The organism is Novipirellula herctigrandis (genome assembly GCA_007859835.1).
In the GTDB taxonomy this organism is placed as follows: domain Bacteria; phylum Planctomycetota; class Planctomycetia; order Pirellulales; family Pirellulaceae; genus Novipirellula_A; species Novipirellula_A herctigrandis.
Genome location: SJPJ01000002.1, coordinates 134,086 through 191,756 on the forward strand (window position 1 = coordinate 134,086; position 57,671 = coordinate 191,756).

Consider the following 57,671-nt stretch of genomic DNA (forward strand, 5'->3'; position numbering starts at 1 on the left):
TCCTTTTCATCGGTAGTAGCAGTATTCGCCTATGGGATTCGATTGCGGAGGACATGGCACCTTACCGTGTGATCAAGCGAGGTTTTGGCGGTGCAAAGTACGATGATTTGGCATTCTTTTCCGAACGATTGATCGAGCCTCACGTTTATCGCGCGATGGTCGTATTTATTGCGAACGACGTCTCCGGAAGCCCGCAGGACCATTCACCCGAAGAGGTCAACCAATGGGCGCGTCAGGTGATTGCGGTTTCACATCAGCATCACAACGGAGCACCGGTTTTTCTGATCGAAGTCACGCCAACGGAGAGCCGTTTTTCGCATTGGGAGAAAACGCGAGCAATCAACGCGACCCTACGCGAAATCGCGCTGACCACGCCTGATACCTATTTCGTTCCGACCGCGGAACATTTCCTGACGTCGGAGGACCAACCCCGAAAGGATTTATTCCGCGATGACCGATTGCACCTCAGCGAAGCGGGCTACGACGTATGGGGAAAGCTCATCCGAAGTAGGTTGAACGATGTCCTTCGCCAGCAGAAATAGTGCACAGCCGAAACAGTGCACCGCCGAGTCCCAACGAGCCTCCTTTGAGCATTCATTTCAACAACGCCCCGGCGAACATCACCTCGCTCGCCAGAGCCTCGATGGGGATAGCCCCGACGGGAACAGCACGCCGTCGAGAGACGGCGGTGGCTCAATCAAGTGTTCAGAATGCTTTAGCTGAAACGATATTTCCCAGGCATCGCAACTGGCGGGATCGGGAAATCGCCAAGCTCATACGTCTTGGGTCCCAATCGCATTTCGGATTTTAATGCAGTCTCCCAATCAACGGGTTGGCCGCTGTAGCATGCTTCACGGCCCATAATGCCCGTCAAGGTCGCTTCGGCGATCGCTTGCGCTTCGTTAATCGGTTTACCCTCGCGAATGCTGGTAATCAAATCTTCGTGCTCCAAACGGTATGCACTGGCTTCCCGTTCACGGTAACGCCATTTTTCGCCATCGGACGGTTCGACATAATTGCTACAGTTACTTCGTCCGTTGGTTCCGACAACTTCTTCGCCGACGGTGTTTTTACATCCGTGGATTTGGCGTGCTTGACTAAACATCGAAACGCCATTTGGGTATTCAAACTCGACGGCGAAATGATCAAAAATGTGCCCGTGCACATCACCGACTCGAACTTGGCGTCCGCCTTGCCCTGATACCGCACGAATCGGATGACTCCCGAGAGTCCAATTCATCACGTCAAGGTTATGAACGTGTTGTTCGACGTAATGGTCACCGGACAACCATGTGAAATAGTTCCAATTTCGCATTTGCCATTCAATGTCGCTCCAACCATCTTGGCGGTTGATGACCCAAATTTGGCTTCCGTTCCAATAACACTTGGCGTACACGATGTCGCCAATCGCACCTTCGTGGATTCGGTTGATGGTTTCGCGGTAACTACGGTCGTGCCGTCGTTGAGTACCAGCGGCGATGCCTAAGCCTTTTTCCTTTGCCAATTCGCCAGCCGCCATCACCATGCGAACGCCGGGAGCGTCAACCGCAGCCGGCTTTTCCATGAACACGTGTTTGCCAGCTTCGATCGCTGCCTGCAAATGCATCGGACGAAAATGGGGCGGCGTTGCCAGAATAACGTAATTCACGTCGGAAACCGCCAACAATTTTTTGTAGGCATCAAATCCCGTGAAACAAAAGTCGGGCGAAATATCAATGTCAAGTTTTGCCATTTGAGCACGGCATCGCTCGAGTCGGTCGCCAAACATATCTGCTAAAGCGACAACCTTAATGCGTTTCTTTTCAACCTTTGCACCTTCGGCAACGTCTTCGGTATGGTATCCCGATTGGGGATAAATCACTTTGGCCGCTGCTCCTACTGCGTCTAGCAGCGCCCCGGTGCCTCGCCCGCCGCATCCAATCAAGCCAATTTTGATCTCACCTTCTTCACCCGCTGCATGAACCAAAGGGACATCCGCAAGCGCAGAAGCGGTCGCTAAACCGAGCGAGGTATTGCGAATGAAAGTGCGACGGGAGGAAACGGGGGGGGTTCTGTCTTGTTCGCTCATGTTTCTCAACTTGGTTTCCAATGAGGAGGGTGTGGTTGCGTGCCACACGAAGTTTGGATCAAGGAGGGGACGATCGCTATGGGGCAAATTGTCCCATCCCAACATAACTCAGGCTACTTGACGACCTTCGATCATAAACCGTTAATCAAGGCTGTCCATGAGGTGTTGGCCCGATAACGAGGCGTTGGCCCTGGAAAGCGACAAGAATTCTCAAAACGAACCTTGAGCCATCTGCCGATGGGGATGCCTGCTAGATGCTCTCGCCACCACAATTCGAGGCCACGAGACTGCGGCACTGAGAAAACCCGTATTCGGGAGTTGTTGCAGGAACCGGCCCGACGCCCAACAATAGATCCGTCAACCCTTCAATCGATTTCGGTTTGCAATACAGATAACCTTGCCCGAAATCACACTCCAAATCACGAAGCTGCTGCAACTGCTGAGGCGTTTCGATCCCCTCCGCAATCACTTTTGTATCGAGGTTATGCGCTAGCGTGATAATCGCATGGATAATCGATTCATAATCGTCCCCCGGCTTCATCGTTGAGACGAACGAACGATCAATTTTCAAGACATCAATTGGAAAACGATGAAGACAACTTAGCGATGAATGCCCCGTCCCAAAGTCATCCATGTGAATTTGAACTCCCAGTCGACTAATTCGATTGAGTCGTTCAACGATTTGTTCGGGGCTCTCCATAATCAGCGATTCGGTGATTTCCAAATTCAATAGCCGTGCTGGAACCTGATACTCCTGCAGCACATCTTCGAGCAGATCGACGAAATCGTGTTCGATGATTTGTCGCTTCGATACATTGACGCTGATGGGAATCGTGTTTTCGATTTCACCGTGCAAGTTCAATCGACAAATCGTGCGACAGGCTTCCTCGAGAATCCAGCGTCCAATCGCAACGATCAATCCGGTCTCTTCGGCGACTGGAACAAAATCGACGGGGCTAATCAATCCCTTGGTTGCATGATCCCACCGCACCAAGGATTCCAAGCCGTTGACCGCACCGCTGTACATGTCAAATATCGGCTGGTAAACCAATCGCAAGCCACCGTCTTTGATCACTGTCCGAAGCGCTTCCTCAAGCTCCAATCGCTTGGACATTTTTTCGTGCATTGCATGGTCAAACACCGCCAATCGTTGCTTGCCGCTAAATTTGGCTCGGTACATCGCCAAGTCCGCGTTCCGCATCAATTCTTCCGGAGTGGTCGCAGTTTCGCTACAAAACGCGATCCCCAAACTCGTCCCAAGCGTCAATTCATGCTCGAGAACCTGATAGGGATGACATAACAGGCTGCGAATTTCCTCGGCCAGCTCTATGATACTATCTTCATTATCGTTCCCGATAAGGAACACGACGAACTCATCACCGCCAAGTCGTGCCACCATACTTAGCATCAACTCGTCGTCAAGCAGACACGGTTCGTCTTCAAGCAGACACGGTGACGCTGCGGTTGCCTCTCGATTCACCTTGTCGACGACTGCCTGCAAACGCTCCGCGACTTGGATTAGCAATTCGTCGCCAATGGCATGTCCAAGACTGTCGTTAATCACCTTGAAGTTGTCGAGATCCAAAAAGATCAATGCATCGCAACACGCCGAGTCTACAGCGGATGCAAACCGTTCGGTGAGTACTCTCTTGAGAAAATTACGATTGGGCAATTTCGTCAAATGATCGTGCGTTGCAGCGTACTGTAACTCCGTTTCGGCTAATTTGCGACTGCCAATCTCTCTTTCGAGTTGTTCATTTGTCTCGCGTAGTCGTTCCAATTGCCGACGACTATCGGAAAGGGCGCGACGTTTGTGTGTCATCGCCATCGCCAACTGGAACACTTCCTCATTCGCAAAGGGTTTTTTCAGTAGCAACAAATTGTCGACATAGCCAAGTTGCTTGACGACAGACGACCAAGAGTATTCCGAAAAAGCGGGACACAGAACAACTTGCAGCAGCGGATCGATTTCCCAGAGTTTTGTGATTGTCTCGATCCCATCGATTCCCGGAGGCATTCGCAAATCAACGAACGCCATCTCGAAGGGATCGCCATAGCCAATGGCCTCGTGGGCAAGCTCAATCGCATGTTCGCCTTGCATGGCGTGGCATAATTCAAATTGATTGTTGATCGCGGATGAAAGATTCCCTCGGTGGCAATCGCTCCGCTCGCCAAATAACGCCGCCTCAAGCGTATCGAATTCGGCGTTTTGAGTTGACGATGACAAGATGGCCCGATAGGCGTCGTGGACGGACGATTGGTCATCGACCAACAAGATTTTGCACGGCTCGGTTGTATTGAGGACTCGCATCAGTAGACAAGCTCCTCAGCACGAACCCATGGCAACGACAAAGAGAACGTCGCACCTTTGTCGATTCCACCGCTAGCGACTTGCAGGGAACCATCCATCTCTTTTGCGGCCAAAGCGCAAAAATGCAACCCTTGCCCGTTTCCATCCGATTTCGTTGTGAAGCCACATGCAAAGACTTTGTGCAAATTCTCTTCGGTGATGCCACTACCACGGTCAATCACTTGGATCGTTACATGGGAATCCACAAGAGAACTGACTCGAACGCGGATTTGCCTTCTCGATGACTCAAGATTTCTGACCGCATCGCGAGCGTTGGCAATCAGGTTAATCAATATCTGCAACGTTTTCCCTTGGTCCAACATGACCGGTGGCAAATCCGATCTCTCAACAACAGCATGCACATTGGAACGCGCTAGCGAGGCCTGCAATATCTGAACGGCATCGCCGACAAGTCCCGAGAGATCGACCAACTGCATATCACTTTGATCGTTGCAAAGCCGCTGTTGAGCGTCAAGGATTTGGTTGATGTGGTGGATACCTGTCGCCATCGAACCAAGCGTGTCCTGCAATTCGGAATGTTCTTGATCCAAACGCTCCGACAATTTGCTAAGAAATCGTGGCAGTTGTTTCCCCCGCGAATCATTCTCAAGAAAATCGCCGAGTCGATCGTCATTATCCTGCAATAGATCGGCTGATTTCTTCAACGCCGGCAACCTCGAACCTTCCAATTGAGTTGACAAGGAAGACGTCAATACATTGATGTTGGTCATCACGTTGCCGATGTTATGCATCACACTGGTTGCTGTATCAGCCATCTCCGCTTGATGTGACAACACATGAATTCGGCTTGACAGTTTTGTCAAATGCCCCAGCACAATTCGATACACGAGGCCATAACAAATGACACCCACCGAGGCGACGACCAGAATATGATTCGCGGCTAAAGCAAACAAAGAGAATGTGGCGGGGGCAACCAACGACCCTTCCACACGCGACGACACGATTTGTGCTATCGAAGCGTGATCAAGGAATACGCATACTATCGCATTCATTGAAAAGACGAGGATCAGCGACATCGCGATCTTTCGTCGAAGGTTTTCCATCTGTATCCCCATGTTTTATAGTCCCAACGGCGTGGCACAACTGCGCCGGTGGATACCTACAGACACCCTTCACGACAAGAGACGTCTTGCGAAAGACTACATTGCAAACAGGAACTCCCCCCCCGAGATTGCTCGTTTCCATCGCCAATGGTGGCTTCCTCGCCAATAGAACCGTTAAGGTCCACGCAATCGTTCACCTCATGGAGGTGCCCCCTGATAGACAGATTGTTTCTAGCCAGCGTGCATCGAATTCTACGGCAAAAAACGAATTTCCGATTTTGTCGTTTGTAGCTTCTATGCATCACGACAGAGTCGGATTGTACTGCGTTTACTAGCTCTGCCGATGGAAAGGGACAACGCAGTCAGCCCGAACCGTCTCGAATTAACGATGAAATGCAAACCGATGATACGAAGTAAAAACCGGATTGAGCCGCCATCGCAACTCGATCGACAATACAAAACTCGATGCAAGCGAATCAACCGTTTCATGTTGATCATCTCTTGTAGCGTTTTTGGCTGCCAACTGACCATTGACCTCGCAAACCTTTACGCCGACTTGCCCACGCCGGTGGTCGTTTTCGACCAAGCAAGCGAAAACAAAGCATCGAACGAAAACGAGAAGTTCGAAAAGAGCGAGAGCACAGGCGCATGGACCTATGCGGATCAGAATCGCCCGATGGACGTGAATCAGGCAGCCGTGGTAAACGGATTGACGCGTGATCATTTAAAGGCCCTAGCACTCGCTTCCAATCCATCGATACGCCGCATCGAAGCGTTGGTCAGCGCCAGTCGCGGACGGGCCCTGCAAGTCGGATTGAAAGCCAATCCAAACATCGGCTTTGATTTCGAGCAGCTTGGCAGTGACGGACAAGCGGAACAATACGGCGTGATGATTGAACAAGAGTTCATCCGAAGCGAGAAGTTGGAACTCAACCGCTGTGTTGCCAAACAGGAAGTGGGACGGCTTCAGCAGATGCTAATGGTCCAACGTCAACAAGTTCTGACCGATGTGGAAATTGCGTTTGTGCGTGTTCTACGCGCACAGAAACAAATCGAGGTCACCGAGGATTTGGTCGAGTTAAGCAAAAAAGCGCTCTCCGTTGCGAGGCAGCTTCTCGAAGCAAAAGAAGTCAGCCGCGCCGATGTGCTGCAAGCGGAACTCGAAGTCCAATCCTCCGACATCCTTCTGCTCAACGCAAAAAACCGTCATGTTGCGGCTTGGCAGACTTTATCGGCCGTCACCGGTCAACCGTCGCTCGCCAAAGAAACCCTTGCGGGCGACCTGTTCGCGCATACCCCACCGATCGATTTCCTCGATGTGTTGGCAAAAATCCAAGTACAGAGCCCCGAAATGGGCGTTCGCTTGGCTGCTATCGAGCAAGCCCGATACAACCTCAACCGCCAACGCATCGAACCGTTACCAAACGTCACGGTCGGCGGTTTGCTAAATTGGCGTGACAATGGAATCGGTGGTGACGCAGATGCAGGCATAACCGTATCGATCCCACTTCCAATTCACGACCGAAACCAAGGTGCAATTTGTGAGGCACAGCACCAATTGGTAGCCGCTCAGCATGAACTTGCTCAGCTAGAGTGGCAACTGAAACAGCGACTTGCCCCCGTCTATGAACGCTATCGCAACGCCAAAGAGCAATCGGATCGCTATCGGGAAACGATTCTCCCCAAAGCAGCTGAGACACTCTCACTAACGAGAGAAACGTACGAACTCGGCGAAGTCAACTTCATCAACTTGCTAACGGTTCAACGCACCTACGCCCAAACAAGATTAGCCTATATCGAATCGCTCGAAACGCTGAGGATTGCGGAAGCGGAAATCGATGGCATGCTTTTGTCGGGCAGTTTGGAACTTCCGTAAAGCAGGCGGTTCCCCCGCGATCATTTGCAAAGCGTCTCATCAAGGTTAAAGATCTCGCTCGCCAACATCGTCCAAGCCGCAAGTTCGGATTTTGATAGTGAACCGGTCACAGCAGATTCACCGACCGACAACAACGCTTCGGCATCCTCTTGGTTCTGCTCATAATGGCCCCGAAGTTTCTCAAGTCCCGAGTTTAGAATCGTCAACTCATTCGGCTTGAACGGCCGAGACAAAAGCTGCGATGCGATGGATTGCAATCGAGATTCATCCGATTCATTTTCTAGCAGCGTCTTCTCAGCCAGCTTTTTCGCAGCCTCGACAAACTGCGGATCATTGAGCGTCACGAGTGCCTGAAGCGGCGTATTGGTCCGCTCGCGTTGGATCGTACAAACCTCGCGATTCGGGGCGCCAAGTATCTCCATTGACGCAGGAGGAGCCGCCCTTTTCCAAAACGTATACATACTGCGTCGATACAATGATTCGCCTTTGTCAGTCACGTAATTACGGGTCGAGCTTCCGGGCATCGCCACCGCTTCCCAAACCCCAGCGGGTTGGTAGGGACGTACCGAAGGTCCACCGATCTTTGTGCTCAACTGACCGCTCGACCACAGCGCCATATCACGCAACATCTCTGCATCCATTCGAAATCGCGGTCCTTGAGCAAGCAAACGGTTTTCCATATCGATCGCACGGCCTGCTTCGCTGACACGAGCACTTTGACGATACGTCGAACTGCTGAGCATCATGCGAAACAAATCCTTCACGTTCCAACCACTTTCGCGAAATTCAATTGCCAAATAATCGAGCAATTCCGGATGGCTTGGCAATTCGCCCATGACCCCAAAATCCGCACTCGTACGCACCAATCCCGTTCCAAACACTTCTTGCCAAAATCGATTTACTGTAACACGGCTCACCAAAGGATTCTCTTTGGTAAACATCCACTGGGCCAAACCAAGTCGGTTTCGAGGACGATCCCCAAGCCGCGGCAGCGCCGCAGGAACGTCGGGGCCTACCTGTTCCCCCCTTTGATCGTACTCGCCACGTTTTAGAACATAAGCAACAGCAGGCTGGGGTTTTTCGTTCATCACATGGGCAATCGTGCCACGCGATCGAATCGCTTCACGCTCACGTTTCAAGCCTTCTAATTCCTTCGACTGACGAAGGAACGCTTCCTGTTTGTGATTCAAGTACCAATCCACTAGCAAATTATTTTGCTCTTCCGTTCGCGATTCGGATTGAATCGATGCAGCAAAAAGAGCGGGTGTGTTGACAGCGAGCAAAGCAACATCCGCTTCGCTCAAAGCCGCCGTGTAGAGACGTAGATCATTTACGCGAGCATCGGTATTCTTCGCGCCCGGCGTACGACGCAATATCGTCAAAGGCACCTCGGTACGAATTGTCTTCGCTTCCAACGTTTCGTTAAGTATCTGTCGATTCGTTTGCTCTATTCCGTTCACATAAAGATGAACACCATCGGCTTTTCCGAGTCCGTCATTGACAACGGCCACATGACTCCACTGATTCACCGGCAACGCATCTCCCGCCGCAATCTTGATCGCATTCTCAGGCCAATCGTGAATAATGTGAGTTGCGACTCGGCCATTGTCGAACCAAAGATCCCATCCACGATGCTTCTGCGATTCGTCCATCCGTGCGACGATGGCTCCGCTCAGCTTTCTGCTTTGAGGATAAACCCAAACGGCAGCGGTGAATGGGTCTTTGAACTCAAAGTCACCGGCGTCGTCAATTACAAATAACGCCTCATTGGCACCCGCGAAAGCTTTGGTTTGTGTATAACCGTCATTCCAAAGAACAGTCCCCTTAGCCGAGACGGGGTGCAATTGCCCAGCAAACAAAACATTGGTCGTGTTGCCAACACCTTCACCAAGAGGCGCATGAAGGACGAGTTGATTTTGCATCGGAAGCCCCGCCGCAACCTCCGATGCAACGATAGGGAGTGTTGACAATTCGGCTTTGGTACGATTACGAATCGCAGACAGATTCGCCTCATGCGTCGAGATGGCTTCGAGGAGTTCCCCCACTCGTTCGCGGTCCTCCGCAATCGGCACTTCGATCACAGGCGGCGTATTCGAAACATTGCCGTCACGAACCGCTTGCGTCGTGTTATTGAAAAACGCGGAAAGGGAATAAAACTCTTTTGCAGAAACGGGATCAAACTTATGGTCGTGACATACGGCACAACCAACCGTCAAACCAAGCCAAACTGCGGCTGTCGTTTCGGTACGATCCCGGGCGTACAAGACCGCGTATTCTTCATCAATGATGCCCCCTTCGTTTGTCGTCATGTTGCAGCGGTGAAAACCGGTTGCGATTTGCTGTTCAAGAGTGGGCGCATCGAGCAAGTCGCCTGCAAGCTGCTCGATACTGAATTGATCATAGGGCTGATTGTCGTTGAATGCTGAAATGACCCAATCGCGATACGCCCAAATTTCGCGATAATTGTCAAAGTGAATTCCGTGTGTATCGGCATAACGAGCGTAGTCAAGCCAATAGCGGGCGCGGTGTTCGCCCCAAGTCGGTTCGGCCATCAAACGATCGATGTATTTCTCGTACGCATCGGCAGATTCATCGCTCATGAACGTGTCGACCCATTCAGGCAATGGAGGCAATCCGGTGATATCAAGCGCAACACGCCGAGCCAACGTTTGGCGGTCGGCATCCGGAGCTGGCGAAAGACCATTGGCTTGCATTCGGGCAAGAACAAAACGATCAATAGGATTTCGAATCCAATGGGAATCGCTCGTTACCTCCGGAAGACTTGCTCGCTCCGGTGCAATGAACGCCCAATGAGGTTGATAGACAGCCCCACCATCGATCCAACGCGAAAGCGTCTTCTTTTCCTCGCCTGACAATTGTTTATGCGACGAAGTTGGAGGCATCAAACCGTCGTCATCGTCAGCCAAATAGATGCGTGAAATCATTTCACTCGCTTCGGCCAACCCCGGTTCGATCGCTCCGGCACCGACCGCTTCATCGCGAATGTCAAGCCGCAATCCGGCTTCGCGAGTTGCACTATCCGCGCCGTGACAAGCGAAGCACTTGTCGGCAAGAATCGGGCGAATGTGTTGGTTGTAAGTGAGGACATCGGCGTCACTTCCCATGGCGGGTCGTGCCGAAAAACAACCAAGAAAAGAAGCGATCGCCAGGACGAAAATCGCGGGGGCAATCTGCGGGGACAAATATCGCATAGGGCAAGAAACGAACGAGGGAGGATATTGGCATGCTAGAGTTGGAGGCAGAGCCTAACGAGATTGTAATAGAAACCCCGACCCCAAGTGCGGCCGAATCCACTGCGTGTTTCTTTAAAAAACATTAACATTTGCGTAATACGCCGTGACCAGTGAAAACTCAAGATTTACTTCCAAACCCTCCGATATTGTATGACATTACCGCAATGTCACCTTTTGGGAACTGCACCATTCATCGCGGCGGTGTCCAAAACTCTGAATGAACCCGATTATTCACATCTGCATTTAATTCTGCTGCCAATGCAGGACGATCTTTGACGTAGAAACGGTTGATCATTCGCTGCTGGGGCAGAAGCGTGTGACCATGCTCCATTGATTCGCTCGACTTTTTAGCAAGCTGCCCTCATGACGAAACAACGCAAACTACCGATTGGCTCCTTGGTCGAAGGCGCGAAACTTACGTCGGATATTCCTGACCCAGAAAACACCCGCGTGAAGCTTCTCACGGCAGGGACAACAATCACCAAAGATTTTCTGGAGAACCTTTATTCTCGCAACATCAATGGGCTAGTTGTGTCCGAGAAGGACATTGCCGTCATGTCGGCCTTCAAGCCACAGGGACGCAGTGTTTCGGTTCCGCCAACACACCAATACGTGTCATCGCATGCGATCAATCAAGAGACGCTCATGCTAGATGAACGGATTGAAAACACGCTGACCGCCTCACTTGCCCCTCAAGGGAGTCCCTTTGATTCAAACATCAGGAAAATTACGAATCGTCCTTATGACAAAGAGCTAACTCTCGCTTGGGCCGCCGATAGCGGTGAGTCAATCGACCAAATCGAAACGATATTTAGCGAAGCGGTAACTTCCCAATCCAGCAGTGCGACATCGCTTCACCAAGCTTGCCAGGCAATATTAACGTGGATGATTGAGGACATTGATGCCGCTGTCTGCATGGCATGCTCACCGTTCGAAACACAGTACCCTGCGCGACATGGTTTTCATTTTGCACAATTGGCAATGGCGATCGGCATGCAAATGAAATTGGATCAAGCGACCCTCATCGATCTGGGAATAGGGTGCATGATCCATGACGTCGGTATGAAAGCAGTCGGCGTCGGAATGTTTGGCAATGATCAAATGCTAAGCCCCGGTCAATTGAAGTTGCTCGCCGATCACCCCATTCGCGGAGCGGAGGTGATTGCAAAATTTGGTGAACAGATTTCGATGGACTCAAAAATGGTCGCTTACCAAGTCCATGAACGATGTGATGGAAGTGGATACCCGCGAGGCAGGAGGGGACCGGAAATCCATGCATTGGCAAAGATCGCATCGGTCGCCGATGCCTATATCGGCATGGTCACCAATCGGCCGCACCGCGTCGCGATACTTGGCTATCACGCCATGGTACATATTCTGAACGAAATGAAGGTTGGCAAGTTTGATCCCCATGTCGTGCGTGCCTTGTTGGAAATAACCTCGCTCCATCCACTTGGAAGTTTTGTGGAATTGAGCAACCACTGCATCGGACGGACGATTCGTACCTCGGGGGCTCACTATGACAAGCCGATCATCGAAATGTGGTCGGGTTCTTCGCTTGCGTCCAAACCAGTGATAGTCAACCTTCAAGAAGACCCCAGCATCAGCATTGTTCGCATCAAGAAATCGCCGGCCGCAGCCTAGCACTGCCGCCAAAAGCGACACTTGCGGCGAGGATCGGCTTTCGTGACAATGGGCGCGGTCTCGATTTGGCTCGCCCCTATTTGCGTTCGGTACGATGCATTCTTATTTCCGCTGCTATTCTCTTCTCATTTGTGTGCTGGTTCATTCAAACGCCTTGGCGGAATTCCCGCCTCTTTTCAATACGGAAACCGAAGCGTCTAAGCCCGCGATGGATGCGACCACGGCTGCCAAATCGTTTGAATTGCCTGATGGTTTTAGAGTATCCGAATTTGCATCCGAACCCGACGTGATGAACCCAATCGCGATGGCCTGGGACAGTCGCGGACGACTTTGGGTTGCGGAAAACTTCACTTACGCAGAACGCTCGCAGCGGTTTCAACTCGATCTACGCGACCGTGTCGTTATCTATGACAACACCGACGGCGACCATTTCAAAACGCGAACGGTGTTTACCGATGAAGTTCAGATGTTGACCGGCATCGAAGTCGGCCACGGCGGCGTTTGGTTAATGTGCCCACCCAAGTTAATTTTCATTGCGGACAAAGATCAAGACGATGCTCCCGATAGCCCAGGACAAGTCATGCTTGATGGCTTCACCGTTGCGAACCAAAACTATCACAACTTTGCCAACGGCCTCCGCTTTGGACCGGACGGTTGGCTCTACGGACGATGCGGAGGATCGTGTCCAGGGAAGATTGGAAAACCAGGCACACCCCAATCCGAACGAGCAGCACTGGAAGGGGGAATTTGGCGATACCATCCCACCAAAGGTCTGTTTGAAACATTGACAGCCGGCACCACCAATCCGTGGGGACATGATTGGAACGACGTTGGTGAATTGTTTTTCTGTAACACGGTCATTGGACATCTATTTCACATGACCCCCGGCGCTCACCACCCACGACCGTTTACGCTTGACCCAAACCGACGCACCTACGAGATGATCGATTTCCATGCGGACCATTGGCATTTCGACACCGGACAAGATTGGCGTAAGTCACGCGATGGCGCTGCCAACCAATACGGTGGAGGGCACGCCCATTGTGGCACGATGATCTACCAATCGGATCGTTGGCCCAAGTCTTACCGCGGAAAGCTCTTTACCCTCAATTTCCACGGTCGCCGAGCAAACGTGGAACGGATTGAAGAAGAGGGTAGCGGATACGTGCTCCGGCACGACGACGACGCATTCTTATCCGGCGATCCATGGTTCCGTGGCATGGACCTTTGCCCGGGCCCGGACGGAAACGTCTTTGTCATCGATTGGTCGGATACAGGCGAATGTCACGAACAATCGGGCGTTCACCGCGAAAGTGGCCGAATCTTCAAAATCGCTTACGGGGATACCCCGCAACCACCGCTAATGGATCTGCGAACATGGACCGAACGTGACTTGGCCGACGCTCACAACGACGGAAACCAATGGAAACGTCGTCAAGCTCGCTTGGAATGTATCCGCCGATCGGCTGCGGGAGTGGATTTATCGGAAACCTTCGAATTGCTACAACGCAATCTTGGTGACGAGCAATCGGATGCGTCGGTGGCCGTTCAATCGCTCTTGACTCTGCATGTCTGCGGTGCCGCTAATCGTGACTACCTTACCGAAAAACTCAATCACACCAATCCTTATGTACGATGTTGGGCGATCCGCTTATTGACTGAAACTTGGCCCATCGACGATTGCTATGGCCCCGATTGGAAAGGCAATACGAACGACATATCGGTCCATGAGCAGTCAACGGATCTACGAAAGCATTTCCTCCGAATGGCTCGTGAAGAAGATGCCAGCCAAGTTCGTTTGGCGCTCGCGTCAGCCCTTCAGAGGCTCGCCGTTGCTGACCGTGCTTCGCTAGCCATCCCGCTGGTCGCCCATGCCGAAGATGCTTCGGACCACAATTTGCCATTAATGATTTGGTACGGATTGATTCCGGTTGCCCAGCACGATGCGACCGATTTAGTCCCCGTTGCAATGCAATGCCAACTGCCCACTACACTTCGGTTGATTGCTCGTTGTTTGGCCGAAGAGATCGAGCGACAACCCGAAGCGTTGGAGTCGCTGTTATCACAGGTGGCGAAAATCGATTCAACTCAAAAGCAGCAGACGGTTTTAGAGGGCGTCGCCGAAGGGTTGCGTGGTTGGAAAACTGCACCTCAACCGAGCGCTTGGGTCAAGATCGCGGCTTTGGAATCACCCCAACTTCAGTCTTTGATTCGCGAATTGAGTGCTGTTTTTGGCGATGGCCGCACGCTTGAGAGCTTACGGAAAATCGCGATCGGAACGTCTGAGAACCCGGACCAGCCGTTGTCTTATGACATCCGATTGTCAGCGCTTCAAAGCTTGATTCAAAGCGAAGATGAAGCAGTGCAATCGATCTGCGAAAAATTGCTGTCTGACGCGCGCATGAATGTCCTTGCCGCGACAGGCTTGGCACGCTTTGACGACCCCCAAATTGCAAAACGCCTGATTGGCCGGTACAACGCCTTTCGCGGCCCCGATCGCCCACAAATCATCTCGCTATTATCGAGCCGCAAATCGTTCGCAAGCGAATTGCTCGATGCGATCGACAAAGGAAAAATCCCACGCAGCGATCTATCCGCATTCCAGGTTCGCCAAATCCAAAGCATGCGTGACGAAAGCCTCAACCAACGACTGGGCGAAGTTTGGGGCCAAGTTCACGACACGCCGGAAGCGAAACGAAAACAAATCGAAGACGCTAAACAGTTGCTGACGCCTGAGCATCTCGATTCCGCAGATCTTGTCCATGGCCGATCGCTGTTCGTTAAACATTGCCAAAATTGCCATCGACTCTTTGGCGAGGGAGGGAATGTCGGCCCCGACATGTCGGGGGCTGACCGCTCGAACCTTGACTACTTGCTTAGCAATATTGTCGATCCCAGTGGCGTGGTGGATAAGAATTATCGGATGACAATCGTGCTGCTGGACGACGGGCGAGTGATCAACGGATTGGTGACCGATCAATCGGACCGAACAATGACAATTCACACCAATACTGAGTCAATGACCATCGATGTAGATACGATCGAGTTTCAAAAATTGACCGACAAATCACCGATGCCTGAGGGGTTGATCGAAACGCTTACGGCAGATGAAGTCCGGGATCTCATTGGTTACCTCAGTCGCTCGTGAGATCCCTTTTGTCAACAGACGACCGATCGTGTAACCTTCCTTCTTCGCACTCTTTGTCCTACCGGAATTTTTTTATGCCTTCGCCTTCCTCTGAAGTCCATTCAATTGACGTTTCTCTAGGTGACCGTAGTTACAAGATCGAAATTGGCACTGAAAGTATTGATACTTTTAGCGATTCGATCCTCGCTTCACTCGGTGACCTGACGCACGCATTGGTTATCGCTGACGCGGCGGTCGAGAATCCTTGGGCGATGACGATCGCTTCTTCAATAGCAAAACAAAAAACGCCCTCAGGCGATGACATCCGAGTCAACTTGATCGCGGTACCATCAGGCGAAACGAGTAAATCGATCGGGCAACTCGATACGCTTTGGCAATGGATGCTTGAAAGTTCCGCCGACCGCCGCAGTGTGGTAATCGCCATCGGCGGCGGCGTCATTGGCGACCTTGCGGGCTTTGCCGCTGCCACGTTCACTCGCGGGATTCGGTTTATTCAAGTTCCAACGACACTATTGGCGATGGTCGACAGCAGCGTTGGGGGCAAGACCGGGATTAATTTGCCTACCGCGAAAAACATGGTCGGAGCGTTTTGGCAACCTTCGCTTGTCCTAATCGACACGTCCGTTCTTTCAACGCTCCCCGACCGCAGTTACATCAGCGGACTTGGAGAAGTCGTTAAATATGGCGTGATTGACGATGCACCGTTTTTTGAGTGGCTCGAAGCGAACGCGGGAAAGTTACTCGACCGAGACGATAATGCGGTACGATATGCAATCGCTGAAAGTTGTCGCTCGAAAGCGAATGTCGTAGGAGAAGACGAACGAGAAACCAGCGGGCGGCGAGCAATACTGAACTATGGCCACACGTTCGCGCACGCCATTGAAGCAACCGCCGGATACGGACAAGTGCTACACGGCGAAGCCGTCGCGATCGGCATGCAAATGGCAGCCCATTTGGCGATTGAGTTAGAGCTTTGCGATGCTGAATTGCTCAAGCGTCAAACGGCACTACTCAAGGCATGCGGTCTACCAACGACCTACGCAGCGGCAGACCCCGATGCAATGTTGCCCGTAATGAAACGAGACAAAAAGGTCTCTCACGGCAACCTGCGGTTCGTGCTTCCCGAACGGATCGGCTCGGTGACGCTTCTTGGCGACATCAAAGAACCCAATGTGACAAAGGCCATTTTGGCTTGTTGCTGAGTCCCGCCTAATCGTCTCCACTAAAACGACTCGTGTTCGGTTCTCGCGATAATTTCGTCCTGTAACGCTTTCGACAAATCGCAAAAATAATCACTGTAACCAGCCACACGTACAATCAAATCGCGATGCGACTCGGGGTTGGCTTGTGCTTTGCGAAGCAACTCAACATCCACCACGTTAAACTGGACGTGGTGGCTATCCATTTTGAAATAGCTGCGAATCAAATGGGTCATGTGCTCGATGCCTTGATCGCCTTTTAACAAATCCGGCGAGAACTTCATATTCAGCAGCGTCCCACCCGTTTTGACATGATCCATCTTTGCCGCGGATTTAAAAACCGCAGTAGGCCCGATCCGATCGGCACCTTGCACCGGAGAAATCCCTTCCGATAGAGGCATCCCAGCTCGGCGGCCATCCGGACTTGCGCCCGTGACCGCGCCAAAGTAAACGTGACAGGTCGTCGGCAACATATCAATGTGATACTCGCCACCACGACTGTTTGGCCGACCATCGATAGATTGGAAAAACGCGTCAAAACAACGCACCATGATTCGATCGACTTCGTCGCAGTCATTGCCATACTTGGGCGTTTTGTTCAGTAGCGTTTGACGAAGCTTCTCACCGCCATCAAAATCCCGTGACAATTGCGCGAGTAACTCGTCCATGCTGACCGTTTGGTTTTGATAAACATGCATATCAATCGCCGCGAAACAGTCGCTTAGGCTGCCAATACCAACACCTTGGATATAGCTCGTGTTATAGCGAGCACCGCCGGCGTTATAATCTTTTCCTTTTCGTATACAGTCATCGGTAATGACCGATAGAAACGGAGCCGGCGCATTTCGTGCGTACATCTGCTCGAAAATGTAGTTGCCTTTTAGTTTAAGCTCGGCAAAGTGATCGACTTGTTGTTGCCAAGCCGAGAACAGTTCGTCAAAGGTGGTAAATGATCGCGGATCACCAGTGGTGGGTCCAAGCTGCTTTTTTGTCCGCGGGTCAAAACCGTTGTGAAGCGTTAATTCTAGAATTTTCACCAGGTTAAAGTAGCCGGTTAAAACGTAAGCCTCTTTACCGAATGCTCCCGATTCGACGCAACCGCTTGTTCCACCCTCCCTGGCATCCTCAACACTTTTGCCTTGTCGCAGCAATTGCTCGACCACGCCGTCGGCGTTAAATACCGAAGGAAATCCGTAGCCTTTGCGGATTACTTTCGCTGCTGCTTTGACAAACCGATCGGGATTTTTTCGCGACAACTGGATATTGTTGCTCGGTTGCAAGACATGCATCTCGTCAATCACTTCCAGCAACAAGTAGGAAACATCATTGACGGCATCGCTGCCATCCCGACGTATTCCGCCAAGATTGATGTTTGCAAAGTCGGTGTAGGTCCCGCTTTCGGCTGCCGTCACGCCCACTTTGGGCGGCGCAGGGTGGTTATTAAATTTGACCCACCAACACTCCAAAAGCTCTTTTGCGGAATCACGATCGAGTGTTCCGCTGGCGAGTTCGCGCTGGTAAAACGGCCAAAGGTGGTGATCCAAATGCCCTGGATTAAAGGAATCCCATCCATTGAGTTCCGTGATTACCCCAAGGTGATAAAACCAATAAGCTTGCAGAGCTTCATAGAAATTACGCGGTGCATTTTCAGGAACGTGATCACAGACCGTCGCGATTCGTTCCAATTCGGCTTTTCGCGTTGGGTCGGTCGATTGTTCCGCCAATTCGCGAGCCAAGACGGCGTGACGCTTTGCAAATAGAATTGCTGCATCGGCTGCGATTGTCATGGCCGTCAACTGCTCACGTTTTTCAAACGCCTCCGTATCGTTCAAATAGTCAAGACACGACAAGGACTCGGAAATTTCTCGTTGGAAGTCGACAAGTCCTTTGGTGTAAAGTTTTCCATCCGCAACCGTATGCCCCGGAGCTCGTTGCTCCATAAATTCGGTAAAAACGCCCGCCTCATAAGCATCATGCCACGAATCAGGCAATAGCGGGAAGACACGATCACGGATCGACCGGCCTCGCCAATACGGAATCACTTCATCGCGGTAAGCATTGATCGCTTCCGGGGGAACACCGTAGCTTGTCTTTTCACGCGAGTTGAGAATTTGCAGATCTTCGATGCTATGGCAAGTAAGTTCGGGAAATGTCGGTGTCACCGATGGCTGCGGTCCACGCTCGCCAACAATCAATTCCTCCTCGCCAATGTAGATGGTCTTGTGCTCACACAAGTATCGGAAAGCCATCGCTCGCAAGACCGGAACGGAATGCTTCCCCTCATTGGCCCGATAGAATTGAGTCAATAACTGAGCCCGCTCGGCACTGATACGGGGTCTCGCTTGGACACTCTGCTCTCTTAGTCGCCGCACGCGTTCATTCATCGCCGTTACCGTCTATCACTTTCAAATTTCGAGCGAGGAACGGTTCGGCCGCCCGCACGATTTGTTCTTTGCTCGGTGGATCAAGATCCTTCAATCGGTACCCCTCTTTAAAGTGTCGATGTTTATCGCTTCCGATCCGATGATAAGGCAACAAGTAGACGGGATAGGATGGGCGGTCAAGCGAGGCGACGAAATCCGCCGTGGCTTCCATATTGGCTTGGTCGTCGTTGATACCTGGAATCAACGGCACCCGAATCCAAATGTTCGCATCGAGATCGGAGAGTACTCGCAGGTTGTCCAAAATGGTTTGGTTGCTGACGCCAACATACTTTCGATGCCTCTCGTCATCCAACAATTTCAGATCGTACAAGAACAAATCCGTTAGCGGTGCGACTGCCTGAATCGTTTGCGACGTTGTGAATCCGGCCGTATCGACGGCGCGATGGTATCCTCGCTCACCACATGCTTGAAGGCACGAAATCAAAAATGCGGCATTTTGTCGCGACCCAAGTGGATCGCCACCCGAGAACGTTACTCCGCCACCTGATTCGTCGTAGAAGACCTGATCTTTGTCAATCTCTCGCATCAATGCATCGACGTCGTAAGCGTTGCCAACGATCGTTCGAGCGTCCGTTGGACACTGATCCGCACACGTTCCACAAAGAGTGCATTTCAATGGATCGGCAAGCCCGGCGGGGTTCCAATCGAGTGGTTCGGCAACGTCTTCGGGACAGACCTTCAAACAGGTTTCGCAGCCGATACACCGATCGGCGAACATAAAAATCGCAGCTTTTCGATCGCGACTTTCAGGATTATGGCACCACCAACAATCGAGCGGGCACCCCTTCATAAAAATGGTCGTACGGATTCCGGGCCCATCGTGGATGGAATAGCGTTGAATATTGAACACGATCGCCGAAGCGACGTTGGCGTTATTCATGGAATGATAAGAATCCTAAGACCGTATTTGATAATACAATCTTAGCGAAAAATTCACCCTATTGGGACGCACGAAGCGCATGCGAAGCAATAATGTGCGGAGTATTCAAGCCTCGCAGGTACGTTTGCACGCCTTGAACTTGAATCTCGCTATTCAGGTGCATCCGCAAATTGACCCCGGGCGTAGGAGTCACGTAGGCAATCGTTCGGCCACCGTTGTCAGTCAGTGCAAAGGGCGGACTGTCTTTTCGTGCCGAGTAAACCTGGACTAAGAAACCGCTTTGAGTCAACTGGTTTGGGGCCGCTGGTACACCAGTCTCCGAGCTTGGGGCAATCGAAGGGACGCCCAGCGATACGGGTGCTACACCAGATACAGGTGCTACAGGAATCGCAGGCGCGGTTCGGCCACGAACGACGGTGTTTCCGTCACGTCGCTCGGCAACGCGTCGATATTGCTCAGCTCGCTCAGCCAGCAATCGTGCCCGTCCACCAACGACTTGATCGGGCGTGGACGCGGCAAGCGTTTGTGCAGCTTGCGAAAGCGGCCATACCTCCGCTGCCGAAGCGCTTTGTGCCATCATACGAGACAACATCAAACTCAGCTTTTCGATATCCGCCCCGCGCACTTCGGATTCCACTTGGGTTACCAAATTGGCATCGACATAGCGAGTCGCCAAAGGTTGGTTGTTGACGTTCGGTTGCCGCGGCTGAATCGCCGGTTGCGAGATTGGTAGCGTAATCGGTTGCTGATTCGAAACTTGTGCCACCGTACCGTTTGAGCGGCCATGTAGCGAACCGATCACCCAATTCTCGTCTCCCGCCTGAGCAATGCCGCTCGGGGCCGTCGAACGTCCCGCTGCGGTCGGCTCTAAGAGTCCTTTGCCAATTTGACGTACGCCCGCATCAATGTCCTGAAATCGCGGCCGACCGATGAACTCGGCTGAAGAAAGCGATGGGCCCACCCCTTCGCTAGTTGGATTCGATTGCCACTGCTGGTTTAGACCACTGCCGATCGGTTCGACGCCAGTACCGTGTTCTGCATGCGAAAGCCCCGGAGCATCGCGAAGCATCGGTGTGTCTTCGTATGAAACGGGTGACAAGTTTCGGTTCCGCTCGGTTCGTCGAGATGACGATCGAGACGATTCATTTGAAAAATCATCCGATGCAATTCGGTCGTCTGCTCGTCGTGAATCCTCGCTGCGGGCATCAACATCTCGCGGAGGCGTCGGAACGGTTGCAATCGCTGCGTTTGCAATCGCTGCGTTTGCAATCGAATCGTCACGATGATTCGATCCCCCGGGCAAAAACTCGATGTCGCCATTTTCGCTTTCTTCGGCTCGCCGAACCGCTGCGACCAACGCTTCAGCGCTTGCTGCGACTTGCTCGGTATGGACCCAACGGAATTCCCCTGACGGTGGCACGACGCGGTACCACAATCGTGGTCCATCGGGCCCTTCACGTTCGCTGCGTCCGATGATCGTGAGCGGCTCTCCTTTGGCCAATTGAACTTGCCAACGGTATTGACGAGCGCGCCCCAAATGCGTGCCAATCCAAGCCACCGTCCGGTCTTCGATTACGACCCCGGTCTCGCTATCGGAAGCCAATTCGATCGCGTCTGCGGGCACCCAACAGAAGCTGTTTTCGGGAGGACGAACGCCAAGCCAACCATCGGCAGTTTCAACGTAGACTTCCAATTCTTGGCCATATCGCAACGGATCCGTCCGATAGTATTCGTCCGAAGGCCCGCATCGGGTGTAGGCTTCTTCTTGAGCAACAAACACCACGAATGGCTCGGTCGCCAAGCTACCGTCATCGGCTGTGACCGGCTTGGAAAAGCCAAACGCGATGGCGAGAGTGACAGTCAAGAAGGCGAGGACGCGAGTGCAAATCTGCGATCCCATTGGGATATCTCTCTGAACGAACACGAAATTTCGGTAGTTAGAGAGTGCTTCGTAGCTTGTTTTTGCCACCCAAGACAAGAGCGAAACAGGCAGCATCCGAGATTAGTAGACCAACAGGCTACTTCGCAACCGCTGTTCGCATTCCGCGGTTTTCTGCACGATTTCGCAGAAACGAAACGATACTGCAGAGTAGAAAGACCAAGCACAGTACCGCCGCGGAAAACACAATTCGCAGTGCAATCGGATTGACGGCAACCCCGTGCATGATTCGCGTCATACTCAATACCGCGTTGCTACCACCGGTGAGCATCCCTACAGCGGCGATCATCGCAGCGACTTGCATCGACACGCGGCGACGATGAGGGTTCAGCCCCACCACGCCACAGAACAGAATCGGTACCCCCAACATCATCGGGAAGAACTGTGAAGGCATCTTGTGGATCGAAACGATCAACCCAGCGATGGTCAAACCGCACAGTAGCAAACCGAAAACAATCGCAACGCGAGACATAAAAGATAGAATTCCTAACGAGATAATCAGCCGTTTTCGCTAACAGCCATTCACTGCCATGAATCCTAGCCTCGCAAGGGAACCAATGGAACGTGGGTATACAAAAAAGAAGCCGGACGTGCCTCAACTCGGCGCACGTCCGGCCTCATTGTCAGCCGTGACAATTTCATTTAGTCAAAGTTTCAATCCAATGGTCTCGTTGCTTCCGATGCATAAGTCACCTCCCGTCCTGGCAGGCGATTGCCAAATGTTTCCATTCCCACTCAAAACGTCGAGACATCTTGCCTCTTATTAGTCGCGAATCCATCCGCGTGATTTGAGTGATTCCTGAAAAAATTGGCACTCCAATGAGTTGTTACTTTTCCTAACTGACACATCCATGTGTTCGGTTACAGAAAACAGAAAGCGATTCCGTGCGTCTGTTTTCATCCTCGGCTTCGGCGTTGTCAAGACCACTGTGTCTTGACAATGCGACCCGATCCTCCATTATTTTTATCATTCAGAGCAAAACGATTATTAAGCAACCAGGCGGAGATCTTCCGCATTCATGCGGTCACGAACGCCGTCAATGAACTCTTCAAAAATGCGAATATCCAATGCCGAAGCGGCACTACACTCAGGATGGAATTGAGTTCCCAGTGCGAACCAATCCATCATCTCGCTCTCGATCGCTTCGATCACGCCATCAGGACATTTTGCGGTCACGCGGAATCCAGGTGCGACTTCGTCGATAGCCATGTGATGTCGGCTACTGACACGAATTTCGCCGTCACCGTAAACACGTCCGATCAGGGAATCGCTTTCGACGCTCAAGGTGTGACGATGGTTTGGATCCTGAGGATCGTGATGTGGTACGGCACTAGGAAGGTCTTCCTTGATGTGCAAGAACAGGTTGCCACCCTGATGCACGTTGAGTAGCTGCATTCCTGTGCCAATTCCGAGCACAGGCAATCTTCGTTCGGCAATATCAGCGATCAAAAGTCGGTCGCTGGTTTCACGGAGCGAATCCAACGGTCGTACCGAAGGATGTAACATAAAACCATCGTTTCGCGGATCTAAGTCCGCCCCCCCAATCATGACAAAGCCATGGAGCGCATCCAAAGCCGTTCGAATCGATTCGGGATCATCCATCGGGGGAAGCACCACGGGAATCCCTCCCGCTGCAATAATCGACTGAAAGTATCCTGCAGCAATGTAACTGTACGCGGGCACGTTACGGGCAGCAGCACGGAAGTCAGCATTCAAGCCGATTAATGGTTTACACGTCATCCGAAAGGTCCTCTTCGAAGTTCGCGAGTAATAAGAAATCCGTTGCGAGAATCTGTTCGCATTGGAGGTTGACGGTAAGCAAACGAGAGAAAGAAAAAGAGAACTTCGCCCAATGCAACAAATGCGACAGCGACTCTGGGGTCAACCGGCATGTTCGTGCGAAGCGAATCGAGGAGAGGTCAGTGAGCGCCATCTTGGCTTTCAACCCATCTTGATGTTTCGACGATTCTTAGCAGCGTTAATCGCTCACTCCGGTCGCCGTTGCTTTACCGCCATTGGTGATACACGATGTGTCACCGGCGATGCGAAGAAATGTAAGACCGTTGAGTTATCCGTCAAACATTCTTTGCTACGTAGTGAAAAAACGCGTCCGCTAGCACTACCCACAGTGCTAGCATTGGCGTTTTTTGCTAGCAAGCTCGCTATTGAGGATGGTTCTCAATCAGCCACTAAATCGATATAAATGGCGTCAACATCAACGCAGACAACGACTTAGGACCAAGGATGCAATTCACCAACGTATGCCTAGAATCCATTGGGACGGAGATTCCCAATGAAATTTGGACGAGCGAACAAATTGAGAAAAAACTATCACCTCTTTATTCGCGTCTCAAACTGCCCGAAGGCCGGCTAGGGTTGATGAGCGGAATCGACGAACGACGCGTTTGGGCACCCGGTACGATGCCAAGCGAGCCAAGTATTCGCAGTGCCAATCGCGCCATCGAGGCAGCCGGATTGGACCGAAGTCGGATTGGTTGCTTGATCCACGCCAGTGTTTGCCGAGACTTTCTTGAACCAGCCACGGCGTCACGTGTTCATCACGAAGTCGGTTTGCCTCGCGATTGCTGGGTCTACGACGTTTCGAACGCTTGCCTTGGATTGATCAACGGCGCTGTCCAAATCGCGATGATGATCCAAGCGGGCGTGATCGAAGCAGGGATCGTTGTTGGAACCGAAAACAGTCGTCCGCTGCTTGAGCAAACCATCGCCCAATTGAATGCCGACACGACATTGACTCGAAAGAGTGTCAAACCCGCGTTCGCGTCATTAACGATCGGTTCAGGCAGCTGTGCATGGCTGTTGACGCATCGCAGCCTCTCCAAATCGCAAACCGGCATTGAAACGTCCGTAGCCGAAGCGAGGACCGAATTCAACGATTTGTGCCGCAGCGACCAAGATTCCGCGGGTTCGGGCATGCAACCGTTGATGGACACCGATTCAGAGCGTTTGATGGCCGAGGGAATCGCGACGGGTGTCGCTGCCTTAGAACGACTGTTAGCGGAATCGAAATGGACTCGCGACCAAATCGACCGCACCGTTTGCCACCAAGTCGGTTCGCGTCACCGCGTAGCGATGCTCGACGCAATGGGTTTGCAAACCGGTACGGATAGTGTGACGTTTCCAAAATTAGGCAACACCGGGTCGGTCGCCTTACCGTTAACACTCGCCGCTGCGGCCGCGCGCCGCGAGCTTTCTAGGGGTGATCGCGTAGCGATGCTTGGAATCGGCTCGGGTATTAACAGTGTAATGCTGTCAGCAAAATGGGGCGAAACCGCTCTTAGTGGGAACATCAGCGACATTGACAAGTAGTGCTCCGTCCCGAGTTTACTGCGGCTGATAACCGAAATAACGCCTCGACTTGATCACGTCGGCGACGCAGGCGGGGACCATGGTTTCCCAGCGATCATCCGCTTGCTTGATTCGTTCCAAAACGTCCCGAGAGAAGATCGACAAACATTCGGGTGAGTAGTTATCCAGAGCAACGATGCCGCCTCGATCCTTCAAGTAGCCGTAAAGCTGTTGAAGCTCTGGCTTGATTTCCAGATTGTCACAGGTGGTCAATTCACCCGTTTGTCGATTCAGTAGCGGATAACAGTAGACCTTCAAGTCTTTCTTAAATAATCGCCCAAACGACTCCAATACGCCGCCGGCCAGATTGGTGTAGTACTTTTCATCAAATAGATCCAACAGACTCGCAGCCCCCATCGCGATCGCGATCGTTTCTTTCGTACAACGCGACAAATAGGTAGCTAGCCGATAGTACTGAAAATAATCCGAGATCAGCACTGGCATGCCGCACGAGGCCATTGCGTCGGCTCGAGCGAGAAAATCACGCATGTCGATCTCACCTTCTGATTTTAAATTATTCATCGTGATCTCCATCACCTGGATCAATTCCTTTCCCTTCACACTTGGAAGTTCAGTGAACTTTTCGCGGGCGCAGCGGAGCATGTCCAAATTGACATTGCAAACCGGACGAAAGCTGCCGCGTTCGACCAAGATTGGTTTGCGATAGAAAAACTCTGACGGTTGTAGGACGTCGCCATCCGCCGAAAACATCGCAGCCCCCGTCAGACCACGTTCGACCAATTTCAGACTCATTAGACGGTTGTCGACATGCCGAAACTCGATCCCCGAGAACTCGATCATGTCGATTTCAATTCGTGAAGTCGACAAACCATCTAGCAGTGAATCGACCAACATTTCGGGTTCGTGGTGTAGGTTGAACGCTCCATACACCAAATTGACCCCGACAATCCCGAGTGCTTCTTGTTGCAGTGCCGCTTCGACATCCAACATCCGAACATGGATAATGATTTGGCTGTCTTCGTCGCGCGGATGGGCTTGGAATTTAATCCCCATCCAACCATGGCATTCGTTGGACCCTTGGAAATTTCGAGCCGAAACCGTGTCCGCAAACGCAAAGAAAGTGGTTGTGTCGCCTCGCGCGTCGCGGAGCCGATCAATATTCAATTCATGCTCGTAGTCGAGCATCGCCTGCAACCGTTCTCGACAAACGTACCTCGATGCTCGGCCATAGATCGCGTCGCTGACCTTCATGTCATACGCCGAAATACTCTTGGCAATTGTCCCGGCACCACCGCCAACGCGAAAAAACCACCGGACGACCTCCTGGCCCGCACCAATTTCCGCAAACGTGCCGTATCGCCGGGGGTCTAAATTGACATCGAGCGCCTTCTTATGTGTGTCGATAACTTCAATCGTTTGGTTGACAGACGAGCTTCGTTGCATGACGTTGCATCCTAGAATAGGGCGATGAGAAAAACGGCGGAAGCGAATTCTAGGTTGCCAATGAAACAAGCACAATTCGGCCTCTTGGGGACTACCCCTGTTGAACCGAATCACGAATCGATCTCGCTGCACCAATCGTTTCTTTCACCCGTCGAAGGGACGAGATTTCTGACCACGGAACAATTAGGCTCACGATTGGCGAGCCTTTCTCAACGTGAGTTCCCTCTTTGGGCAGGTCACGAATTTGCATCGGGTTGGGTAGCCGCATAGTCACTCTGCCGCTTCGAAACACCCCCGAATGACTCGCAAAGACCACTTTTTTGAGCATTGTTCTCTGCTCCGTTTGCCCCTCAAGGGTTTGACCAACTTGCTTTATCCGATCTAGTAGGGATGCTTTATTGTCCGCCGAGATTGTTTGCATCGCATGAACCCATCCAATCAACGATTCATCATCGCCCCAAATACCTCGCCGCGACAAATCCCACTCGATCAATTCGGTCGAAGCCGTCCAGCGAGCATTGATTTCCAGTAGCCATAACTCACCGTGTGAATCAATCACAATGTCCGCTCCAAATAGCCCTTGATACCGTGTCCGATTCACAAAATGGTCCCCAAGGCACCTCAACCGCTGACGAATCGGTTCCGGCAACGCAACGGGCCCGAACGATCCTCCGTATACAAAGGGCAAGCTCCCTTTCCGCGTATGCAGCGACCTACCCCCCCCGAGCAACACGGCCTCTCCTGCGACGCTGAAATAGGTAATGCCGTATCGGCGCCCTGCGATCCACTGTTGGACATACTGGTTGTTTGAATCCGCCCCCGAGGACGAAGTCCACCGAACGCCAAGCCCACCGGACCGGTGCCATTGTTTCACGAGCCATCGCCCATGCCCGACTTCGCTCTTCAATACTCTTTCAAACGATCCACTGGACGGTCGAATCGTTTTGGGGAAACGCATTCCCACATCGTCAGCCAACGACCGCAACCAGACCGGATCACGCCAATCCCCATTTACCACATCCCCCTCCGGTCGGTGTCCAAGCTTTAGCCGTTCAAGAGTAACCTCCGTCTGAAAGCCACCCACGACATGAATCGGCACTCCGGGATATTGCCGCGACATTTCAATCAGCGTCAAATCGAGTGATCGCTCAAGGTCGTCCAGCAAATGAAATGCCTCGCAACACTGCCTGCAATCGACATCGCCGAATTGGTCGACACCGATGACGCCGAGCCCTGCTTTTTTTGCCGACTCGGCTGCCGCGCGAACGGACGCCCCGACCAAAATGATTCGCGAGGCATTCGTCATAGTATTGGGTCTGAAAACGAAGGGAGGGTTGCATCGAGTGGTGGTCAACAGCGAAGGGATCTGGTATCGTTTTTTGAGTTGGTTGCGGCCCTGTCAACCGTATTCCACCGATGCGGAATCGAACCGCACGGTTCAAATCGTGGCCCTTTCTTCACAACCCATTGATTCTCACTCACGGAGTTTTCCAATTATGCAGTTTAACATTGGTGAAGCGTTAGTCGGCGACGGAAACGAAATCGCTCACATCGACTTGATGATCGGAAGCAAAAACGGCCCCGTTGGAATCGCGTTTGCCAATGCATTGTCAACGCAAAGTGAAGGGCACACCAACTTGTTGGCTGTTTTGGAACCCAATGTCGCCGTCAAGCCGTCGACCGTGATGATCACGAAAGTCACGATCAAGGGCATGACGCAAGCCGTACAGATGTTCGGACCTGCTCAATCGGCCGTCGCGAAGGCAGTCGCCGACGCAGTCAGCGAAGGCATTATCCCGAAGGATCAAGCCGAAGAATTGGTATGCGTTTGTGGTGTCTTCATTCACCCGGAAGCCGAAGACAACGAGAAGATCTACAACTACAACTACCAAGCGACCAAAGAAGCACTTGCCGCAGCGATGGCTGGCAAACCAACCGCGGATGAGATGTTGGCTAAGAAAGATTCGGCCGCTCATCCGTTTAAAGGTTTCTAAATCGAGCAAAGAACGATTCCCCCCATCATGCCGAGCAAAATCTTATTGCAACTCGACGCTGACGATTACGCCAGCAGTTTTGATGCGGTGGTGGCCTATGACGCCGGCGTCGAACATTTGCTCACCTACGCTGGTGTTCACACCGAATGTGTAACACCGTTGGTCCATGGAGCGATGTTTACTCGCGGCGGCGACAAACTAAGGCATACCGCCATCTTTGTTGGCGGATCGAATGTGGATCAAGCCGAAGCGATCCTGCGACAGGTCCAAAGTTGTTTCTTTGGACCCGTACGAGTATCGGTGATGCTCGACGCAAACGGCTGCAACACTACAGCCGCTGCTGCGGTCGTCAATGCAGCACGTGAAGTCGAACTTCGCGGTACCAAAGCCGTCGTGCTTGGTGCGACTGGCCCCGTCGGCCGACGTGTCACCCAGTTGCTCGCCCATGATGGGGCAAACGTGATCGCCACAAGCCGCTCGCTCGAAAAAGCGACCCGCGCGTGCGAGCACATTCGCGGAACGTCCCCAAGTGGAACGGTCGAGCCCGCTTGTACCAAGGACGGAAATGCGATGGGACGAATCCTGGACGGCGCGTCAATCTTAATTGCTTGTGGTGCGGCAGGTGTGCAATTGATTGACAAAGAAACGTTGCGGAAATGCCAATCGCTCAAAGTGGCCATCGATCTTAACGCCGTCCCACCAACGGGCATCGAGGGAATCGAAGTGACCAACCGTGCAACCAAGCTAGGGGACGTTGTCACCTACGGAGCGATTGGCGTGGGCAGTTTAAAAATGAAAACGCACAAAGCGGCGATCAAATCATTATTCGAAACGAACGATCGAGTGCTCGATTTCGCAGAGATCTACCAGATCGCCCAATCCGTCGCGACGTAAGGATCTTGGTGTTCGGGTCTTAGCCGTGCGATGCGTGCAATGCAATGAACCTCTCTGCGAAAACCTGATGCCGGTAGTTGATGCAGCGACTGCTTGACCGCACAATACCAAGAAAGAAAACCGAAGCCGAAGCGAAGGCATCGGCATGGAGTCTTGGAGTCATGGGGTGAAGAGGCCGATCAGATTTCGAACAGTCATTTCCAGGTTAGATTGGTTTATCGTCAAATCCCGTTGTCGAAGAAAACTCAAACGAGGTAGGTGAGTTATGAGTGGATGTGAGAATTGCTGGTTTCGCGCGAAGTACGATAAAAACCCAAGATCACTTCTGGGAAGGATGTGGCGGTGGCATATCGGTTTCTGTCCCGGGTGGAAGAAACATTTCCGAGGCCTTTCGGAAGAGAAGCAACAGGCCCTGTCACTCCAATACAAACTAAAAGCGAAGTAAAGAAGGGTGTCGTCCCGACAGCCGAACGCGCGGGGGTCTGCACAATTCAACGTGATCGCTGAAAATCGTGATCGCTGAAAATCGTGATCGCTGAAAATCGTAGACGCCTGAATTAGGGGCCTGGTGAAATGACGGATTCTCTCTCCATTGATCAGGCCAGGAAGCTTGTCTTGCTGTCCCAGAGGCTGCCACCGGCGAGGCAAACCGGCAGTGCGATCGCGGCCACGCTATCCGCGATTGAACACCTTGGTTACGTCCAGATCGATACGATCTCTGCGGTTCAGCGTGCCCATCACCACACCCTTTGGAACCGCAACCCTCGCTACAAGGCCGCCCACCTCGATCAGTTGATCGCCGACAAGCAGGTCTTTGAATACTGGTCTCATGCTGCGGCCTATTTGCCGATGCGCGACTACCGTTACAGTTTGCCGCGCAAGCAGGCAATAGCAAGCGGTGCTCAAAGTCACTGGTACGAGCGTGATGAAAGGCTGATGAAAGCAGTGCTCCATCGCATTGCGACCGAAGGCCGCTTGATGGCCAAGGACTTTGAGCACACCGACCGAAAAATCGGTGACTGGAGAAGCAAACCCGCCAAACGCGCGTTGGAGTGCCTGTACATGCAGGGCGAACTCATGGTTCCTTGTCGGGTCAATTTCCACAAAGTCTATGACCTCACCGAACGGGTGCTACCCGAAGGCACCGACACCACTCTGCCCAATCCCCAGGAGAATGCTCGCTTTCTAATCACCCGATACCTGAAGGCAAACGGACTGGGAAAGTCGGCCGAAATTGCCTACCTACTAAAGGACACTAAACCGCTGGTTGCAGACATCTTGCAGGAAATGGAATCTAGCGGCGAGTTGCTACAGATCCAAGTCAGCGGCAATAGCTACTATGCGTTACCGACTTCGCTGGAACTGTTGAACAAACCGCTGGCTCGCAGCAAGCTAAAGATACTCTCGCCGTTCGACAATCTGCTCATCCAGCGTAAACGCATTCAGGCGTTGTTCGGCTTTGACTACTTAATCGAATGCTATCTCCCGGAGGCGAAACGGCAGTACGGCTATTTTTCTTTGCCTGTCCTTTGGAATGGCGGACTTGTTGCGAGAATGGACTGCAAAGCCGAGCGAAAGAAATCACTGCTTCATATTCATCATCTTGCACTGGAACCATCGCTCGCGGACACCGACGCTTTTGCGTTTGCCCTATGCGAAGAACTAGCAATCTTCCTGCAGTTTAACAATTGCAGTCATCTCCGATTGCACAGAACGACCCCTGCAAAAATCAAACCGGTGCTGCAAACGGCATGGACTCGCCTGTAAATTAAGTACCTGAACCGTCTATTGGCGAGTTGGTTAAGTCTCATCGTTCAAAAAACTATTGGCGTGCTTTCGTGTGACGCAAACCGCTTGCGTTTCTACCTCGGCAACCTTAACTTCTGAATATCGAGCGACGTGATTCTTGAGAAACACTCCAATTGTTTTTTGAGCGTTCGGCGCCACACCTTCGATAAGCGACAGGAATCTCAAATGGTGAATTGTGTCTTCATTGCAACCAGTCTGGACGGGCACATTTCGGACCGCGATGATGGATTAGATTGGCTGCAATCGGTCCCCAACCCGGACAATCAGGACATGGGGTGGGTCGTCTTTATCAATCGCATTGACGCCATCGTGATGGGGCGTAAAACGTTCCAAAAGGTTTGTAGTTTCGACTGCCCGTGGCCTTACCCCGTACCGGTCTTTGTTCTGAGCAACTCATTGTCGTCGTTGCCAAAGGAATATACGGGAAAAGCCGAACTGATTAACGGTTCACTTTCCGATGTACTGGCTGTGATCCACGAAAGGGGACACCAAGAACTCTACATCGACGGCGGCACGGTAATTCAGAACTTCCTGAATGAAGACTTGATCGATGAGATGACCATCACGGTCTTGCCCATTCTGCTCGGCGGCGGTTCGTCTCTGTTTGGCGAGTTAGATGAACCACTTGATTTCGAGCACGTCAAGACCGAAGTTCTGCTCAACGCCATCGTTCAAAATCATTACCGCAGAAGAAGAGTTATTTAAACAATATCACTGAGAAAGACCATGTACATCGAACACGTTGCCATCTGGACCAAAGACATTGAACGGCTCAGAGCATTCTACGAAATGTACTTTGAGGTCCAGACGGGCGAGAAGTACGTTAATCCGAAAAGAGGATTCGAGTTTTACTTCCTGCAATTCGTGTCAGGACCGAGGCTGGAACTCATGTCGCTGTCTACGATTCCGCAAACCAGGGACAACATTGATTGGCAATTCACCGGGATCATTCACCTAGCATTTTCGGTAGGATCAGAACCGCAAGTCGATCAGTTGACTGAAAGATTGGATCGAGACAGTTATCGTACTGTGGATGGTCCACGCCATACCGGGGACGGTTGCTATAAAAATGTCGTGTTCGCCCCAGATGGCAACCGGATTGAAATTACAACGTGAGCCGGAATTGCCCACGAAAAACTGACAGTGGATTGAACGTTATGGAAAGTAAATGGTGGATCCTGGCGATCAAGATTCATCGACATTGATTTGCATTGCGACCGCTTGTTCAAAATCGAATGGACTATAGCAACATGTCTAACAAGCTAAATTCATTCACGGCCGTCTGCGTCGTTTTTCCCGGACTTGCTGGGTCCATCTTCGTCCGAACAGGCGGGCAGTGCATTCACAAAACTCTCTTTGCCGAGCATATCGATGCGCGGATTCTGTTTCAGTCGTTCGCTTCCAACATGAATCGCTTTTAGGCTTTTCTGATAGTCGGGATCCGCCTTGTCAGCAAACACGGGCGATCCGTCCTGGTTCTTACAAAGACCGGCACCGCCGGATGCTTCCGATAGCGGGGCTTGCAACAACAAACTGTGCGACGGATGGGTCAGGTTGATTCGGAACTCGGGGCCCAACTTGTTAACTAAACCCCATTTGACCCCGAATCCATGAGAGGTCAACGCTTTGTCACCCCACACATCGCTATAAACCTTCATGCGTTTGGGAATCAACCATGATTGGTTCAACGCATCGCGTTCATGACAGTCGGCACAGCGCCGATCAAACACTTCTTGCAGGTCACCGGTTGCCCAGGTTGTGTTTGGATTTTCGGTTTCCCAGGCATCTCGCATTCCTAAGCCGCGTGGCCGGTCGTCGACCAGATTGGAATCATAGGTCGCATAGTAGGGGACGTTGGCGTCGATCCAACAATACACGCGAAAACGATCCGACCAACTGACCTCGGAACCGCAATGTTCTTTGGACAAATACTGGTCGATTTTGCTAACTTTTGCACCGACTGTGTTGGGAGTTCCCTCATCGTGATCGAGCGAAAATACCGAAAGGTGATCAACGATATCACGATCAACCAGATGCTCGTAGGATTGGCTAAAGAAACGTGTCTTGTCATCCGTCATGTCAACACTCGCGTCTGGCAATGAACCGCTGTGGCATTCCACACAGTGTTTATCCCAAACCGGCTGAACCACGGTCAGATAATCGATCAAGCCCTGTGTACCCCAGTCCTGTTTTTCAGGAGTCACCGGTGCCTTCTTAAGCGCCATAGGCAGTCCCTGCATCGGTGGAGCCGCACCGAAACCATGCTCACGCTGCTCATGGCATCCAATACAGCTAATGCTTTCACCTGGCATCACATGAATGTCTGCTCCCATTCGCATCAGCGTTTTGCCTTCTCCGTCGAGCACATTGAGCGAAACGCTTCGCATCGCTGGAACCTTGAAACTCGCCGACCCATCGTCTTCAATTGGAACCAGTCCAACGAGTCGTCGGGCGTGCACGGTGCCACGACCGATAATCGGCGAATGCCCCCAAGCCTCGCCGCCTTGAAGAATGCGACTCTTCTGCACTTGCTCTATCACGGAAATGAATTTCGCTTCGCCCCGTTTTACATAACGGGAAATGCCTTGGTAGACATCCTGAACCATCATCGTTGCTGTTTGATCCGCTCCCGCATCAGAGCGATTCATACTCTCGGGATCTTCGTAGGTCCAATTCAATGGCGAGATTTTATCAGGATATACGGGCGGCTTTTTCTTGGCCTCGACCGGCATCGCGTTGTAAACCGAAAGCCCATTTGGCGATTCATAGATCACCTTTTCGTTTCCATACGCGTCCAACAAAAGCAGCTTCAGCGGCGCCATGGTCGATTCCGGTCGTCGGACCCATTTCTTCGTGGTGTTCGGTAGCGTCCATTCTGGTCGCTGCTTGAATCCTCCATACGAAACCAGGAACTGTTTTTCGTTCAGCGGATACGGAGTACGGTAACCATCGGGATACATTCGGTCGCCATAAACAGGAAACTCACGCGTGATCCAGCGGTAACCGGTACCTCGCGGTGATTCCGGACCTTTGCCATCCCAAAGCAAACCGATCATCCCGGCATGATGATTGTGATGCGGACCAAAAACCGCCAAGATCTCTGGGCGATCCGGGATCGGATGCGCCCACCAAAAGCCACCTGGATCTTCGATCGTGTTACCGAAAACAAGTTGAAACCCGGTCCCGTCGGGATTGACGGTCCAAAGCGCGTGTCGCGCAAACACGTTTTTCTCGATGCCATAATCCCAACGAGTGAACATGATGCGTCCATCATTGGTCACGCGAGGCGAATGGTCACTATCGATGTTGGCTGAGATCAACCGCACGTCCGATCCATTTCGGTTCATCGTAAACAGTAGCCCTGCGTACTGTGTCTGACATCCGACGAAGCTCTGTTTGCGCGTTGAGATAAACGCGATACGACCATTTGGTAGTTCCACCGGGCTAATGTCAGCGGTATCGCCAGTCGTGATTTGTTTGAACCCGTTACCATCAATGCCGATTTCATAGATATTCCACGCATAATCCATTGCCTCATTCTTCGCGGAGAAGAAAATGGTTTCCCCATCAAAGGAAAGGCTCATGTCATAGATGCGCATCTTTGGATCCGAGTAAATCACCGTTGGCTCAGCATCAGGTTTCGATGGATCGAGCAAACAAATTGCCGAAGGCAATGACCCCTTGGTTCGATAAGGAGCAATCGCATTTTGATCGTGCAGCGGCTTGGTAATGAACACGAGTGGCGGCAACGCTTTCACTTCGGTTTCCAACGCTGCCTTCACTTTGTCAGCCTGAGCCTTGACGTTCGCTGGTGTTCCTTCTGCCAAAACTTGACGGGTGGCTCGCTCCAACGCTACCAGCGTTCGGTCATACGCAGCCGCAGTCGGAGTTGCTGAATATGATGCCAACGATTCTTCAATTTCAAATCGCTCAGGCGAATACATCGGAATCGGTTCAGCCTTGAATTTGAATCGGTTTAGATACTGCTCGGGCGTCAATTTCTCGACGGTATGAATATCGACATAGAACGGATCGGTGACATCGTGCATACCGTCGATGGCAAACGCAAATCCGTGTTCTGCCCAACGACTCACGTTTTTAACAAGCAATTGATTGATTCCCTTTTTCAAGGCAACCTTGTGGCGCATTGGACCTTGGTATCGACTTTGGCCCGTTAGCTTGTTGTGCCGGAAGACGGCTTCACCATTGATCCAAACCTTGAAAAAATCCTGCACGCGAAAATACATCGAAACCGTTTGATCGCAGTCAGACTCAATCGTGCGATACAAATAGACCGCTTCCATACGCGACGGTGCTGGGCCGCGAGGCAGAAGATTGTAGAAGCCATCTGCATAGTCTTGTCGAACTTTCCATCTCCGTTCCAAGTCAAGGTAACCCGGGAACTCCTTCATCAAGTAAGTTCTGGAGATGTCAATGTCGTTAGCGAGGGCATCCTTTTCGACCTCAAATTCATAGGCCAATGTTCGATCGAGGTTTCCGAACTCTTCGTCTTTGAACGGGCCAATGACGTGCCAATCACCCAGTTCAAGCTCGGCTGCATACGATGTTCCGAACATCGACAGCAAAACAAATCCAACGATCCACTGCATTTTCATATTTGGTCCTCAAAAAAGCCTTTAGCGAGATTATTCGCGGGCAGTTCCAATTCAAACGTAGCGTGTAAAACGCAAACGTAGTGCCTACAGTATCTCAATCTGCGACGTAGGTGGGGACCGTAGATGACATTTTTCTCTGAGCGAGTGGTGCGACCCGCAAGGTGTCGTCCGCGACACTACACGGAACGATAGCGGACGTCAAAAGTTGGTACATAAATAGCGGATTGCAACATCGCCTCCATGAAGAAGCCGTTCAAGCTTTTGTGGCGACCTCGGCCTATGCAGATACTTAACTTAGACGCGTGATCGACGTCTTGGAAAAGAATCCTTACAAGGACAACACAATCGTGGTGTTCTTGACAGATCATGGTTTTCATTTGGGCGAGAAACACAACTGGCAATGGGCGACCCTTTGTGAAAGCGTCACCGGTTTGTGGGTTGAGCGAGGATCAACGAGTGAAGGACGAATCGTCGGTTTGTGGTGACTGTTGACCTGATGATCGGCTAACAGGACAATTGCCGATGGACTAGTCCTCAATCAAGCGACTGCTAAGTCGCGAATATTTTATAAAACTCGAAAACCCTTGGCGTTTTACGCGTCTATTGGAGGTTACTAAGACTTCAATCCACGCACGCTACAAGGGGTTTCGAGTGAACATCAGGGTACGTCAACAACTGCGAAAACGCAAACGGAGATTATTACGCAGAATTTCAGTCCAGCATGGAGCGTGGAAATCGCCCATGATTCGTCCTTCCACCACGAAACTCGAACTCGCCGAGAAACAGCAGGCGGTCTCCTGCGGCGGTATCGCAGTGATCCTCGAACTGATCAAGAAGCTTGGTCTGCGGAAGGAACTCAATCGTTCGGCAAAGGTATTCAAGCTCCACCTGCCCTACGACGAAACTGACCACATTCTCAACATTGCCCTGAACCTGCTCGCCGGTGGAACGTGCTTGGATCACATCGAACAACGACGCAACGACGAAGCCTATCTCGATGCACTCGGTGCGGAGCGCATACCCGACCCGACTACTGCTGGAGATTTCTGCCGGAGATTCAGTCACCTCAAGCTGCTCATGGTCATGCAGGCAGTCAATCGCGTTCGGCAAACCGTTTGGAAGCAGCAAGAGGACAGCTTTCTCGATTGCGCCACGATCGAAGCAGACGGAACGATGGTGGAAACAAGCGGTGAAAAGAAATCCGGCATCGGCATCAACTACAAAGGCCAATGGGGCTACCATCCGCTGGTCGTCACGCTCGCGGAAACTCAGGAGCTGCTTTACCTGCACAATCGTAGCGGCAATCGTACCAGCGAGGAAGACTCCGCATTTTTCTATGACTTGGCGATCCAACAATGCACACAGGCGGGCTTTCGAAAGATCGTTCTTCGTGGCGATACGGCCTTCTCGTCGACGGAGCACTTGGATCGCTGGGACAACTCAGGTGTGAAGTTCATTCTTGGCTATTCCGCTCATCGGAACCTCTGCCGCATCGCTGATTCGCTTGCAAAAACCGCATGGAAACGGCTTGACCGTTCGAGGCGAAGCACGCCGGACAAGGCAGAGCGTGCCTGCCGTCCGAACGAGAGAGAACGAATCGTCCAGACCAATGGCTACAAGAATCAACGACTTACCGGAGAGAGTTACGCTGAATTCGAGTATTGTCCCACCGCATGCGAGAAGACTTATCGAATGATCGTTGTTCGCAAAGACATTGATGTAACCAGTGGGCAACAGCTACTGTTCTCCGAAGAGCGATACTTCTTTTATATCACCAATGAAACAGCAGGAACTTTGCCAGCGAGGGAAGTGATTCGCGGCAGCAACCAGCGTTGCGACCAAGAAAACACGATCAGCCAATTGAAAGCCTGTGGAGCCTTGACCGCTCCGCTGGATAACCTTGAAAGCAACATGGCGTACATGCTGTTCGCCTCCTTGGCTTGGACGTTGAAGATTTGGAGCGGGTTGCTGGTTCAAGTCAAGGGCAACGAAAGTCAGAAACGTGTTCGCCGGGAAGCTCGCAACCGAATTATTCGGATGGAATTCTGGACGTATTTGAATTCGCTGATCCTTCTTCCCGCTCAAATCATCCGTTCGTCACGGCAGCGCGTCTTCCGGTTGTTAACCTATCGCCCTACGGTGGACCTACTGATGACCCTACACGATCACATCCGCAAGCCACTGCGATGTTGACGACTCAGCACCAACGAAGCCGAGGTCTGGACGTCTCGGTACCGCTCAAACGCCTAACTCAAAGAACACGAGCCATGCGAAGATCAAGATCGAAAATCAAAAAGCCTGGCCACCGGTCTGCTCGCATCGCACAAGCGAAAAACCCGAAAACGTCACGCGTGGATCGCTTGATTGAGGACTAGTGCAATCGTTTTAGCGATGACGCCGATGACGACTCGCATGGCATCATCAACTTGGAAAGCCTCATGTATCTCCGAACCCTCTGCTTGACCGCGTTTCGATATTCATTGCCGCGATTTGAGTCTGGACTTCGATGATGTCTGGATGATGGAACCCGAACACTGGCTTTCACCGGAACACTACTTCCACAGGATGGTGATTGCTGGCCGACGCAAACCATTGGAACAACAAGCTTTCGAAGACTTGCTTCGCAACGCCCACAGGAAATCCGACTGAACAGAAACACCCACTGATCGACTGGATCATGACATTGTGCCACAACACCTCGCCCCGACAGTATCAGAAACTTATTTATGAAAATCAATCAACCAGCTATCATCACGGCGTGTTTTTTTTTAGTCGGCCTGCCTGCGTTAGTACGTAGCGAAGAATGGACTCAGTTCCGCGGACCCGATTTTGGTCGGACGTCAGAGACCAACATTGCCAAAACCTGGGATACGGAAGGTATCCAGTGGAAATCGCCACTTCCCGGCCGCGGGGCGTCTAGCCCTGTTGTCTTTGGCGACCATGTCTACATTACCGCATTTACCGGCTACGCGATCGACAAGCACAATCCAGGTGACCCAACTCAGCTTGTGCGACATCTTCTCTGCCTCGATGTGAACACCGGTAAAATGCTCTGGCAGAAGTCGGTCGCAGACGATTCGGTCAAGGATCCTTTTTCGACCTGGGGAACGGCGAAGGCCGGGTACGCTTCAAGTTCTGCTGCGGTTGACGCATCGGGCGTCTATGTGTTGTTCGGTGCGACTGGCGTCCTGGCATTCAGCCATGACGGTGAAGAACGGTGGCGCACGTTGTGTGGCAACGATACCCACGAGTATCCCGCAGGGACCTCGCCTGTCCTGTACAAAGATTATGTGATCGTTAACGCCAGCTACGAGTGTGGTGACCTGATTGCGTTGCGAAAGTCCGACGGGTCCGAAGTTTGGCGACAGAAAGACGTCACTCAATCATGGAATACGCCGATCGTCTATCAAAGTGTAAATGGAAAAGACGAGTTGGCTGTGTCCGCCGTTGACGAAATCCGCGCGATCGACCCGCTGACCGGAAACGGGCGCTGGACTTGCGACGGATTCGACGAATACGTTTGCCCGAGTTTGATCGCCCAGGACGGTGTTCTATACGCGATCGGCGGACGCAAAGGCGAGGCGTTGGCAGTTCGCTCGGGCGGCAACGGCGATGTCACCGATTCGCACAGATTGTGGGAGATCAAAGAAGGTGCGAACGTCTCATCACCGGTGTATCATGACGGTTACCTTTTCTGGGCAAAGGATAAAGGCAGTATCCTCTATTGTGTTCATGCTGAAACAGGTGAGGTCGCTTATGAGCAACGACTTCGGCCGTCCTGCGACGAGATCTATGCTACGCCGCTTCTGGCCAACGGGCGGCTTTACTACGTTAGCCGGGAAAATGGCATCTTTGTTGTCGATGCTACCCCAGAGTTCAAACTATTGGCTCACACGAAACTTGATGGCGACGACTCGTTGTTCGCGGCATCACCTGTCCCACTTCTCGGCGGCGCCGTGCTGCTTCGTAGCGATCACTTTTTGTACCGAATGAAACCAGCGAAATGATCCAAGCGTCAAGCCAATAGCAATCATTGAAGTTCGGGCCATTTGCCCGATGCAAAGCTTGGCGTGTGGGTTAGCGGTGCGGCCATTGATCGTTTTTCGCAAGCGGGTTAGCTCCACTCTCATCCGGAAAGAGGAGCTAACACAGGATCGCTGAACGGTTGGGTTCAAGTCAAAGACAAATCATCGAACTGCGTCCAAAACTCATCGACCGTGGCTTCATCGTCTAGTTCGCCATCGACCATCTCGTCAATGATCACATCGATGTCCGACAGTACTGCCTCGACGGCAGGCACGAAGGCAGGCACTTCTTGGTCCTCGACTACCGAGTCCATCGGTGCATCAGCAAGGACCTTTTCGTCCTCTGTCCAGACAGCATCCAGCGTGACCGTGGGGAACAGCAGTTGTTCCGGGGAGCTTTCATTCAACTCATTGATGACGAGCAACGCGTCAAGAGCGGTGACCCGGCTGTCGCGATTGACGTCGTTGGCAAGATCGATGAGTCGGGTTCCACTTTCCCCAGATGCGTCAGACGGATTGAGCGTGTTGATGATTTTTAATGCATCTAACGGAGTGACTTGGCCGTCAAGATTCGAGTCCAATGCTGCGAGGGTTCCAGCAGGTGCTAAACCGATGAAGATTGGGACTGAGAATTCAGATGTGTTTCCATTTAGATCCGTTGCCGTCGCAACCAGCTGATCACCTTCGGAGACCAATCCACCAACATCCAACATCGTGATTGAATTGGTGCTATCGGTCGATGTGTAGGTATCACTACCAAGATACACTTGACCTTCACCGCTTCCGTCGGACTTGAAGAACTCGACGGTTAAGTCGTAGGCGGAACTGGTTGTCGACGAATCAACAAAGTAGTTCAATTCCAAATCGCCCTCAGAGAGCGTCATTTGAGCCGCCATAACAGGGAAATTCTGCAACTGATTTGGGCCAACATCTGTATCATCGGTGTCGTTGGCGGTGATGCGATCGATACCCAGATTGATGCCCAGTCCAGCATTGCTAAAGATCGAATTCCTCTGAATCGCATTGCCTGTGGCGTTCGCTCCTCGCACGTGCACGCCCTGTTGCTGGTTGCCTGAAATCACGTTACCTGCTCCGGTCAAGGTGCCACCGATCGTGTTGCCTACGCCGTCATCAATCAGTACACCGCTCCTTAGGTTTCCGATGGCAGTCGTGCCGAAAGGATCCGTGCCGATATAGTTCCCTTGAACCGAATTTCCGGTGGCACCTATTCCCGATAGGTGTACGCCATAGTGATCGTTGCCTGAAATGACATTGCTTGCCGCCGGCGTGGTGCCTCCAATCGTGTTGCCGGGAGCATCGCCGACCTTCACACCGCTCCGTGAGTTACCTAGTGCTGCAGTGAATGTGGCGTCCACTCCGATTAAATTCCCTTGTACTGAATTCCCAGTCGCACCTGCGCCAAGAATGTACACACCATGATAATCGTTGCCAGAGATTTGATTGCCCGGGCCTACGGCATTTTGCGGTGCACCGTTTACCAACACACCATTCAGTGTGTTTCCTAGGTCCTTCTCGCCATGGATATCCGTGCCAATCGCGTTCATTTGAATGAGGTTCCCCGTGGCGCCGGCTCCTAACAAATACACACCATGTTGGTCGTTACCGGAGATCACGTTACCTGCGCCAACGTCGGTTCCACCAACGGTGTTGTTTGCCGCGGCATTAATCAATACACCGCTTCTTAAGTTGCCAAGGTCTGCTGTTCCGTTAAGATCCGTGCCGATGAGGTTCCCCTGAACAAGGTTCGCTGTGGCTTCGGTTCCTAACAGATACACGCCAAATTGATCGTTGCCGGAAATGACATTTCCGGCTCCTACGTCGGTGCCTCCAACCGTATTTCCCACGGCGCCGTTGACAAGCACGCCGCTCAGAGTGTTACCTAGGTCCAACGCGCCATCGAGATCCGTGCCAATCAAATTCCCTTGAACGAGATTCAATGTGGAGCCGGTTCCTAACAAATAAATGCCATGGTGGTCGTTGCCAGAAATCAGGTTGCCCGTTCCGGTCAAAGTACCGCCAATCGTGTTACTTGCCGCGTCACTAATCAGCACGCCGCTTCTTAAGTTGCCAACGTCTGTGGTGCCATTAAGATCGGTGCCGATGTAGTTCCCTTGAACCGAATTTCCGGTGGCATCGGCTCCTAACCCGAACATTGCATCCGCGGATTCAGCTTGCCCACTAGCGCGAAAGCCTTAGTCCTGATAGTCATTGGAGTTACCACACCTCAATTTCCACAGGCCCAAGGCTTTCTGCAATGACAGATCGTAAACGAAAACGTCCTGCTCTGAAACGCCTACGTCGGCAAGCTGTTGATGCTGACTTCGACGGTGGAACGCTCACCTCCGATGGCGGCTTGGTGCTCCTTCGCGAAGTTGATCGGCGGCTCGATCTGATCCGAAGGGTCGATCAAGCCATCCCCGATCCGCGTGATCCGATCTACACCGCGCATCAGCAAGACGAGATCCTCATCAGCCGAATCTTCGGCATCGCCGCCGGTTACCAAGACGCCAACGATCACGACGCCTTGCGGCACGATCCCGCTTTTCAAGTGGCTGCCGGAAGGACGCCAGCAGAAAACGATTACAGCGAAGGCGCCTATCCGCTTGCCAGTCCCTCGACGCACTGCCGGTTTGAAAACCGAATCGACTCCAAGGCCATCTTCAAGCTTCACGAAGTCCTCGTCGATACCTTCCTGGATAGCTTCGACGAGCCGCCTGAAGAAATCATCCTGGACTACGACGCGACCGATGACACCGTCCATGGCAACCAAGAGCGTCGGTTCTTCAACGGTTACTACGACAGCTACTGCTTCCTTCCGCTTTACGTTTTCTGCGGCGATCAGATTTTGGTTTCGTATCTGCGGCCCAGTAGTGTCGGAGCGGCTCATCATGCTCGGCCGGTTACCAAGTTACTGGTCCAGAAGATTCGTTCGCGTTGGCCTGACGTGAAGATCATCCTTCGCGGCGACGGCGGCTATGCAGACGAACCGCTGATGCGATGGTGCGACAAGAACGATGTCGGCTACATCTTCGGCTTACCCAAAAACAAGGTTTTGGTGCGGGAAATCGCTTGCGAAATGACTCGGGCGAGGATTCAGCAATCGTATCTCGGTGGCAAGCGAGCGTGCTTCAAATGGTTTCGCTATCGAACGTCCAGGACTTGGGATCGTCATCGCTGGGTTGTCGGCAAGGCACAGTACACCGGCAAGGGAGCCAACCCGCGTTTCGTGGTCACCAACCTGCCCAGCGACGCGGGCATTGTTGATACGACAAGGCACCGGCCGATGGTCGACGGCAAGCGACAACCTTGGGAAGTCAAGGAAGCCGGGACACAGTGTAGCGTCGCTTGGAATCCGGAAGACTTCTATCGCACGATGTACTGCATGCGTGGTGAGATGGAGAACCGGATCAAGGAACAGCAGTTGTGTCTGTTCGCCGACCGAACCAGTTGCACGCGATTCATGGCGAATCAATTTCGACTGATGCTCTCATCGCTGGCCTATGTGTTGGTTGATGGCCTGAGGCGACTGGCACTTTCGGGCACCGAGCATTCACGCCTGCGTGTGGACAGCATTCGCCTGCGACTGTTGAAGATTGCCGCTCGGGTCCAAGTGACTTCTCGCCGGGTGGTGTTTCATCTTTGCAGCCATTGTCCATCGGCGGCGCTATGGGACGACGTGATGCTGCGACTTTGCCGTAGCGATTAGCCTTGCCCATCGCCAGAGATAATTCGCAACCCGCGAGCCGATGGTCAACGTGGGGGAAGGGGGAACTCCGCGCCGCCAACAAAAAAGACGATCAAATCGATGCTCCAAAGTGGCCCATGCCATCCCAGCTAAACTCAAAAGCGTCTACCACAGGCGGATGCAATGTTCGGGCTAATAGGTATACGCCATATTGATCGTTGCCTGAAATCACATTGCTGGCTGCTGGCGTAGCACCTCCGATCGTATTATCGGGGGCGTTGTTGACAAAGACACCACTCCGTAAGTTACCTAGTGCGGCCGTGCCGTTGCTATCCGTTCCGATAAGGTTCCCTTGAACGAGGTTGGCTGTGGCGTCGGTTCCTAACAGATACACGCCATGTTGGTCGTTGCCGGAAATCACGTTACCAGCTCCGACGTCGGTGCCACCAACCGTGTTGCTTGCCGCGGCATTGATCAGTACACCACTTCTTAGATTGCCAATGTCGGCCGTGCCGTTAGGATCCGTGCCGATGTAATTCCCCTGTACCAAATTTCCAGTTGCGTCTGCTCCTGATAGATAGACGCCACATTGATCGTTGCCTGAAATGACATTACTGGCTTCTACCGTGGTGCCTCCGATCGTGTTGTCGTGTGCATTACTAACCATGACTCCGCTTCGCAAGTTACCTAGCGTTTCGGTGCCATTGATATCCGTGCCAATCAGGTTCCCTTGAACAAGGTTGGCTGTGGCGCCGGCTCCTAACAGATACACGCCGAATTGATCGTTGCCGGAAATCACATTGCCGGCTCCTTCGTCGATGCCACCGACCGTATTGCCCACGGCGCCGTTGAGCAGCACGCCGCTCCGTGTGTTACCAAGGTCCGTCTCGCCATCGATATCCGTGCCAATCAGGTTCCCTTGAACAAGGTTCGCTGTGGCGCCGGCTCCTAGCAGATACACGCCATGTTGGTCGTTGCCAGAAATCAGGTTACCAGCTCCGGTCAACGTGCCACCAACCGTATTGCTTGTCCCCGCATTAATCAGCACACCGCTTCTTAAGTTACCAATATCTGTCGCACCGTTTAGATCCGTGCCGATAGAGTTGCCTTGGATGAAGTTTCCGGTGGCACCAGTACCGGCGAGGTAGATGCCATACTGATTGTTCCCGGAAATTGTATTGCCTTGACCTGCACCAGACCCGCCGATGGAGTTGTCAGCAGTGCTGGCGATGATCCCATTGGCCTGATTCGGCAGTGGGCTATATCCCCTGGCATTGAGTCCGATGATGTTGTCGTGAACGATGGTTTGGACCGCTGTTGAACCCAGGATCGAAACCCCATTGCTGCCGTTACCCGAGATCACGTTACCTTGGCCGACAAGACCAATGATGGTATCGGGTGCGTTGATGATTGAAACGCCATTCTGACTGTTGGGGACGGCCGACGATCCGTCTGGCGAAGTTCCGATTTTGTTTGAGGTGATAACATTCGCGGTAGCTAAAACACCATTGACGATGATGCCCGTTGTGCCATTGGCCGCAATGACATTTGCATCGATGGTATTGTCACTGCTGTTCACAACATGAGCGCCCGACAGCCCGTTGCCCAACGCCATTCCGTTTGGATCGAGCCCAAGGAAGCAATCCGTAACCGTGTTTCCAGCGCCACCGTTGAACTCGATACCGTCTCCACCAAAACCGTAGATTGCAAGCCCGATTAGGCTGCTACCCGCTGCGGTATTAGAAAATTGGAGACCATCAGCCGACAGACTGGACGTAGCCCCTTCGAGCCCAATCAGAGGAGTGGACGCATAGCTGGGCTGTGTAGAGCCATCGACGAATATCGGATCAATAACCGTTGGTAGCGCATCGGAGAGTGATATAACCTGTGGTCCGTCACCGGGGATGTCGAATTGGATCACGTCAAGATTTGCTAAGAAGTTGGCTTCTTCAATTGCCGCACGCAAACTGGTAAATCCGTCTCCGTCTAAGGCAATTCCGTCACCCAATAGCGCATCATGCGTGTCGCTGGTCGTATTGACAATAAATTGACGAAGATTGTTCGGCTGGTTCAGCGAGGCATAACCAACCGTGCCAAAGACGTCAGTTACGTATAGTTCAATAAAGTAGACTCCAGCCCCCAATCCTTGTGAATCGAGGTACACTTGAAGATCAAGCGAGCCGTCCGTTTCACTGGTGACTAGCAATCCGTCGACATACCACTCATAAGTGACATCGGGATCTTCGGTGACATCGGGAAGTTGTCCTAAGGAAGCGACAATCATGTCATTCGGTTGCGACTGGATGCTAACATCGATTTCGTATTCCAGTACGAGTTGCGAGTCGTACAAGGAGGCTGGTTTTTTGTCGCCTTTGATATAGACCGAGAAATCGAAACCTTCGGACAGCCAAGCACCATTGACGGTCAGGTAAGAAGTGGATCCACCGTCGTCTCGTGTAATCAAGGCTCCGCTGTCATCCACGGCAAGACGTTCATCGATGATCACGCCATTGAAATCACGCACGAGTCCGACCCAGTGGGTGCTTTCTCGAAGGTCGACGCCATTGTCCAATACACCAGCACCATCCAACAAATTGATGATGGTGGTTGTATCACCACCAGTGGGATACTTGATGTTGTATTTCGTAAATGGGGGACGACTTTGGGGAATCAGTGGGATGTCGACGCCCGGCAAGTCCTGGCCGAATTTACCTGCCTGCAATCGCCAACGTGGTCCTGGCACGTTAAGCACCAAATATTCATCGTCAACATTATTTACCGTTTCAAACAACTCACGTGCGTACTGGGCATTGGGTTCGAACGGATCACGATTCATCGTCGTAAACCATGCGTTGGTGAAACCACCCGTCAAGTCGGACGATATTCCATCCGGCTCAATCAACATTGAGTCACGGAAAATTGTCCCGTCAACAATTGTCGTGCTGCCATCGCTTAGTACAACCTCGATTTGGTTCTTGACACCAATTTCGTTGCCATTGAGGTCGTGGATAATCAGATCCTCTGGCGTCGCGTCCGTTGGCGGCACGATATTGCCGTTTTCATCGAGCAAGAAATAGGATGGATAGTAGGTTCCATTCCCAGCGTAGTCATTCAGATCCGAGACCCACAGGAATTCACTCGCGTCGGCGGGATTGGCAACGACCTGGTAGTTGCCAATAACTTGGTATTCCGGTGTTCGTCCTGTGGCCTCTTCGTTTTCAAGATCCTCGGGACGAATCTGGTCATTGGGGTTGTTTGTGACCGCGTGGTTTACTCGAAGGTTCGCAGTTGTTACGTGATAAGTCAGCCCCGTCTCTGTCCATGCTTGTGGTAACGGCAGCGAGGCATTTAGCCGGATATCATTAGGACGCTTCACAGCAGTACCCCAGCGGTATAGCAATTTGCCATCATCTTTGAATGTCACCGAATAGATCGGAACATCTTCATCAACATCGAAGGCGACAAAGATATCCTTGAGAACAGAACTCTCGTTTGGTTCGATTAACCCATCATTGAAAGCGGCGACTAATTCGGCTCCGCTATAGGTGGTCCCATGAATTCCTTCCGTCGGTGTGTAAACTCCTGTCGCCTCATCGTAGGCCAAGTCGATTCGCACGAACGTATCATCCGAGGGAGACTCGTCAAAACCTAGGATGTCAGCCATCACTCGGTAGTGTTCTGTCGATGCCTTGACAGTGTCGCCACCCAATCCGGTCAGCCAAGTTCCTAATGGCAATCCCGATTTAAAGAGGACGGTATCAGCATCAGACAACTGCATGCCGATCGCATTTCCGTTGCCGTCATCCAAATTGCCGACCCAACCTTCGGTATAGATCCCATCGTTCACCTTTTCTTCACCACCAACAAAATCCAAGACGTGGAATCCGAAAGTGCTGTCGATGGGATAGAGCGTAACGCCTTCTTTCGTCACGATTGGCTCAACGTCACCAACACCCGCAGTATCGATGATCGAGGGGTCGTTAACGTACATGCCCCCGTCATATCCCCCAAGGACATCATCGATTGAGAATGTGTGGAGTTGCGAGATGTAGTCGGTCCCAATGTCTCCGTCGAACTCCCCAATCGCTGGAGTGAGCCGTTGCAAGCCTGCGCCGGGTACTGCGTCACCGTCGGCATCTTGATTTCCACCCGAGCCGCCACCATCGCCTCCGTCATCACCGGTCGACGGAGTGGGTGGGACGACTTCACCGATCCAATTGAAGTCGCCGACCATCACATTGGTCCAAACTTCATTTTGATTCCACGATCCGAACGGCTGGAATTCGAAATCCATGCCGTCGGAAAGGCCGACGGTCCACTTAGCATCAACGTCATCACGGCCAGCGACATCGATCAATCCATCGCCATTAAAGTCGCCGCTGCACACGTCAACGAACGTACCACTTGTCGACCATTGACCGAAGGTCGCATTGCTGGACTCCGTTCCGTCGGCAACCTTCACCCACCATTGGTTGTTTATGTTTCGTGCGATAACGTCCTCATCGCCATCGGCATCGACATCGCCGATCATGACGTCCAAGATTGGCTCGTTCGGTATACTACCTCCCCAACCTTTTGTCTTGAACTGTTCACTCCCGCTATCGGAGATTCGCGACTCGGTCAATACCCAAGATCCGCTGCTGGCAATTCGAGCGACGATGTCATCGCGGCCATCCCCGGTGACGTCACCTGTTAGCACGTGGCTGTAATTGGTTTGGTCATTGTCGATCAACGTTTCCCACGGTTCACTTCGAAAAACGTCGGTTCCTGTATCATCGGCAGTATAGGAGATGACAACCCATTGGACTTTGTCTTCCCCATTGTCATCAATAATGTACCGCCGGCCAACGATATCTTCTCTGGCGTCGCCGTTGTAATCACCCACCATGATGTGCTCATAAACTTCACTCCACGGCACGTTGCTCATGTCATCCGTGAACGATCCGTCATAGGAAGCGAGATACCATGTCCCCGAAGCGTCGCGGCCCACGATTTCATCGATGCCATCGCCATTGAAATCGACGGGCATGGCATTGTCCCAAACTGCCGGTGGGCTGCCGGTTACGTTAAGCACGGAATCATCAAACGACCATTGATCGTCAACATAGGTTGTGACGGAGGTCATCCAGTTTTGCGTCTCAGGATTCCAACCAACGATATCGTCTGCGCCTTCACCATTCAGTTCGGCAACCATCACGTTCGTCCACTCAACTCCGTCGGTCCAACCGCCGTAGCGAGTTTCTTTGAACACGTCTCCGTCGGAGATGCTGACCCACCACGATCCGTCCGTCCGACGACTGATGACGTCATCAATCCGATCCGTGATGCGGACTTGGTAGTCTTCGACTTCACCATAATGGAGAGTTTCATCACCCAATTCACCTGTGGGCAGGATTTGAATGCCCTCATCGGGTCCAACTGGACTTAGACGGAAACGAATGTATGATTCGCCCGCAACTGCTTCAGCAGGAATAAGCATCGCAATGTTCACAAATCCTCCGTCAGCCAATTGCAGCTGATCCACAACCTCCGTGACCTCAGGATCCTCTGTGGGAACTCGGAATTGAATTCGTTCTGCGTCAGGGTCGAATAGACCATCGAGATTCGCATCGATCCAAGCGTATAGATACCCACCGTCCGGATCGACTGTCGAATTGCCATCGGCTAAACGTAAATAAGCGTCTACGTCAATCCGTGTGTCAGCACCGGGAATGATCGCACTATGAAAAACGATGCCTTCTTCATCATCGAGATTAACACCGTCATCTCCTAAGGCATCTTGTGTTGAAATCGCATTCGCTTCGGCATCGATCCCAATGTTTTCAGCGACGCCTAGGTAGTAGACGGGCGTGCCGGATGGGTCGACCAGAAGCTTAGCGCGAGCGGGTTCCGCGAGATCGTTATCAGGATCGCTTTCATAGGAAACGGGAGCATCGCCATAATCGAACGCATCCACACCTTCAGCCAATTCATAAGTCAGGATCAGTTGCGCATCAAAGAGGGTTGCCGGTTTTTGATCGCCTTTGACATAGAATGCAAAGTCGAACCCGTCGGTCAGTGGCAAACCATTGACGGAGACTCCATCATTATCTGGATCGCGTTCGTTGATACCCTCATCGTTAAGCACTGTGAACACCCAGTGATTGCTGTCTCGGAGGTCAACACCGTTATCCAGCAATCCAGCACCGTCAAGCAGGTCGATCGTCGTAACCGTTTCAGCGCCAACCTCATACTTGATATTATCGCTTTGGAAAGGAGGCTCGCTGCCAGGCTCTAGGGGGATTTCCATTCCCGGGATGTCTTGCCCAAACTTATTGGAAAGCAAACGCCAACGTGGTCCTGAGACGAGAGAGCCATCGTCGCCATAGTAGTACTCGAACGGATCCCGATCCATCGTTGTATACCACTGCCACGTGAAACCTTCCACGATATCTTCTGAGATCCCTTCTGGGTTAGCGAGGGCGGTATCGCGAAACGTCGTACCAACGGAGATGATCTCGGTAACCGGTGCTCCGCTGACGTCCTCGGTGACGACGACTTCCTTGTTACGCAAGCCGACCACAGCGACATCTTCCCCTAGTTCATTGGGCATTGTGATGAGTTGCGGATCGCCATCGACATCCGCAATCGGAGTTCCGGAATTGTCCGACGGAACGACGTAGACAAGATCGTCTAAGCTGAAGTCAGGATAACCCTCTGGGGCTTGAGGGTCACTTGCGTCGAGATAGACAACTTCCCCCTCGGCGTCTAACCATAGATAACTCGGCAAGTAACTTCCGTCTCCTGAATAGTCGTTGCCATCGGCTCGCCATGCAAAACTTTCGTCCCAACCATCGACGCCCCAACTACTGGGGTCACTGACTGTAACGCGGTAAGAGGGAATGCGACCAGTTGCAATCTCGTTTTCCAAATCCTCTGGGCGAATTTGGTCGTTAGGGTTATTGGTAATGGTGTGACGAACTTGCAGTTCCGCTTGGGTGACGACATAGCCAGGTTGGCCATCCTCGACGGCAAGCCATTCTTCGGGAAGCGGTACATGGACCCCAATGCGAATGTCATTGGGGCGTTTCACCAATGTGCCCCAACGGTACAACAGCTTTCCATCGTCCTTGAAAGTCACCGAGTAGGATGGCGATTCTTGGATTTCGCCGGTGTAGGGATCATGTTGATAGGCAACGAATAAATCGTTCATCACGGTGCTTTCGTTCGGATCAACGTCGCCATTTTCAAACATGCCCACTACGTCACTAACCGTCAGTGGAGTGTCCTGAACCTCGCCGTCGACAATCAATCGATACTCATCGTCAGTCGGATCTCCATCCAATCCAAGTAAGTTGGACATGACCACGTAGTGTTCGGTGGAAGCCTTCACGGTATTGCCACCAAGTCCGGCTGCCCAGGTACCGATCGGAAGCGTGGATTTGAAACCGTCTGTTTCGACATTGGAAATAACCAATCCAATTGGCTGGCCATTGCCGTCATAGGCGTTTCCTACCCAACCCTCACGAAAGACACCATCGTCCAAGGATTTTTCTTCCGCACCAACAAAATCTTCGACCACAAAACCAAATGTACTATTGATCGGATAGAGAACATTGCCTGCCTTATCCAGAATCGCGGGTGTGTCGTCACCATGCAATTCAGGCGCATACACGCCTGGCTCCGCAGTGAAGTCAATGATGTCGACACTTTCTGTCTTATTCGTTGTGCCGACAAAATCCCCTGTAACCTCGACGTAGTCGTTGCCACCTAAGCCTGTATTCGGATCATGAATCGAAAACTCAACCAGCGGCGAAAGATAGCTGATGTCTGCAGCTAAAAGTATTCGCTTTTCGATCGTTTCCAAACCCAGCTTCCGCAAGCGTACGTTTCTCGCACCGCGTTTCCTCTTGGCTAAATTGCGAGAAACTCTGGACAGCTGATGCACGAAGTTTTTGGTTGCTAGCTTACACATGGGATATTCCTAGAACGCGATGCTAAAACTCCAATGCTCGAACCTCACGTGAGATCCAAACAAAGAAGCTCACTCCATCTTGCCAAGAGGGTGGAACGACTATGACGACAATTTGTCAGTTGCTACGCAGGGAAATCTTTGGTTTCAAAATGTGTTGCGGTATGCATATACGCTCACCCAAACTCGTTACGAGAAACGTCCAAAGCAAAAGCTTGATGCGAGCGTTGCCAGCCACGGATCCAAGCACCTACTGTGCCACACCCCCCCCTTTTTTTCTGCCACTGCAAAAGCAAGAAAATCTCTATCGCTGCACAAAGGCAATTCAGCCAGCATTAACTCGGCTCAAACAAAGACGCAATGTCGCTGGCAAAGCCATAGTGACAATTCGGACAAGCTCACCGCTTCAAAACATCTCGCCAGTCTCAAGTGGTGTGTTCGATCCATACTGCACACTCAGTGCAACATGTTGTCACGTTCCTTAACTGTCATCGCCTCATGATTCACCCGAATGAACCAAACACCACGCGCTAAACAGTCGCTTTGCTCAACAAAATCTTTACCCATACGTGTGCGATGTAGTCGCATAGACTGTGACCGTTCTCACAAGCAGCGTGCGTCATCGACTCAATCCCGTTAACGATCGCGATACACAACTTACATTCGGTAAGGTCCGCTGAGCGACGTCGATCCGACTTGAAGTCGAACAGGATTGGTTTGATGGGTTGGACCATCGGGTGAGTACGGAGAAAGCATTCTTGCTACCGCTATTATCGCTTCCATCTTTTTCGATACCGAAGAGCTATTGTGACTCGGTCAATCCCCCATCATGAAGACGCCGCCGGAGCGAAGGGGAGGATCGAACAGTCGGAGCAAGCAGACAGCAAAACCACGCTTCAAAATGCCACGAGTTTGGTCGGCCAATCGAAGCTCATCGATCGGCTAACTCGCTTAGACCACATGATGATTTGTTCAACATCTTGGATAAACTCTCTCTAAAGTCGAGGCTCCTCACGCCGAGCGTTGTGGAAAGCCAAATCCTTTGGACGACACATTACGATCGTGAGCCTGACGGTTAATTTTCTTGACCGTGCGAGTCAGAATAACGCGATATTTCTCAATCGGATCGAGAAACCCGTTTTTACTCGAGGCGAATCACCTCGTTCGACAGCGTCCCATTATTGGAAGTAGCTGCAGTGGTGCCCGCCGATCACATGGGGAGTCCGCATCAAGCATGAGGTGGTGAGATGATTCCGAGCGTGCTTGGGGCCTAGAATGGCCGACGAAGGAGATCTCAGCCTATCCGAGATTGCAACAGAAATTGCTCGCCGAATCTGAATACGACTTGCTTGTGGTTAACAAACGACCTCGTTCCGCCGTCCCTTTTTGCGGCGTGTCGGCTACTGTCGACGCTGATGCATGAGAAGATGAATTTAAAGCCATTTCTTATTTCATTCAAGGCTGACTCTCTCGAGGGTTAGCATTCGAAATTCCATCGCCTCGGCGCCGGGTATTGCAGTGGCACGCAGGGTCAATTCTCCTTTGCCTTTCCTCAAATCGATCTCGCCAATACCAACTGGCCTGAAGTCTTTGACGTAGGATTCAGCCCGGGGATGGCGATCGTTTTCGGCTCCGCGTTCAGGCACGTCGTGTGCCTCAGCTATTTGAAAGCGTAGGCTCGCATCATTAAAACGAAGCGTACAGTCGGCACCGGCCTGCTTGGCTGCATAGTAAAGCACCACCTTGTATTTTCCAGTCGTGGCGACTTCGGCAACAAACGTGATCTTGTCGTCAGTGTTTTTCCAATTTTTGAAGTAGGAGCAATTGGGGTATCGATTCGACCGCTCAATCCCACCGTGGGCAACGGCATCGCGAGCCGGCAGTTGAGTTAGGATCGAGTCTGGGTGAGCGATCACAAAAGGACGATCGTCGACGAAATAGCCAGCCATGTGGGCTTCGCGATGTACCGTGACTTTTTCGACGAGCGAAGCAACAACATCCAGATGCTCTTTGCTGACATCTTTCCTCTGTCCAGGATCCGCGATCATGTCGAAAAGCTTACCCTGATTATCAAGTCGGAATTGTTGGCTGCGGGCGCTGATTTTGTCCTTCCAGTGGTTGATCAGAATACGGTCGGGCCAGCCTTCGGAGTTTCCGATGAGTAGCGGTTTGAGGCTTACACCGTCTAGCGACTTCTCTGTCTCAAAGGAAATATCGGCCAGCTCGCAAAGAGTGGGCAGCAGGTCACGTGCACTCGTGATTTCTGGAATCTTGGTCCCGGGTTTGATAGCGTGTGGCCAGCGGACATAGAGCGGACTGCGGACACCTCCCTCATCGGTGCTTCCCTTTTTACCTTTCATCCCGCCGTTCCATCGGGTTCCGTTGGGGCCGTTGTCATGAAACCAGACCACGATCGTATCGTCAGCGATGCCCAATGTGTCAAGTTTCTCTAGGACTCGGCCCACGTTCCAATCCAGGTTCTCACACATTGCCAAGGCGCTGCGTTTGTGACTTTGAATTTCCTTATTGGGTTGCTGTTCGTTTTTGAACTGCAAAGGTCGATCTGAAAAGCGTTTCCAAAATCGTTCCGGAACCTGCATGGGAGAATGAGGAGTGTTGTATGGCAGATATGCAAAGAACGGTTTCTTCTGATCGACCGACTTCTCCATAAAGGCTATCGCATTGTCAGTGAAGTCGTCGATGCAAAAACCTCTCCCGCGCACGATGCGACCATTTCGCTCGAACATCGGGTCGAAATAGTTGCCCCAATGGCCACTGCAAAAGCCGTAGAACTCGTCGAACCCACGACCGTTGGGATGATAAGGGTACTGCATCCCGTTGTGCCATTTACCAAAAGCGCCAGTTCGATAACCTTCCGCTTTAAAAAGATCGCCAATCGTTACCTCGTCAAGATCCATGCGTTCGCCACCGGCAGAGGTCGAGTAGACGCCAGAGTAAGCATGATGACGACCGGTAAGGAATTCGGCACGCGTAGGAGAACATACTGGACAGACGTAAAAACGATCGAAACTGGCACCGGCAGTGGCCAGCGAATCGATGTTCGGTGTTTCAAGATCGGTATTACCGCTGCTACTCAAATCACCCCATCCCTGATCGTCACTTAGAAAAACAACGACGTTGGGACGTCTTGCTTGTACTTCCGCGACCACTGGCACCGTAAACGCCGCAACCAAGGCACAAAATAACCATTGTACGATTTTCAAGTCTGTTCTCATGTCCGTTCTCAGTACCAAAGCATCTTCATCATGAACGTGGGATGATCGTAAGCAAGAACCTGGCATGGCGCTGCGATGCCAAGCCGGGCATTGATCTAATCTAGTCGATGTCATAGTAGTCGATGTCATAGTCGATCGCTACAAAGCAACCACGACGCCGCTGGAAAACAGAACAGGTGAGGGCGTGGACAGCGAGTCGTTGAGTTTCGCGATTCATGAGCGGGCAGTTTAAATCCGATCGCCGCGGCAACGCCAAAGATGCCGTACTCGCGACTCGGGCAATGCAACCGCCCACTCGTCAAGCCATGCCTGCCAGCAGCGTGAACTTGAGAACTGGGATCCAGGAGTACCTTTGGCCCCTATCCAAAGAGATGGAGATTGAGCGGCGAGCTTTGTGATTCGGCGAAATGAGACAGACACCGCGCTGCAGACCAATGATTTTGATCAACGTGGAAACCGGCGATACGCTGGGATGCAATACGAACGACGTTGACGCGACACTCGTCGACACTAAAAATTGGGGATTTCGAGGAATCTGGCGTACACCGCGATCGCTCGCCATTTGTGGATGTGAGAGATTCTCTCAGCGGCCATGCATCCGTCGCTCACTGTCAATGACGATTTGAGAAAGTTGTCTATTGCAAACGGTACGGTATATTGATGCTCAACATCAGCGCACGCCACTGGTGAATCGTCCGGAAGTGATTGCAGACGCCACACAAACAACTCGCCCGAGAGCCCCCATGAGCCGACCTACCTGTTCCCTACTATTTGCCTTTGTGATCACCGTGGTACCAGCGACGATACTGTTCGCGGCTTCACCGACACCTTCCAAAGCACCGAACGTCGTTTTTGTGATGACTGACGATCAGGGATGGGGGGACTTGGCCTGCAACGGTAACCCGTGGATCAAGACTCCGACAATCGATGCGTTGGCGTCACAAAGCACAATGCTGGCCAACTACCATGTCGATCCGACATGTGCGCCGACGCGATCCGCCTTGATGACGGGTCGCTATTCCGATCGAGTGGGTGTTTGGCATACGGTCCAAGGACGCAATCTACTGCGAACCCGTGAAACCACGATGGCTAATGTTTTCTCAAACAACGGCTACGCGACCGGCATGTTCGGCAAATGGCATCTAGGCGACGCTTATCCGTTTCGCCCCCAGGACCGTGGGTTTGAGCATGTCGTTTATCACGGTGGTGGTGGCGTGATGCAAGCACCTGATTATTGGGGCAACGATTACTTTGATGACACCTACATTGTCAATGGTAAGCGTAAACGTTTCAAAGGATTCTGCACCGATGTGTGGTTCGACGAAGCAATGAAGTTCATCAAATCGAACAAAGAGAAACCATTCTTTGCCTACATCGCTACGAACGCACCTCACGGGCCACTCTATTGCCCAACGAAGTACACCGACCTCTACGAAGGCGACGAAAACGTTCCCTCCAAAGAGTTCTACGGCATGATTACGAATATCGATGATAACATGGCAAAGCTAATTGAATTTCTGCATCACGAAGGTCTCGAGGAGAACACGATCCTCGTGTTCACGACCGACAACGGCACTGCATCCGGAGTAGGCCGAGGTCGCGGTTACGATGGGGGCATGCGAGGAAAAAAAGGATCGCAATATGATGGTGGTCACCGCGTCCCATTCATGATGCGATGGCCAGACGGAAAAATCTCAACCGGAAAAAGCATCCATCGTTTGACAGCACACATCGATATTTTGCCGACATTCATTGATCTATGCAAATTGGACGCACCCGAGATTGAATTTGATGGAACAAGTCTTCGCAGCTTACTCTATGGCGACCAGGACCTCTGGGATGATCGAAGTTTGGTCGTCGAGTCACAACGAGTCGTCGATCCCGTTAAATGGCGACAATCGGCGGTAATGACCGATCGTTGGCGGTTGATTAACGGCAAGGAGCTTTACGACATCAAGGCCGATCCAAAACAGAAAACAGATATCGCCAGCAACCACCCAGAGGTGTTCGAGCGACTACGGAATGAATACGAAAAGTTTTGGTCAGATGTGTCACGCGACCATAACTTAACGGGAACCGTGATCATTGGCTCAAAGGCACAACCGATCGTATCCTTTTCGTCACACGATTGGCTGGTCGAAAATGTTCCGTGGTACCAGCCTCATATCATTGCTGGCGACATGGCCAAACCCGCGCACTGGGCGCTCGAAGTAGCGCACGATGGCGAGTATGAAATCTCACTTAGACGATGGCCAGCGGAAGCCGACAAGGGCATCAACGATGGCACCTATGGAAGAGCATTTCAGTTTGACCAAGCAAGATTGCGTATCGGCCAAATTGATGAAACCAAGCCGATTCCCGTCGGCGCAAAAGAAGTCACGTTTCATGTAACGCTCAAAAAGGGAATCACCGAATTTTCGCCGTTGTTCATCGGTGGCGACCTCGAAGCAACGCCCTATTACGCTTACATTACCGACGCCATTGAACCCGGTTGGCAAACGCCAGAGGGCATGGACATTCCGGTCTACGATCCCGACTACGGTCAACGTTGGCCTCAACGATCGAAGCGTTGAATTCACGGTGTATGCGAACCCTTGATTTTCGGGACGAGCCCGTTAGTCACTGATCCGGATGCTTTTCAAACGGCGGCCTTATTGGCTTGCCGTTCCTTCACCACTTGATCGGGTGTTGCCGTTTTGCGTGGCAAAACCACACGAGGCATTGTCACAAGGCAACCGATCAAAGCAATGGCAACGGCAGCAACGACCAAGAAGATGTCAAAAGAGCCAACCGCACCGCT

Annotated in this window: 33 protein-coding genes (2 of these 33 only partly in view); 16 read left to right on the plus strand and 17 right to left on the minus strand. The window is 52.0% G+C overall.

Going from position 1 to position 57,671, the window contains the following annotated elements; genetic code table 11:
* Positions 1-542, plus strand: partial view of a GDSL-type esterase/lipase family protein gene (locus CA13_RS31355; protein ID WP_146404071.1) — the 3' portion only. It extends 199 nt beyond the left edge of the window; the window shows 542 of its 741 coding nt (coding positions 200-741); its start codon lies off the left edge, out of view; it ends in the stop codon at positions 540-542.
* 173 nt (positions 543-715) lie between these two features.
* On the opposite strand, the gene CA13_RS31360 is transcribed toward CA13_RS31355, so the two are convergent.
* The 3 genes from CA13_RS31360 to CA13_RS31370 all read right to left on the minus strand — a co-directional run bounded on the left by CA13_RS31360 (position 716) and on the right by CA13_RS31370 (position 5,482).
* Entirely contained in the window at positions 716-2,068 is a 1,353-nt protein-coding gene (locus CA13_RS31360) for a Gfo/Idh/MocA family protein (protein WP_146404072.1), read from the minus strand.
* Between the two features lie 250 nt (positions 2,069-2,318).
* A complete protein-coding gene (locus CA13_RS31365; protein WP_146404073.1) occupies positions 2,319-4,379 on the minus strand; it encodes a GGDEF/EAL domain-containing response regulator in 2,061 nt (686 codons plus the stop codon).
* Positions 4,379-5,482: a sensor histidine kinase gene (locus tag CA13_RS31370; protein WP_419195214.1), complete on the minus strand. Its 1,104-nt coding sequence runs from the start codon at positions 5,480-5,482 to the stop codon at positions 4,379-4,381. The genes CA13_RS31365 and CA13_RS31370 overlap by 1 nt, the downstream gene beginning before the upstream one ends.
* A gap of 403 nt (positions 5,483-5,885) precedes the next feature.
* Here CA13_RS31370 and CA13_RS31375 point away from each other — a divergent pair, with 403 nt between their 5' ends.
* A complete protein-coding gene (locus tag CA13_RS31375) occupies positions 5,886-7,358 on the plus strand; it encodes a TolC family protein (protein ID WP_419195215.1) in 1,473 nt (490 codons plus the stop codon).
* Positions 7,359-7,378: 20 nt separating this feature from the next.
* Here the strand turns inward: CA13_RS31375 and CA13_RS31380 are convergent, their stop codons facing one another.
* Entirely contained in the window at positions 7,379-10,570 is a 3,192-nt protein-coding gene (locus tag CA13_RS31380; RefSeq protein WP_146404076.1) for a DUF1553 domain-containing protein, read from the minus strand.
* A gap of 405 nt (positions 10,571-10,975) precedes the next feature.
* Between CA13_RS31380 and CA13_RS31385 the strand changes: the two genes are divergently transcribed.
* The 3 genes from CA13_RS31385 (at position 10,976) to aroB (ending at position 16,606) form a co-directional block, all read left to right on the plus strand.
* The gene (locus CA13_RS31385; protein WP_146404077.1) at positions 10,976-12,256 is read left to right on the plus strand and encodes an HD-GYP domain-containing protein; all 1,281 of its coding nucleotides are present in this window, start codon (positions 10,976-10,978) and stop codon (positions 12,254-12,256) included.
* Positions 12,257-12,350: 94 nt separating this feature from the next.
* Positions 12,351-15,404 carry a PVC-type heme-binding CxxCH protein gene (locus tag CA13_RS31390; protein WP_146404078.1) on the plus strand — a complete coding sequence of 1,018 codons (3,054 nt, stop codon included), beginning with the start codon at positions 12,351-12,353 and terminating at the stop codon, positions 15,402-15,404.
* 74 nt (positions 15,405-15,478) lie between these two features.
* Complete coding sequence (aroB, locus tag CA13_RS31395) at positions 15,479-16,606, plus strand: 3-dehydroquinate synthase (protein WP_146404079.1); 1,128 nt, start codon at positions 15,479-15,481, stop codon at positions 16,604-16,606.
* Positions 16,607-16,626: 20 nt separating this feature from the next.
* On the opposite strand, the gene hypD is transcribed toward aroB, so the two are convergent.
* The 5 genes from hypD to CA13_RS31420 all read right to left on the minus strand — a co-directional run bounded on the left by hypD (position 16,627) and on the right by CA13_RS31420 (position 23,607).
* Positions 16,627-18,987: a trans-4-hydroxy-L-proline dehydratase gene (hypD, locus tag CA13_RS31400; RefSeq protein WP_146404080.1), complete on the minus strand. Its 2,361-nt coding sequence runs from the start codon at positions 18,985-18,987 to the stop codon at positions 16,627-16,629.
* Positions 18,980-19,927, minus strand: coding sequence for a glycyl-radical enzyme activating protein (locus CA13_RS31405; protein ID WP_146404081.1), 948 nt, complete (start codon positions 19,925-19,927; stop codon positions 18,980-18,982). Before CA13_RS31405 ends, hypD begins: the two co-directional genes overlap by 8 nt.
* Positions 19,928-19,985: 58 nt before the next feature.
* The gene (locus tag CA13_RS31410; protein ID WP_146404082.1) at positions 19,986-21,827 is read right to left on the minus strand and encodes an SH3 domain-containing protein; all 1,842 of its coding nucleotides are present in this window, start codon (positions 21,825-21,827) and stop codon (positions 19,986-19,988) included.
* A gap of 118 nt (positions 21,828-21,945) precedes the next feature.
* Positions 21,946-22,338: a hypothetical protein gene (locus CA13_RS31415; RefSeq protein ID WP_146404083.1), complete on the minus strand. Its 393-nt coding sequence runs from the start codon at positions 22,336-22,338 to the stop codon at positions 21,946-21,948.
* A 516-nt stretch (positions 22,339-22,854) separates the two neighbouring features.
* Positions 22,855-23,607, minus strand: coding sequence for a gamma-glutamyl-gamma-aminobutyrate hydrolase family protein (locus tag CA13_RS31420; RefSeq protein WP_146404084.1), 753 nt, complete (start codon positions 23,605-23,607; stop codon positions 22,855-22,857).
* A 504-nt stretch (positions 23,608-24,111) separates the two neighbouring features.
* Here CA13_RS31420 and CA13_RS31425 point away from each other — a divergent pair.
* Entirely contained in the window at positions 24,112-25,197 is a 1,086-nt protein-coding gene (locus CA13_RS31425; RefSeq protein WP_146404085.1) for a 3-oxoacyl-ACP synthase III, read from the plus strand.
* Positions 25,198-25,212: 15 nt separating this feature from the next.
* Here CA13_RS31425 and CA13_RS31430 read toward each other — a convergent pair whose 3' ends face one another.
* On the minus strand, positions 25,213-26,640 hold the full coding sequence (locus CA13_RS31430) for a TonB-dependent receptor (protein ID WP_146404086.1): 1,428 nt from the start codon (positions 26,638-26,640) through the stop codon (positions 25,213-25,215).
* 91 nt (positions 26,641-26,731) lie between these two features.
* The gene (locus tag CA13_RS31435; RefSeq protein ID WP_146404087.1) at positions 26,732-27,946 is read right to left on the minus strand and encodes an ATP-grasp domain-containing protein; all 1,215 of its coding nucleotides are present in this window, start codon (positions 27,944-27,946) and stop codon (positions 26,732-26,734) included.
* Between the two features lie 190 nt (positions 27,947-28,136).
* Here CA13_RS31435 and fae point away from each other — a divergent pair, with 190 nt between their 5' ends.
* The 5 genes from fae (at position 28,137) to CA13_RS31465 (ending at position 32,453) form a co-directional block, all read left to right on the plus strand.
* Positions 28,137-28,634, plus strand: a complete 498-nt coding sequence (gene fae / locus CA13_RS31440; RefSeq protein ID WP_146404088.1) for a formaldehyde-activating enzyme — start codon at positions 28,137-28,139, stop codon at positions 28,632-28,634.
* A gap of 27 nt (positions 28,635-28,661) precedes the next feature.
* Entirely contained in the window at positions 28,662-29,528 is an 867-nt protein-coding gene (locus CA13_RS31445; protein ID WP_146404089.1) for an NAD(P)-dependent methylenetetrahydromethanopterin dehydrogenase, read from the plus strand.
* A 573-nt stretch (positions 29,529-30,101) separates the two neighbouring features.
* A complete protein-coding gene (locus CA13_RS31455) occupies positions 30,102-31,295 on the plus strand; it encodes a winged helix-turn-helix domain-containing protein (RefSeq protein WP_146404091.1) in 1,194 nt (397 codons plus the stop codon).
* A 207-nt stretch (positions 31,296-31,502) separates the two neighbouring features.
* Positions 31,503-32,042 (plus strand): dihydrofolate reductase family protein, encoded by a 540-nt coding sequence (locus CA13_RS31460; protein ID WP_146404092.1) that lies wholly within the window; start codon positions 31,503-31,505, stop codon positions 32,040-32,042.
* A gap of 21 nt (positions 32,043-32,063) precedes the next feature.
* Positions 32,064-32,453, plus strand: coding sequence for a VOC family protein (locus CA13_RS31465; protein ID WP_146404093.1), 390 nt, complete (start codon positions 32,064-32,066; stop codon positions 32,451-32,453).
* Positions 32,454-32,605: 152 nt separating this feature from the next.
* Here the strand turns inward: CA13_RS31465 and CA13_RS31470 are convergent, their stop codons facing one another.
* Positions 32,606-35,953: an HzsA-related protein gene (locus tag CA13_RS31470; RefSeq protein WP_146404094.1), complete on the minus strand. Its 3,348-nt coding sequence runs from the start codon at positions 35,951-35,953 to the stop codon at positions 32,606-32,608.
* Positions 35,954-36,255: 302 nt separating this feature from the next.
* Between CA13_RS31470 and CA13_RS35980 the strand changes: the two genes are divergently transcribed.
* The 3 genes from CA13_RS35980 to CA13_RS31485 all read left to right on the plus strand — a co-directional run bounded on the left by CA13_RS35980 (position 36,256) and on the right by CA13_RS31485 (position 39,960).
* A complete protein-coding gene (locus CA13_RS35980) occupies positions 36,256-36,438 on the plus strand; it encodes a hypothetical protein (RefSeq protein WP_419195216.1) in 183 nt (60 codons plus the stop codon).
* Between the two features lie 256 nt (positions 36,439-36,694).
* Positions 36,695-38,146, plus strand: coding sequence for an IS1380 family transposase (locus CA13_RS31480; RefSeq protein WP_146393721.1), 1,452 nt, complete (start codon positions 36,695-36,697; stop codon positions 38,144-38,146).
* Between the two features lie 533 nt (positions 38,147-38,679).
* The gene (locus tag CA13_RS31485; protein WP_146404095.1) at positions 38,680-39,960 is read left to right on the plus strand and encodes an outer membrane protein assembly factor BamB family protein; all 1,281 of its coding nucleotides are present in this window, start codon (positions 38,680-38,682) and stop codon (positions 39,958-39,960) included.
* Positions 39,961-40,124: 164 nt separating this feature from the next.
* Here the strand turns inward: CA13_RS31485 and CA13_RS31490 are convergent, their stop codons facing one another.
* On the minus strand, positions 40,125-42,152 hold the full coding sequence (locus CA13_RS31490) for a beta strand repeat-containing protein (RefSeq protein ID WP_146404096.1): 2,028 nt from the start codon (positions 42,150-42,152) through the stop codon (positions 40,125-40,127).
* Positions 42,153-42,253: 101 nt separating this feature from the next.
* Between CA13_RS31490 and CA13_RS31495 the strand changes: the two genes are divergently transcribed.
* Positions 42,254-43,705: an IS1380 family transposase gene (locus CA13_RS31495; RefSeq protein ID WP_146395205.1), complete on the plus strand. Its 1,452-nt coding sequence runs from the start codon at positions 42,254-42,256 to the stop codon at positions 43,703-43,705.
* A 91-nt stretch (positions 43,706-43,796) separates the two neighbouring features.
* Here CA13_RS31495 and CA13_RS31500 read toward each other — a convergent pair whose 3' ends face one another.
* The 3 genes from CA13_RS31500 to CA13_RS31510 all read right to left on the minus strand — a co-directional run bounded on the left by CA13_RS31500 (position 43,797) and on the right by CA13_RS31510 (position 54,871).
* Positions 43,797-51,545: a GEVED domain-containing protein gene (locus CA13_RS31500; protein ID WP_146404097.1), complete on the minus strand. Its 7,749-nt coding sequence runs from the start codon at positions 51,543-51,545 to the stop codon at positions 43,797-43,799.
* A 620-nt stretch (positions 51,546-52,165) separates the two neighbouring features.
* Positions 52,166-52,369, minus strand: a complete 204-nt coding sequence (locus tag CA13_RS31505; RefSeq protein WP_146404098.1) for a hypothetical protein — start codon at positions 52,367-52,369, stop codon at positions 52,166-52,168.
* 717 nt (positions 52,370-53,086) lie between these two features.
* Entirely contained in the window at positions 53,087-54,871 is a 1,785-nt protein-coding gene (locus tag CA13_RS31510) for an arylsulfatase (protein WP_146404099.1), read from the minus strand.
* A 743-nt stretch (positions 54,872-55,614) separates the two neighbouring features.
* On the opposite strand from CA13_RS31510, the gene CA13_RS31515 reads away from it, so the two are divergent.
* A complete protein-coding gene (locus CA13_RS31515; protein WP_146404100.1) occupies positions 55,615-57,444 on the plus strand; it encodes an arylsulfatase in 1,830 nt (609 codons plus the stop codon).
* Between the two features lie 65 nt (positions 57,445-57,509).
* Here CA13_RS31515 and CA13_RS31520 read toward each other — a convergent pair whose 3' ends face one another.
* On the minus strand, positions 57,510-57,671 hold the 3' end of the coding sequence (locus CA13_RS31520; RefSeq protein WP_419195217.1) for an ABC transporter permease. It continues 1,488 nt past the right edge of the window; 162 of the gene's 1,650 nt are visible here — the last part of the coding sequence; its start codon lies beyond the right edge, outside the window — the gene reads right to left on this strand; its stop codon occupies positions 57,510-57,512.

Coding starts and splice junctions, on each gene's coding strand:
- CA13_RS31360 (WP_146404072.1), bottom strand. CDS start 2,068: ATGAGCGAACAAGACAGAACCCCCCCCGTTTCCTCCCGTCGCACTTTC.
- CA13_RS31365 (WP_146404073.1), bottom strand. CDS start 4,379: ATGCGAGTCCTCAATACAACCGAGCCGTGCAAAATCTTGTTGGTCGAT.
- CA13_RS31370 (WP_419195214.1), bottom strand. CDS start 5,482: ATGGAAAACCTTCGACGAAAGATCGCGATGTCGCTGATCCTCGTCTTT.
- CA13_RS31375 (WP_419195215.1), top strand. CDS start 5,886: ATGATACGAAGTAAAAACCGGATTGAGCCGCCATCGCAACTCGATCGA.
- CA13_RS31380 (WP_146404076.1), bottom strand. CDS start 10,570: ATGCGATATTTGTCCCCGCAGATTGCCCCCGCGATTTTCGTCCTGGCG.
- CA13_RS31385 (WP_146404077.1), top strand. CDS start 10,976: ATGACGAAACAACGCAAACTACCGATTGGCTCCTTGGTCGAAGGCGCG.
- CA13_RS31390 (WP_146404078.1), top strand. CDS start 12,351: ATGCATTCTTATTTCCGCTGCTATTCTCTTCTCATTTGTGTGCTGGTT.
- aroB (WP_146404079.1), top strand. CDS start 15,479: ATGCCTTCGCCTTCCTCTGAAGTCCATTCAATTGACGTTTCTCTAGGT.
- hypD (WP_146404080.1), bottom strand. CDS start 18,987: ATGAATGAACGCGTGCGGCGACTAAGAGAGCAGAGTGTCCAAGCGAGA.
- CA13_RS31405 (WP_146404081.1), bottom strand. CDS start 19,927: ATGAATAACGCCAACGTCGCTTCGGCGATCGTGTTCAATATTCAACGC.
- CA13_RS31410 (WP_146404082.1), bottom strand. CDS start 21,827: ATGGGATCGCAGATTTGCACTCGCGTCCTCGCCTTCTTGACTGTCACT.
- CA13_RS31415 (WP_146404083.1), bottom strand. CDS start 22,338: ATGTCTCGCGTTGCGATTGTTTTCGGTTTGCTACTGTGCGGTTTGACC.
- CA13_RS31420 (WP_146404084.1), bottom strand. CDS start 23,607: ATGACGTGTAAACCATTAATCGGCTTGAATGCTGACTTCCGTGCTGCT.
- CA13_RS31425 (WP_146404085.1), top strand. CDS start 24,112: ATGCAATTCACCAACGTATGCCTAGAATCCATTGGGACGGAGATTCCC.
- CA13_RS31430 (WP_146404086.1), bottom strand. CDS start 26,640: ATGCAACGAAGCTCGTCTGTCAACCAAACGATTGAAGTTATCGACACA.
- CA13_RS31435 (WP_146404087.1), bottom strand. CDS start 27,946: ATGACGAATGCCTCGCGAATCATTTTGGTCGGGGCGTCCGTTCGCGCG.
- fae (WP_146404088.1), top strand. CDS start 28,137: ATGCAGTTTAACATTGGTGAAGCGTTAGTCGGCGACGGAAACGAAATC.
- CA13_RS31445 (WP_146404089.1), top strand. CDS start 28,662: ATGCCGAGCAAAATCTTATTGCAACTCGACGCTGACGATTACGCCAGC.
- CA13_RS31455 (WP_146404091.1), top strand. CDS start 30,102: ATGACGGATTCTCTCTCCATTGATCAGGCCAGGAAGCTTGTCTTGCTG.
- CA13_RS31460 (WP_146404092.1), top strand. CDS start 31,503: ATGGTGAATTGTGTCTTCATTGCAACCAGTCTGGACGGGCACATTTCG.
- CA13_RS31465 (WP_146404093.1), top strand. CDS start 32,064: ATGTACATCGAACACGTTGCCATCTGGACCAAAGACATTGAACGGCTC.
- CA13_RS31470 (WP_146404094.1), bottom strand. CDS start 35,953: ATGAAAATGCAGTGGATCGTTGGATTTGTTTTGCTGTCGATGTTCGGA.
- CA13_RS31480 (WP_146393721.1), top strand. CDS start 36,695: ATGATTCGTCCTTCCACCACGAAACTCGAACTCGCCGAGAAACAGCAG.
- CA13_RS31485 (WP_146404095.1), top strand. CDS start 38,680: ATGAAAATCAATCAACCAGCTATCATCACGGCGTGTTTTTTTTTAGTC.
- CA13_RS31490 (WP_146404096.1), bottom strand. CDS start 42,152: ATGTTCGGGTTAGGAGCCGATGCCACCGGAAATTCGGTTCAAGGGAAC.
- CA13_RS31495 (WP_146395205.1), top strand. CDS start 42,254: ATGACAGATCGTAAACGAAAACGTCCTGCTCTGAAACGCCTACGTCGG.
- CA13_RS31505 (WP_146404098.1), bottom strand. CDS start 52,369: ATGGTCCAACCCATCAAACCAATCCTGTTCGACTTCAAGTCGGATCGA.
- CA13_RS31510 (WP_146404099.1), bottom strand. CDS start 54,871: ATGAGAACAGACTTGAAAATCGTACAATGGTTATTTTGTGCCTTGGTT.
- CA13_RS31515 (WP_146404100.1), top strand. CDS start 55,615: ATGAGCCGACCTACCTGTTCCCTACTATTTGCCTTTGTGATCACCGTG.